We start from the raw sequence: 41871 nt of genomic DNA, 5'->3' as shown, positions 1-41871 counted from the left end.
GCTGTCCGCCCCTCACCCTGTCATCTCCTCTACGGCGCGGACGCTAATCACATACCGCTTGACTCTTCCGCTGATTAGTACTGCTCTGCTGCTGGCCGCATGTGGTGGAGGCGACCCAGCCTCAGTGCAACCACAGCCGCAGCCTGCACCAGTACGCACTCCAACGCTGTATCAGGGCGTATGGGGTTGGGCCGTTGCCAACACTTCGGGCACGGTTATAGCCAAAGGCGTATTAATCCTGTCCGAGCAAGTCACCCAATCTGGCCGCACAGTCGCCGTTGGCGCCTACACCAACGACAGTCAAACTCAAACGGGTGTTACCTTGCTTGGGCCGATTTCGGCAACGGGAACCCTAGAAACAGGCTTTACCTATGACCTCAGCACGACTGACAGCCGTATCTATCTACTAGCTCGTGATGATGATGGAAAGTTTGAAAATTATCAAGGTTCAGCTACTTTTTATGGAAAAGGTGAAGTGTTTGACCGCGCCACCCAACAACCTAGCCAGGCTATAACGGTTGCACTTGTACAAGGCTCTACCGAAGTGCCAACCAGCCAGAGTGCCAAGGTTCAGGCCCAAAGTGCCGCCCGGAACTTGGCCGCCGATGCTGTGAAGCGGCAGTTTGCCAGCAACCGCGCCACAACGCCCAACCTCGCCCCCGCCAGCCAAAGCTTCAGCCCGCTTAAGAGTGCGGCACTCAATCTGCTGAACAACCGCTAAACATCAAGTCATAGATGAGGGGCCACCAAACTTACCCGGTGGCCCCTCTCCCATTCCAGCTCTCAGTCTGCGGCTTGCACCACTTCTGCCGGATAGACCTCGATGATTCCCGCTGCGCCCATGCCGCCGCCGATGCACATGGTAATCAGGGCTTTGCCGCCGCCGCGCCGCTGGAGTTCGTAGATGGCGCTCGTGGCGAGTTTGGCCCCGGAGCAACCCAGCGGATGCCCCAGCGCAATCGCGCCGCCGTTCACGTTCATGATGTCCTGATTCAGCCCCAGTTCGCGGGCCACCGCGAGGCTTTGGGCCGCAAACGCTTCGTTCAGTTCGATCAGGTCAATGTCGGCCAGCGTGAGGCCAGTTTGGGCCAGCACTTTGGGCACGGCTTTCACGGGGCCGATGCCCATCAATTCGGGTTCCACGCCTGCCACCGCAAAGCCGAGGAACTTCGCCAGAGGTTTGATACCGAGTTCCTGCGCCTTCTCGCCGCTCATGATCAGCACGGCGGCGGCTCCATCGCTAAAGGGGCTGGAGTTGGCCGCGCTGACGCTCCCGCCCATCTTGAAGGCGGGGCGTACTTTGGCCATATCGGCAATATTAGCGTCGCGGCGAATCAGTTCGTCTTTGTCGAAATTAATGGTGGTGGACGTGATTTTGGTGCCCTTCACCTTGTCCACGCGCACGGGTACGGCAATGATTTCGGCGTCGAATTTGCCCGCATCCTGCGCGGCGGCGGCCCGCTGGTGGCTGCGGTAAGCAAAGGCGTCCTGATCTTCACGCGACACGCCGTATTTGGCCGCCACGTTTTCGGCGGTCAGGCCCATGCCGATGTAGGCTCCGGGGCGCACATCCACCAGTTCGGGATTCGGGCTGGGATTGTGGCCGCTCATGGGTACCATGCTCATGCTTTCCACGCCGCCCGCCAGCATCACGTCGGCCTGACCGGACTGAATGGCCGCCGCCGCCATAGCGATGGTTTGCAGCCCGCTGGAGCAAAAGCGGTTCACGGTCACGCCGCCCACCGTATCGGGCATTCCGGCCCGCAGCGCGGCCATTCGCGCCACATTCAGGCCTTGTTCGGCTTCGGGAATGGCGCAGCCAAAATACACGTCTTCCACGAGGGACACGTCTACGCCTGCCCGCCGCACGGCTTCATTCAGCACGAGGGCGGCCAGATCATCAGGGCGAGTATTGGCGAGCGTGCCTTTAACGCCCCGGCCTACGGGGGTACGAACGGCTGAAACGATAACTGCGTCACGTAAAGTCATGATGATTCTCCTTGTTAGAGATTAGGGAAGAAGGGCTTACTCGCACCTTGCCTGTGAAGTTCCGAGAGTGATTTTGAGATTAGAGTGGATTTAATGTCACTCAACACATCTTCCACGATAGAAGTTAATTCGCTAAAGCCGAAATCTGAAGCTTGCAATTCAGAATGACCAATTTGCCGCAGGATTGTCTGATACGGCTCATCAGGATAGTTGGCAACTAGATTCGCTGTTACAAACAAAACTTCCGGATTTGATCGGACATTCAAAGTCCAATGCATTGCACCTTCTTTCAAATCAACTCCAACGCTCTGTGAGAGGTTGACAGCTTTATATGCCAGAGAGGGAGTGATGGAAACGTGATCAGAGAATCTCTCGATTTGAGCGCCCTCACGATCACTTAACTCCTCAAACAGTCTCAAAGCTCCTATCCGAAATGCACTAAAGGTATTCAGGAACTCAAACAGGGCAAAGGAGTTCTGATTAAGCGTCATTCCCCATCCCCCAGCACCCGCGCCACAAAACCCTCTACCGCTGCGTCGTACTTGTCCGGGTTTATGTTCCACACCCGAATATGTTTGCCGCCTTCTACGCGGTGGTATTCCACGATGTCGGGGCGGGCGGCGGCCAACGCATCGGCCTGAGCAATAGGAATGGTACGGTCACGCGTGCCGTGAAACAGCAAAATCGGCACAGTGAAACGGGGCGCGGCCTGAAGCTGATCTACAGCGTCGAAGTCTTGCCCCGAGCGGCGGGTGACGAGACGCTGCACGAACAACGCGGTTTGGCGGGCCATGATCGGCGGCAGGCCAAATCTGCGGCCCTGCCACAAAATCACGTCGCGCCAGTCAAGGGCCGGACAGTCCAGCATGACGCCCAACACGGGAACTGGAAAGGGCTGGAACTTTTCGCGCAGCACGCTGAGGGCCACGTTGCCGCCCATGCTAAAGCCGTACAGCACGGCGCGGCGGTAGCCATTGGCCTTGGCCCACTCCAACGCGGCCAGCACGTCTTCGGCCTCGGCGTCGCCTAGAGAGTGGTAGCCCTTGCCGATGCGCGGCGCACCAAAGGCATTGCGGAAGGTGACGAACAGCGAACCTGCCCCTGTGCGCTGAAGGGCCGGAAGCATTCGCAGCGCTTGGGAACGCTGCCCGCCGTGCCCGTGAATCACGATAATGAGCGTGTCAGACTCGCCCGACGCTTTTTTCCCGATGGGCGGAATGTGCCAAGCGGGCATCTCCCCCACTGGCGTAGACACGGTGGTATCGGTGTACTCCACGCCCAATTGGGCAGGCGTGCCGTTGTAGACGAAGCTGGAGGCCCACGCCAGCGCTCCGTGTGGCAGCACGCCGCGTTCGTCCTGCACGCCGCGCCGCACCAAGGTTCCGGCCAAGCGTGGCGGCCCCAGCACCGCGTGGCCCTTGTTGGGCTTCAGCGGCACAATGCCGATTACACCGCGCGAAAGGGTTTCGGGCAGGGCAGGCAGCCAAATATCGTTGCCCCGCCGCCCGACTGGAACGAACACGCCCTTCACGCGCCGCGTTTTGGAACGCAGGGTAATTTCCGCGCCCGCCAGCGTGCCGAGGCCGAGAGCGACGGCATACGCCACAGCCGCCCACGCCAGCACGCGCCGCTTGCGAATCTGACGCAAGGAAGCCAGACCCAGCCGCTTGGTTTTTTTCATGCCTGTATCAGCCACTCAAACCTCTTCTTGACCCTTGCTGTCGCTCACGGCGTAGCAGGCCAGCACGTTGCCGGAACCCTGCCAAGTGCGCGTGTGCAGCAGCTTGAAGGACACGGGCGGTCTGCCCACGAACAGCGGCGTGCCTTCGCCCGCAATGACCGGAAAGGTGGTGAGATGCAGTTCGTCCACGAGGCCGTGTGTCAGCAGATGATTCCACAGCACTCGGCCCGCAAACATAAAGATTTCACGTCCAGTCTGTGCTTTCAGAGCGGCTACTTCTTGAGCGGCGTCGGCCACCTTCACAATTCGGGTGTTGCCGTCCCACGGAGCCAACTCCTGCGGGGTCAGTTGATCGGACACCACGATTTTCTCCATGCGGCGCTGCAACTCGGCCATCTCGCGCCGGACGGAGGTGGCGGTAGGATCGTTCGCCACGCTTTCCCAGTAGCGCATGTTGTCCAGAAAATTGCGGCGGCCACTCAGAATCAGCGTATCGGCGGCCCGCATCCGTTCGGCGGTGTAGTGATCGAAGTTCTGATCGCCCTGATAGTCGGGATGGAAATAGTCGAAGATGGCCTCTAGGCTGCGGCCTTTGCCCTCATAAAACCCGTCCAGAGTCACCAGATTGCTGACGATCAGTGTTCGCATTCACTCTCCTTCTACCGAATCTTTGCCCACAGCCGACAATCCACAGCCGATTAATTCCGCAGCGGCTTGCCCGTTTTCAACATGTGCGCGATCCGGTCTTGCGTGCCCTTCTTGCCCAACAGCGTCAGGAAGGCGTCGCGCTCTAGGTCAAGCAAATGCTGCTCGGACACTTTGGCCGTGCGGTTGTTGCCCACGCCGCCCGACAGGATGCGGGCCAGTTGGGTGGCAACCTGCGCGTCGTAGGCGCTGGCGTAGCGGCCTTCGGTCATGCCGTACAGGGCGCTCTTGATGGCCCCGATGGCCGCGTCGCCCATCACGGGAATGTCGGTGCGGGGGGTGGGCTGGATGTAACCGGGCGCGAGTGCGAGTACCTGCCGCTTGGCTTCCATCAGCAGGTGGCCCCGGTTCATCACGACAATATCGGTGGGCCGCAGGAAGCCGAGGCTGCGGGCTTCGAGGGCGCTGGTGCTGACTTTGGCCGTGCCGATCAGCTCGAACGCACGCTGCACGGCAGGAAGTAACGTGGCTCCGGTCTGCTGCCCCGGCTGCAACTGATCGGTGAAGCGCAGCAGCATTTCTTTGGTGCCGCCGCCGCCGGGAATCAGGCCCACGCCCACTTCCACAAGGCCCATGTAGGTTTCGGCGCTCGCCACGATGCGGTCAGCGTGCAAGCTGAATTCGCAGCCGCCGCCGAGGGCCAAACCAAACGGGGCAGCAACGGTGGGATGTGGGCTAAAGCGCAGGCTGGTCGTGGTCTGCTGAAACTGCTTGATGGCGTCGTCCAGTTCATCCCATTCTTCGGCCTGCGCCTGCGCCAGCACGAGCGGCAGGTTGGCCCCGGCGCTAAAGTTCTCGCCCTGATTGCCGATCACGAGGCCCGCGTAGCCCATGCTCTGCACGGCTTTGTGGCCGTCCTGCACCATCCGCAGTTGATCTTCGCCCAGCGCGTTCATCTTGGCGTGCCATTCCACCAGCAATACGCCGTCGCCAAGGTCTACCAAGCTCGCCCCAGCCTTCTTCTTGATAACGGCAGTGGCGTCTTTTTTCAGGTCAGTCAGGATGAAATACGGCGCGGAGTAAGGCGTCGGCTCGCCTGCGGGCGTCACTACTTCGTCTGCACCGTAAAAGCGCTCTCGCCCGCTGGCTTTCATGGCGGCCAGCAGCGGAGGCAAGGTGCGCCCCTCGGCCTCTAGGTTGGCAATGACCGTTTGCACGCCCAGCGAATCCATCGTCTCGAAGGGGCCTTCTTCCCAGCCGAAGCCCCATTTCAGGGCGTTGTCGATGTCTTGCAGGCGGTTAGACACGTTTCCGGCCATTTTGGAAGCGTACCAGAAGCCGTCGTTCATCACGCCGCGCAGGAAATCGCCTTCCTTGCCATCGGCGGTATACAGCGCCTTCACGCGGGCGGCGAGGGGTTGGTTTTTCACGGCCTCCACGATTGCCACGCTGACTTTGCCCCGGTCTTCGTACTCCAACGACTCCAGATTCAGGCTCAGAATCTTGGTTTTGCCCTTCTCATCCTTGGTCTTCTGATAAAAACCGCTGCCGGTCTTGTCGCCCAGCCATTTCTTTTCCTCGACGAGCTTGCGGAAGGTGTCGGTGAGCGTGAAATCTTCGTCGGCAGGCGTGGCTTTACCGAGGTCGTTGGCGACGTGGTAGATGATGTCCAGCCCGCTCAAATCGGCGGTGCGGAAGGTGGCACTCTTGGCGCGGCCCAGCGCAGGCCCGGTCAACACGTCTACTTCATCGGGCGTCAGGCCAGTCTTTTCCATGTGTTGCATGGCCCGCACGATGCCGTACACGCCGATCCGGTTCGCCACGAATCCGGGCACGTCGTTGGCAACCACGATGCCTTTGCCCAGCACGCTCTCGCCAAAATCGCTGAACTCTTGCAGCACTCCTCCGTCAGTTTTGGCGGTGGGAATGACTTCCAGCAGGTGCAAGTAGCGCGGCGGGTTGAAGAAATGCGCCCCCACAAACCGGCGTTGGAAGTCCTCGGAGCGGCCCCCGATTTGCAGGTGCATGGGAATGCCGCTGGAGTTGCTGGAGATGATGGCCGTCTTCTTGGCGACGCCTTCCACCCGCGCCCACAAGTCACGCTTGGCGTCCAACTTCTCGATGATGGCTTCCAGAATCCAGTCGGCGTCCTTCAGCTTTTTCAAGTCGTCTTCGAGGTTGCCGGGCGTAATTAGCGCGGCGCGGGAAGCGTCCATAAAGGCAGCGGGCCGGGCCTTGAGCGCCCGCTGAATGCCCTGCTTGGCTAGGAAATTGCGGTCAGGGTTGTCGGTCAGCACGATATCCAGCAGCATCACGGGAATGCCAGCATTGGCAAGTTGCGCGGCGATGGCGGCACCCATCACGCCTGCACCGATCACGGCGGCCTGACGAATATTTACAGGTAACTTCTGCATATGTCCTCCGGGGGAAAGAAAACTGGAACGGCCCACAGCTTAGGCTGCCCTCGTTAAAACCGTCTTGGATTATTGAACTCGGTTCAAAGTTTAGGGCGCGGCGGGGGCGTTTGTCTATCCGATGTGGGTTTTGGCAAGGGGTTGGGGGCGGGGCAGAGGGACAGTCTAAGGTAGGGCAATCGCTGGCGCTCACTCACCCCCTCTGCTAGCGCAGCTCTGCGAGTGCCCCCTCAAGGGAGAGGGAGCTAAAACCACCACACCGCCAATCTAGATCGTTCCCGCTCAATCCCGTGTGAGGCCGTCGTGCGTGCAACGCGCGGGCCAATTCCATGTTCAAGACGACTGGCGAGTCTGCTTCAGGTGAACGATTCAGCCGAGTTAGGACGCGACAAGATCAATCCTCCCAAGCGGAGCGACAAACTCCCCTGACCCCTGTGGGGGCGGGGGCTGGGGGGTGGGGGAAAACGTGGGAAAAGCTCCAAAAACCGCCCTCAAATAAACCCCTTCACCACCACAACCAACCCCAACCCCGCCAACGCTGCCAAAGCCGCCCAGCTCAGGCGGCGGTCTACCTTCCACGCGCCGAACGCCACCCACACAGCAGCCAGCACCGGAACCAACGCCACGCACGCCACACCGACGACGGCGTACCGGGGGAACAACACGCCTACCGTCAACAAGGCCAAGGCCAACCAGAACCCAGCCGGATACAACCACGCGGGCAATCCCGCCAGTTCAGATTTTTGCCCCTCAGATGTCACGCGCTCCCCCCACCCACAGACCAATACTTCCAGAGCAGTTGCACCGCTGTAAAAATCAGCAGCACACTGAAAAACAGCTTGAGGCGGGCAGCGGGAATGCGGCTTTGTAGGCCCGCTCCGGCCCGCGCCCCGATCAGGACACCGAAGGCAATTCCGGCGGCCAGCGGCACATCCAGCAGCCCGCCCGCCTGATAGACCAGCGCGTTGCCCACCGCCGTGAGGCCCATGATGAAAGTACTCGTGGCGATCGCCTGACGGATCGGCACGCCCGCCAACAAGTTCAGCACGGGCACTTGTACCGTGCCCCCACCGATGCCCAAAAGTCCGCTCATGATTCCGGCAAAGGTCATGGCAGGCGGCACGAGGCGCGACGGCTGGCGCTCTACTTCAACCCGCTTGAGGCCGCGCAGCAGGTTATAGGCGGAGTAGAGCAGAAGGCAGGCAAACACCGTTGCTACCGCCCGTGCAGGCAGCACCAGACCCAAAAAACTGCCCGCCGCGCCGCCCAGAATGGTGTATGGGGACAGCAAATAGCCGGTGCGGGCGCGTACCAAGCCTTGCTGCAAGTAGCTGGCTGCCCCGCTGAGGCCCACCGCCAGCACGCCGATTTGGCTCACCGCCACCGCCTGACTGATGCTGATCTCCCGGCCAAAGAGGGGCAGCACGAATTCCAGCGCCGGAACCACGATCACGCCGCCGCCGAGGCCCAAAATCGCGCCCAGCACGCCTGCCAGCATCCCAATACCAATCACGGCGAGAGTCAGGGCGGAGATCATAGGCGGTAGCTCCGGGGCGGAGTCAGAAAAGTGAGTGGTGAGTGGTCAGTGGTCAGTGGGAAAGGCGTGGGGAGCATAACATCTGCCTTATCAGCAAGTTGACTTGTCTGCGTCCAAGTTGCCTGCACCTCAGTTGTCTGGGTCACAGGGGCGAGGCTAACACGGGCTGAAGGCCGGGGCTTCCACTTGGCGGGTCAGAAGGAGTCAAATAGGGCGCTATGTTCTCTGTTTCCCCCGCTTGCCCGCTCATCTGCCCTTTGTGCTTTCCTCTGCGCTGCCCATGACCGCCCCCGCCCTGACCACCCTGCGCCGCTTGCCTGCCGCGCTGCCCATGCTGATCGCCGCGTTCATGATGGGGCTGGCGACGTCGTTTGCCGCGCCGTTTATGCCGCTATTTGCAGTGCAGGCAGCCGGAATGTCGCCGCTGCGCCTCGGCCTCTTTTTGACCCTGACCTCGGTGGGGAGCATTACCCTGAGTACCCTGATCGGCCGCTGGTCTGACCGCTTGCCCAGCCGCCGCCCCGCCGTACTGCTGAGCATGGGCAGCGCCGCGCTGGGCTTCGTGATGCTGACCACCACCACCGCGTATGTTCCGCTGCTGCTGATCGGGGCGCTGCTGCTGGGCACAGGCGCGTCGTCGTTTCCGCAACTGTTCGCCTATGCGCGGGTGCAGTTTGGCGCGGCAGGGGCCGAGGCTGCCCAGAACGGCCTGACCACCCTGCGCTCCGTGTTTTCTTTGGCGTGGGTGGCGGGGCCGCTGCTGGGGTCAGTGTTGGTGGGGGCGCTGGGCTTCCGGGGGCTGTTTTTATGCGCGGCGGCGGCGTATGTGGGGGCCGCACTTCCAGTCGTGTTCAGCCGGGGGCGCTCGCGTGCTGCGTTGGCCGCAGCTTCTATTGCCGCCAACCTCACCGAAACACCTGCGCCCGTCGGCCCGCGCCAACTGCAACTGATTTCGCTGAGTTTCGTGCTGTACGGCACGGCGCTGGCCATGGGCGCGGTGGCCTTGCCCTTGTTCATTACGCAGGAGTTGGAGGGCACGACTGGGCAGGTGGGCCTGCTGGTGGGCCTGTGCGCCCTGCTGGAAATCCCGGTGATGCTCAGCTTTGTGCTGCGGCCTCCGCGCTACCGCACAGCTACGCTGATGGTGGTGGCCTTCGGACTCTTGGCTGCCTACAGCCTCCTGACCGGGCTGGGCGGGCTGGTGGGCGGCGCGTGGCTGGGGCTGATGCTGGGGGCGCAAATCCTGCGGGCCGTCGTCATTGCCATCGCATCTTGCCTCGGCATGGCCTACTTTCAGGAACTGATGCCCGGACGGGTGGGCGCGGCCACCACGCTGTTTTCCAATACAGGTAGCGCCGGAAACTTAGTGGCGGGCCTGCTGTCGGGGGCGTGGGCGCAGGAGTTCGGTTACGGCAGCGTGTTCGGACTATGCGGCGTGCTGGCGGCTCTTGCCTGTGGCCTGATGGTGGTCAGTCGGCGCATGGGCGGCAAGCGGGGGCGGGTGGCCTGATGGATAAAGCGGGGACTCGTAGAACCCAGAGCAGCACAAGGCAGTTACCTATCATGGCCCCATGTCGCCGTTGATCTTGAGAAGTAAAGCTATCCGGCAACTAGTTTACCTGATCATCGACGGGCCTGCTGGATACCGGGGATTACTCAATTTGGACACCTTTTTTCATGACCTCGGCTACCAGATTGATTTCATTCGGGGCGAATCCAGAATCAAGTACAGCACTAGGGTGTTGATGCAGGTGCAGGAGGACGGACAGCTTCCGCGCCTGCTGCTTGCGTTGGTGCAGTCCGGCAGTTCAGAGCAACTTCAGCGGCAAGTGCAGGCCGCCATCAACGACATCCTCTTTCCCTACGGCTTCACACTCGGACGGGACACAGAGACGGCGGCATTCCGTGTGGCCCCCACTGCGGTTGCCGTGCCCCCACCCACACCAGAAGAATTGTCCGTGCCTTCCTTCCAAAATCTTCCCCTCTCCGAGGAAGAGGTGGCGCTACTCGAAGACCGCTGGAATGAGGCCGTCGCGCTGCACCATGCCGGAGCCTTACGCATGACGCTTCTGGCCCTGAGTCTGATTTTAGAGCATGTGCTGGCCTCGGTGCACCAGTTTCCCAAGCAAGCCCGGTCGTCCCGGCAAACCCCGCACCACTCGCTGCCCTTTATGGACTGGAAGCTGGACGCCTTGCTGGACGTGGCCGCCGACAAGGGCTGGATCAGTTTGAAGACAGACGACCTGCCCGACCGGGTGCGGGACTACCGGGAGTATCTGTCTCTTGCCAAGGAGCTCCGGGAAGCGCCACTGCTGAACGCAGACATGGTGAATCATACCAAATTAAAATGAGTCCAGAACATGTTTGATCCAGGGGAAGAGGGTGAGCGATTTGACTTCTTGTGGGTTGTGCTGGAGCCGGACACACTCTGCAGCGATCAAGTCCTCCACCTCTTGAAGGGTGTTGAGGGTCTGGTTGGCGATAGGCAGTTTGAGCTTGGTCACCATCGGTTCAGCGGGGGACAGTTCCGGCGTATACGCCGGAAACAGGAGCAAGAACAGATTGGCGGGCACCTTGAGTTTTTGGCTGGTGTGCCAGCCCGCCTGATCGAGCAAGACGACGATCAGTTGCTGCTGATGTGGATCAATCAACCGGCTGAACTCATCCAGCGCGACTTGCATCAGAGGAATGCTGACACTGGGAAGGATCAGGAAATCACTCTGTCCCGTGAGGGGTTCGACAAAAATGTAGGTATAGAGCCATTGATATCGACGGCGCTGGGCGATGACCGGTCGCTGACCTCGAAGCGCCCAGAGGCGCTTCAGCACGGGTTTCAGACCAAAGCGCCCTTCATCCTGCACCCACAGCCGGACCTGCTTCTCCGGGTACGCGGCACGTGCAGTTCTCAGGGCCGCTTCGACTTTTTGATCCAGATCGCCTGTCCCTCGGGCGTGGCCGCCTGAACATGAGTCGGACGCGGCACTTGCACGGTGAACCCCAGCTTTCTTAAATACCCCCAAGCACACACCGACGTCATCTCGACTTTAAATTGCTCGTGGACGTAGGCTTGCACGTTCTGGCTCGTCCAGAAGCCACCCGAAACGGGTGGCTTCTGGAGCACACCAAACAAGACCTCTTGTTGTTCCACACTGAGTGCAGGAGCCGATTTGTTCCAACGGCGTTTGTCTACCACCGCTGGCCCATCTTCGTTGTACGCCCGAATCAACGTGCTGATCGTGCTGCGCGAAAAACTCGTGACCGCTTTGATCTCTGGAATCGTCAGCCCTTTACTTTTCGGCCACAAGATCTGCCAGCGGGAGCGCTCCACCGCTCGCTCGGACTGGCGATAGGCCAACTCCAACTCGTCGGGCGTCTGATGCGGAAACAGCGAGGCAGGTCTCATAGTCGGTACTCAGTTTAATCCCGTATCAGAGACTGTCTGGAAAGTGGAGAATCAAGTAGGAACTGCGTTCTGCTGGGCAAAAGCAGCGAGTCTGCGAATCATACAGCGAATGAACGCGAGGAAGATAAACGCTTCGGTGGTCTGGGGCAGCAGGTCATATTCACGGTTAAGTCGACGGTCAAAGGACAACCAGGCGAAGCTGCGCTCCACCACCCAGCGCTTCTTGATGACGACAAAGCCCCGGTGACCCCGAAAGGTTTTGATCTGAGCCTCCGTCAGTTCTTGTCCCTCTGGGAGCCAATACCCCCGGGTATTGGCGTCGGAGCGCTGCACAATTTCCACGGTGTAGCCGAGGGTTGTTTTGACCCAGCCCTCCCATTTGCCCTTGTATCCACCGTCGGCAAAGAGATGGAGCTTCATCTGGGGCTGATCCTGGCGCAACTCCTGGCGCAACTCCTGAAGGAGTTGCTGACTCCCCTCCCGATCGGTAATGTTCGCGGGCAAGACCTTGACCCCCAGCAACAAGCCTTGAGTATCGACGATCAGATGATGTGTTCGTCCGTTGACTTTCTTGCCAGCGTCGTAACCTCGGACCCCCCTTTTTGCGAGGTCTTCACGCTCCTCGAATCGACGATCCCTGCTGTGGGCACCGCATTTCGTCCCAGGGCCTCCCGAGTCTGGACGCGGAGCGCGTCATTGACGCGCGCCCATAGACCGCTCTTGTTCCACTGTTGAAAATAATCGTAGACCGTTTTCCAATGCGGGAAATCAGCAGGCAACATGCGCCACGACACGCCACCGCGTTTCACGTAAAAGATGGCGTCGACGATGTCACGGCGAGCGAGGCGAGCAGGACGCCCGCCAGGTCGGGGCGCAGGGATCAGTGGGCCAAGAATGGCCCACTCTTCATCGCTGGTGTCGCTGGGGTAGGTAGGTCGCCGCGTCATTGAAAAAAGAGTATCCTACAGGCCATTCCCCAACCAGCACTCTTTCCAGACAGTCTCTCAGACGTGGCGGCAGGTAAGACGGGCTATAGAAGCCTTGCAGACGGCCTATGAATAAGCTGAACCCCGTACTTGACCCCACACTTGAGGTTGGCGGGAGAAGGTGAATCTATACCTCAGCCACTTTCAAAGCGTCAACTGTCCTTAGCCACCAAACCCCGCACGAGGCTGTCGTAGCCGTTGGGGTACACCGGGAACATTTGGCGGCCCTGCGTGTTCCAGAGGGCGTCGAAACTGGTGTAGCTCAGGTAGGTCAGCGGGCCGATCATGCTGTCGCTGACCCAAAAGACCCGCGCCTGATCGTCGTAGCCGCGCACCACCCGGAAATGATCGATGTGGCCGGGGCGGTCGTACCATTGCAGCACGATCACGGGAATGCCGAGCGCCAGCAGACGCTTGACCTGAGACAATTGGCCGCCGCGAATGGCCAGCGTTTTAAGCTTGAAGCGGGCCAATTCGGGAGCGATGGCGCTGATCTGCATGTAGCCGCCGTTGGGCCGCGCAGTGCGCCGGATCACGTCCTGACCGATGTTGACCCGGTAAAACCCCAGCACCGACGAGAGGGCGCTGGGGCCGCAGTTGTTGTACGTTTGACGGTCAAAAGCCAAGCCCTGAAGATAGGTGCGGACGGGCAGCGCGTCTCCGATGGGTGAACTGGCCGTGAGGGGCAGCCAACCGATAAAGCTGGCGACGGTGGCGGCGGGCGGAGTGGGCCAGGCCACCGGGCCGGAAATCTTGGACAAGTCGGGCTGTGGCAGGCGTAGGGCGGGCTGAGCAGAAACAGGCTGGGCCGAGACAGATACGGGCCGCACAGACACCGGACGAACCACCGCCGCCTGAGACGAGTGGGACACAACGGGCAAGCGGATCACTTGGCCCAACTTGAGCGTCGGGCGAGTCAGGCCGTTGAGTTGCAGGAGCGCCTGAACGCTGCTGCCGGAACGCTGGGCAAGGCTGAACAACGTATCGCCCGTCCGAACCGTGTACGACGCACTTGAACCTACACCAGCCGCCGAACCCAGCAGTGTCAGCAGCAGCAGAGAGTGCATGTTCAGTCTGCGCAAAGATGCAGGGAACGGCCTGCCAACTCTGCCGCTTGTGTGCCGTTCAGCCCGTTTAGGATTCATTCTGGTGCATAGTAGGCCACGAATTCTAAAGAGGCCATAAAGAAAACGACAGCGGCGGGAAGCGTGGTGGGGGCATCAGCATTTTTGGAATCGGTATGACTGGGTGTTATGTCGCCGATCCGCAACGTGGCCTCTCTGGAAAGTGGGCCTTTCTTGGATCAATAGAATCAATAGAGTAGACATCATTATAGGAAAGACGATTTGAATTACCGTAAAAGCTAAAGCGAGATTCAAAGTTATGCGCTGTGTTCCAATCCAGCCCAGTAGCACTCCGAGGGAGACAAGCCTGCACGCTATAACACTGCTACACACACGGAGCGCCTGAGAGGATTTCTCCCTCAGGCGCTCCGTGGTTCTGCCGTGCTAGACGGCTTCAAATTGGTGGAGGCTTGGGGATTCGAACCCCAGACCCTCCGCTTGCAAAGCGGATGCTCTCCCGCTGAGCTAAGCCCCCTCAGCGGGCGTAAGGTTACCAGACGTGAAGCGGATTGGCAACCCCCACCCGCAGACGTAGGCCAAAACGCCCTCCCTCACCCCGCCCAAAGCCGCTAGCATAGGCCATGTTTCGCCGTTCCCACGCTGCTTTAGCCCCGTTACTCACCGACGTTTGGCCCACAGGCGGCCTCTTGGTGGGCGGCGCGGCGCGGGATGTGTTGCGGGGCGTCACACCCGGAGATTACGACTGGGTTGTGCCCGATCCCGCAACAGCGGCTACCGCACTGGCCCAAACACAAGGCGGCGCGGCTTTTCCGCTGGATCAGGAACGCGGATATTGGCGGGTTCATCTGCTGGACGGCGTACAGCATGACTTCGTGCCGCTACCGGATGACCTGAACGCAGACCTATTGCGGCGAGACTTCACCGTGAATGCGATGGCACTGGACGCGGCGGGGCGGTGGCACGACCCCACCGGCGGGCGGGCCGATCTGCGGGCGCGGCGGCTGAGGATGGTATCGGCAGCCAATCTGCACACCGATCCCTTGCGGGCGTGGCGAGCGGCGCGGTTTGAGGTCACATTGAGATTCCGGATGGAGGCCGCCACCGAGCAGACTGTGCGGGATGTGGCCGCCGCCCTCGCTGCTGGGCGCTTGCCGCTGCCTGCACCGGAGCGGGTGCGCGAGGAGATGCACACCCTCTTGGGTCACCCTAATGCGGCGCGGGGCATCCTGCGGCTAGAGGAATTGGGATTACTGGCCCTCACCATGCCGGAACTGCGGGAAGGCATCGGCGTGGTTCAGGGTGGGTTTCATCATTTGGACGTGTGTGGGCACGGGGTAGAGGCGCTACAGCAATTGCTGGCCCGCTTTGCCGATGCACCCTTGCCGCTGCGGTGGGCCGCCCTGTTGCACGATGTAGGGAAACCTCGCGCCTACGCGCTCAGCGGCGGGCAGAATTTTTATGGACACGACAAGTTGGGTGCAGAAATCACGCGAGAGGTGCTGGCGCGGCTGAAGCTCCCCGGAGATGACGTGGCGCGGGCCGCCAGTTTGGTGGGCGCACACATGCTGCCCCTCCCCCAAAACGACACCGAGGCGCGGCGATTCGTGCACCGTCGCCGCCCGCTGTTGCCCGATCTGCTGGCCCTGATGTTGGCTGACCGGGAAGCGGCGCGGGGGCCAAGCAGCAACCCGGCTTCCCGTCATGCCTACGCCGCTGCCCTAGACCGGGTGCTGGCCGCGCTAGAGGATCAACCCGCCGCCCCCAAACCTCTGCTGACGGGCGCTGAGATCATGGCCCTTCTAGACATCGAACCCGGCCCGAAAGTGGGGCAGGCACTCCGGGCGCTGAACGAGGCCGCCGCGCTAGGCGACGTGAAAAACCCGCAAGACGCCCGCGCTTTTGTACAGAACTGGGCGGTCTCTCCCCCAGCAGATGAAGACCACACATAGCCCCATAAATGAGAAAAACTTCATTCAATGTTGAGCTTTGGGGTATGCTGATTCACCATGCTCGCCGCCATTTCTCCCGAAGTTCGCCCCCAGCAGCCCATCACGCCCGATTGGGTGAAAAACGCCGTCTTCTACCAGATTTTTCCTGACCGCTTTGCCCGCAGTGGGCGCGTTACGGGCTTGAATTTGCAGGCGTGGGGCGACCAGCCGCACTTTCACAAGTACATGGGCGGCGACCTGTGGGGCGTCATCGAAAAGCTGGATCATATTGTCAGCCTCGGCGTGAACGCCATTTATTTTTGCCCGGTGTTCCAGTCGGCCAGCAATCACCGCTACCACACACACGACTACTACCAAGTCGACCCGATGTTGGGCGGCAACGAAGCGCTGACAGCCCTGATCAAGGCGGCCCATGAGCGCGGCCTGAAAGTGGTGCTGGACGGTGTATTCAACCACGCCAGCCGGGGCTTTTTTCAGTTCAACGACCTGCTGGAACAGGGCGATGCCAGCGCCTACCGCGACTGGTTTCATGTGGAAGGCTGGCCCCTGTCGGCCTACGACGACGCCCGCCCCGCCGGATACCACGCGTGGTGGGGCAACCGCGCCCTGCCCAAGTTCAATACCGGCAATCCGGCCGTGCGCGACTTCCTGTGGGATATCGCCGAATACTGGATCAAACAGGGCATAGACGGATGGCGGCTGGACGTGCCCAACGAGATCGACGACGATTCCTTTTGGCAAGAGTTTCGCCGCCGCGTGAAGGCCATCAACCCCGACGCCTACATCGTGGGCGAAATCTGGGGTGACGCGCACCGCTGGCTGGCGGGCGACCAATTCGACGCCGTGATGAACTACCACTTCACGCGGCCCTGTTTGGCGTTTTTCGGCGCTCACACGCTGGATCACCCCATGAACGAGCGCAGCGGCACCGGCTTCGTGCCCCCCATGAGTGCCCCAGAATTTGGGCAGCGCATGACCGAAGTGACCCAGATGTACCACCCCGACGTAGTGGCCGCGCAACTGAACCTGCTGGACTCGCACGACACGGCGCGGTACTTGACGGCAGTGGGCGGCGACGCCACCGCTTACCGCCTGGCCACCATCTTCCAGATGACTTACGTGGGCGCACCTTGCATCTATTACGGCGACGAAATCGGCCTGCCCGGTGGCCCCGACCCAGATTGCCGCCGCGCCTTTCCGTGGGATCGGGAGCAGGAATGGGACAACACCACGCTGAACTTGACCCGCCAACTGGTGCGGGCACGCCACGCCACGACGGCCCTACGCCAAGGTACTTTCGACGTGACCTACGCGGAAGGCGACCAAATCGCTTATGCCCGCGCCCACGCCGAGGGCAACGCACATGTCGCCCTCAACTGTGCCCATCACGCCGCCCGTATTCTGTTAACGGGTGTGCAGGCCGGAAGCTATACCGATGTGCTGACTGGGCTGACGCTGGAGCTGAGCGGAGATACAGAAATCGAAGTGCCTGCGCGGAGTGGTGTGGTGTTGGTGCCTGCGCGGGCGGAAGGGATCGTCTGAGGGGTTGAGGTTCCGAGCTTCCGGGGGCATTGTCTAAGGGTCTAGGGGCAAAGGGTCTAAAGAAGGGCAATCGCTTTGCTCATTCACCCCCTCCCCGGCCCTCCCCCATGAAGAGGGAGGGAGCAAAACACAGCTTTTCGCCCTTGCCTTTTGCCCTCGCCCCTTGCGGGACTCGCAGAGCTGCGCAACAGAGAGGGGCGCTCCGACAGCAGCGGGGTGAGGGGGCCAGCGGGAGAGCGTTCCCGCCCCACCTCCCTAGACCCTTAGACGCCCTTCCTCAGTGCAGCGGCACATGCCCCGGAAAGCCGATCAGCCAATCGAGCAAGTCGCCCACCATCGCCGAGGCCGTGACCATGCCGCCTGCGCCGCCGCCTGCAAAAATGAGGGTGCCGCTCTCCTCTCCCTCGTACACCAGCGCGTTTCTGCTGGCTCCGGCGGTGCAGAGCGGGTGCGTGTCGGGCAAACTTTGAGGCGACACGGTGGCCTGCCACTGGCCGTCCACTTTCACCAATTCAGCCACCAGCTTGATTCGCTCGCCCCGTTCACGAGCGGCGGCGATCTGTTCTAGCGTCACGTCCTCGATTCCGGTGACCTGCACGGCGCTGAAGGGGTAATTGCCATCGGCGCTGAAGCGGGCCAGCACCGTGAGTTTGTGGGCCGTGTCGAAACCGCCCACATCCAGCGTCGGTGGGTCTTCGGCGTAGCCCAGCGCTTGGGCTTCGGCCAGTGCTGCGGCGTACTCGCGGCCCGCTTCCATTTGGGTCAGGATGTAGTTGCAAGTGCCGTTCAGGACAGCTTGCAGGCGCACGAAGGTACTAGCCCGCAGCACGGTACTCATCGGGCCAATGACGGGCGTTCCGGCCATCACGCTGGCTTCGTAGTACAGGCGTCCGGCCAGCGCATGATCGCGCAGATCGTCCCAGCGTTCGGCCAACAGTGCTTTGTTGGCGGTAATCACGGGCCGCCCACTCCGCAGATACGGGGCCAACAATTCCAGCGGGCGCTCGATGCCGCCCATGCATTCCATGACCACCGCGCACTCCTGCAAAAAGGCGGGATCGTCGGTCAGGGTGATGCCCGCCGGAATATCGCGCACACGGGCAGCGTCGCGCACCAGCACGCCTGCCACCACCACTTCTACCCCTAGATTGTCGAAGATGTCCTTGCGCTTTTGCAGCAGCCGCAGCACATTTTCGCCCACGGTGCCACAGCCCAGCAAGCCTACGGTCACGGTTCTCATGGCGTGAATGTAACGCAGGCACGCGGCGGGGGCCGGGGGGTGGGATAGGTGTGGACGGGGCGGCCTACCCGCCGCCTATCTTGGCTTTGCGCTCAGTCGCTCTGTTGGCCGGACGCTACACTAGCTCTATGTTGCCCGTGTCAAGAACTCGTCTGCCTTTCCGAATTCCGCCGTGGCCCTGTGCTGCACGGCCTGAGCCAACAGCGTGATGCACCGACGCTCTCAACCCACCGACTTCCTTTTCCCACTTCTCCAGCCCCCGTTCCGGCCAGTGTCGCCCGTTGTTAAGGAAGCCGCATGAGTGGCCGTCTAGAAGAACTGGCGGCAGAATTCAGCATGGTGGAACTGGCTTTGGGCGATCCGGCGATGTTGGCCGAACCCCGTGAATACGCCCGCCTGACCCGCCGCCACCGCGAACTCACGCCGCTGGTGACGCTGCTGCGGGAGCGCGACAGCCTCACCTCTGACCTTGCGGGCGCACGCGAACTGTTGGCCGACCCCGATATGCGAGAGCTGGCAGCGGGCGAAGTAGAAAGCATCACGGCCCGGCTGGCAGGGATAGAAACAGACCTAGAAGTGCTGCTGCTGCCCACCGACCCTGACGACAACAAGCATGTGATTTTGGAACTGCGGGCCGGGGCAGGCGGGGCCGAAGCCGGGCTATTTGCCACCGACCTCTTGCGGATGTACACCCGCTACGCCGAGGGCGCGAGCCTGAAACTGAACGTGCTGGACGCCTCCGAAAGCGATTTGGGCGGCGCGAGCAAGGTGGTGGCCGAAATTACGGGTGAGTTCGCCTACCGCGCCTTTAAATGGGAACGGGGCGTTCACCGTGTGCAGCGCGTGCCCGCCACCGAATCGGCGGGCCGCATTCACACCAGCACCGTTACGGTGGCCGTGTTGCCCGAAGTGCAGCAGGACGAAGTGCATCTGGACTTGTCGGAAGTGCGAATTGACGTCTACCGCTCTCAGGGGGCGGGCGGGCAGGGCGTGAACACCACCGACAGCGCGGTGCGGGCTGTGTACCGCGCAGGAACCCCCGACGAAATCATGGTGGTCTGTCAGGATGGCCGCAGCCAGATCAAGAACCGGGAAAAGGCGCTGATCGTCTTGGCGTCCCGTTTGGCCGAGCGCGAACGAGCCGCCCGCGACGAACGCGAACGCTCGGAGCGGGCGTCTCAGGTGGGCAGTGGTGACCGATCCGAAAAAATTCGGACGTACAACTATGCCCAGAACCGCGTGACCGATCACCGCTTGGAGGGCGACGCCAAAAACTTTGCCCTAGACAGCGTGATAGAGGGCCAAGTGGCTCCAGTGGTGGCGGCACTAGCGCGGGCCGAGCGCGAGCGGCAACTGATAGAAATGGGCAGCCGCGACACGGGGAAAGAGCAGGGCGGACACTATGGCGCGGCGTGATCTGCTGGTTGCGGCGGGCATCTTGCGAGACCGGTTCGGGCGGGTGCTACTGGTGGGCAACGACTGGCAAGGGCATGGGCGCGTGCGCCACACTCTCCCCGGCGGCGTCGTAGAGCCGGGGGAAACCTTGCCCGAAGCCCTCTACCGCGAGATCATCGAGGAAACGGGCCTGAAGCTGACCGGAATTAAGCACATGGCCTACACAGTGCATATCGAGGATGAGCGCCGGGGGGAACGCGCTATTGCCGTGGCGTTTGAGGCCACGTGGGAAGGCCTGCTGAACCCCGCCGACCCAGACGGCTTTATCGTGGAGGCCAAGTTTTGCTCGCTGGAAGAGGCGCTGGAAAAACTGGATTCGCCGCCCATGCGCGAGCCGCTCAGTGACTACCTGAAAACGGGTGAGCCGGGGCGCTTCTATGCCTTCAAGGGCTGGGATGGGCGCGGAGGGCTGCGGATTCCGGCGCTGAAGGCGAAGGTGTAGGGTGTCGGGTGCGGTGAACACAGGTCTAAGGGTCAAGGGTCTTGGGGTCTAAGGAAGGGCAGTCGCTTTGCTCACTCACCCCGCTGCTGGCACAGCTCTACGAGTCTCACAAGGGTAGAAGGGGAAAGCCCTTACCCTCTCCACCTGTGGGAGACGGGCGCTCCAAGGGAGCGGGGTGAGGGGGCCGCCCAATAAAACTACCCTCTCTACCACCCAAAACGCCGCCCAAATCCAGAGCGGCGTTTCGATCATTCTTGGTTTTTACCCAGCTCAAGTCCCTACAACTGACGCACCAGAATAGGCTTGGTCGTCGGCTGTTCGCTGCCTCCGGTCGGTTCTACACTCACGGCGATGGTAGCCCCAGCTTCCAGCCCCTTGATCTCGATACCCTGCCCGTCGAATACGCCCAGCGAGGCCGGTTTGCCTCCCACGATTTGCCAGAGTTGGTACACGCGGCCCGCATCGGCGGCGCTCGACAGGTACACATAAGCGCGGCCATCGGGCAGGCGTACCAACTGGCCCAAGTTTTTGCCCTCGGCCTCCAGAGACTCGGTCACTGCACCGGGCGTATTGGCGTACTGGCTCACGGGGTCGGCGGGGCGCATCAGCAGCACGGCGGTGACTGCGGCGGCCAGTCCCAGCGTTGCCAGCAGCGGCCACAGCGGGCGGCGGGCGGGCGGCGATACAGCTTGGGATGGCGCAGGGAGCGGAGTGGTCACCAGCGGTGCAGTCGGGCCAGCGGCGATACGTTCGGCGTGTAGGCGGGCCATCAGGCGGTCTTCGGCTCCGGCGGGCACAGGGCTGTCGGGCAACGATTCGCTGAGGGCCACCAGTGCGGCGAGGTCGGCGTCCAACTGCGCCCGGAGGGTCGGGTCGGCCTCAATGGCCGTCCGAACGCGCACCTCTTCTTCAGGCGGCAGGATGCCGAGCGCGTAGGCGGTGAGTTGATCCTGATCAATGGTCACGCGTGTTCACCTCCTTAGGGGCGCAGAAAGACACGGGAAAGCAGAAGGGGGGCGGGGTGGGAAAATCAGGAGCCTGACTTCGTGGCAGTGGATTCGGTGCCCATGAACTATGGGCCAGTGGATTCCGAGCGGGTGGACTTGGCGGGCGCGGCCAACGCGGAACGCATCCGGTCTAAAGCCAGCCGTAACCTCGATTTTACAGTGCCAATCGGTAACCCTGTCAGTACTGCCAATTCGCTGTGCGAATGCCCTTGATAGTAGGCCAGTTCCACGAGGTGCCGTTGGTTGGCATCTAGGACATCTACGGCGCGGGAAGCCAGAATCCGGTCGGTGGGGTCGCTCGCCGCAACGGGCGCGTCCCAATCTTCTATTTCCAGCGGGGTATCGGGACGGTCTCGCAGCTCCTGCAAAAAACGGTGGTGGGCAATACTGACCAACCAAGTCTTGACGCTGGCGCGGGCCGAATCGAAGCGGGCGGAGTGCTTCCAAGCGTTCATAAAGGCGTCTTGCACGCAGCTTTCTACGTCGTCGGGCTGCCGGAGCATCCGGGTTCCCAGCGCGTACAGCAGGCGCGAATGCCGGGAATGCAACTCTTTGAGGGCGTCCTCGTCACCCTGAGCCATGCGGGCAATCAGGGCCTCGTCAGGCGGGTCAGGGATCGGGCTGGGAGTGGTCATAGGTTCAGATGCAGCCTAACAGCCCTGCGGCCAGAACCTATGTACCAACCTCTACGCTGAACCTTAACGTGCGCTGAACAAGCTGGGGGCGTGTGGCCCCGAACTTAGGCGTTGCTCAGGCCTGAGGAGCGCGGGGAGTCACGGCGCTAGGAGCTACGGCAACGGCCACAGGCTGCGCGTCCAGCACGACGGGCGCGGGCACAGACTCGCGCAGGCCACCGTCCAGTTCGGCCTTCAGGCCAGCCGTTCCCTTGCGAAATTCGCGCAGGCCGTTGCCTAAGCTCTTGCCCAGTTCCGGTAGTTTGCGGGGGCCGAAGACCACGAGGGCGACAATCAGAATCAACAGAATTTCAGCGGGGCCGATGTTGGGCATGGGAAGAACCTCTTGGGTATGAAAGGGCGAGGGAACAAATTTGGTACGACAACGGAGGCCGCCGACGACACACGGCCTCCGAATTGATCTGTGCTGACCTGTTGGCCTCTTAACCTCAGGCCTTGATCAGTGGCCCGACGATGGCCAAGACTTCTTCCATCGTGAGGGGTGTCCACAGCGCGGTGGGCGAGGGCGAGTAGTTGGCGTCGAAGTCGCCTGCCGAGGGGCTGGTGGGCTTCGCGTCGCTTTGAGGAGCAATGGACGTTTGGCGCGTGGGGGCCGTGTTGTAGCCGAGGTAAACGCGCAGTTCCTGAATGCCCGAAACGTGGTTGGCTTCGACGGCCAGAATGCTGGCTGCGGCAGTGAGCACCGCGCCGTTTTGCACGCTGGGGGCTTGCCCAAGGTACGCACGCACACCCACTGGCTCGATGCTGGCGGCCAACTGCAAGAACACTTGATCGTTCACGCCGCTGCCGTCACCGATCAGGGGAGAAAAGTCGAAGGTGGGCTTGGCGACGGGGGTTCCGCCCAAAGAACGGATGGTGGCGGCGAGGCCGTCTACGTGCGCCCGCTCGTGGCTGGCGAGTTGCTTGGCGTATTCCTTCACGCGCAGATTGGTCAGTTTGCCTGCCAGTGCGCCTGTGTCGAAGGCCGTGTAGAACTCGGTTTCCAGATATTCGAGGGTCAGCGCGTAGTTCAGGATCGCCAAATCTTGCGCGACGCTTTTGGTGGCGGGGCTGGTGGCGGCGAGGGCCGAGAGGTTCAGGCCGCCCAGCGCGACTGCGCCCGCAGCGGTCAGGCCAGCGGTCTTCAGGAAGGAACGGCGGGCATTGGGAGTGGGAACACTGGGGGTTTCGGTGGTCATGTGGGACTCTCCTTGATGAGGATTAATCGCGGATTGAAACGGCGTTCGGACTGACGATTCAGTAGATGAACTACTTGATGACTGGGCCGACGATAGCCAGCACCTGCGCCATCGTCAGGGGCGTCCAGAACGCCGTGGGCGTGGGCGAATAATCCGCGTTGAAGTCGGCCACATTGGTGCTGGTGGGGTTGGCATCGGTTTGGGGCGCGATGCTGGTTTGGCGGGTGGGGTTCTTGTGGTAGCCCAAAGACACGCGCAGTTCCTGCACACCCGAAACGTGGTTGGCTTCTACAGCATGAATGGCAGCGGCGGCGGCGATCAGGTCAGGGTTGCTGAGGCGGGCCACTTGGCCGAGGTAAGCACGCACACCCACAGGCTCGATGGTGGCGGCCAACTGCAAGAAGGTCATGTCGTTCTGGCCGCTGCCGTCGCCGATCAGGGGAGAAAAATCGAAGGTGGGTTTGGACACAGGCGTGCCGCCCAGCTTGCGAATGGTGGCGGCGAGGGCCTCTACGTGTGCCTGCTCGTGGCTGGCAAGTTCTTTGGCGTATTCCTTGGTGCGGGCGTTGCTCAGTTTAGCGGCCAGTGGGCCACTGCTGAAGGCCGCGTAGAATTCGGCTTCCAAGAATTCCAAGGTCAGCGCGTAGTTCAGAATTTCGAGGTCTTGTGCTGCGCCCGCACCCATCGAGTTGCTCATGCCGCTGCTCATGCCCATGCTGGGGGCGCACGAAACGAGGGCCAAACCTGCGCCGAACAGTCCAGCGTAGCCGAGGAACGAACGGCGGGAATTGGTGCCGGTGCTGGCAACAGTGTCGGTAGCGGGGGCAGGCGTGGTGTGCATGTCTTCCATAGGGGTGACCTCCAGCAAAGATTCCTGTCTGCGTATGCCCGGAGCGGCCTCCGGTGAGCAAAAGGGGGGCGGTGAGCCGCGTGACCTGCAAGTGCCGGTCAGATTTGACGCTCACCCAGTTGTATGCAGTGCGGGACAAATTGGATCACTTGGCCCGTGCTGACCCCGGCTATGAAGGAGTGGTGAAGGGAATGGGGGCGGCTGGGTTGGGAAGAGGCGTCTCCGGGTGCTTTGTCTAAGGGTCTAAGGAAGGGCAATCGCTGGCGCTCACTCACCCCCTCCCCGGCGCTCCCCCCTTGAGGGTGGGGGAGCCAAACCACGCCTCTGGCCCTTTGCCGTTAGCCCTCGCCCCTTGCGGGACTCGCAGAGCTGCGCCGCAGAGAGGGGCGCTGCATATGGAGCGGGGTGAGGGGGTCACCAGTAACCGAACCCGCCCCAACACCTTAGCTCGACTTTGGCCATTGAGGAGGGTCAGGCGGCATAGCAGAGCGCGTCTGTGAGGCGCTCGATGAACTCAAGTGGGACTTGAACCATTTCGCGTTCTGGTGCAGATGTGCGAACAGTCGGCACCTTCCACAAGGCTCGCCGAACCTCAGCGAGCGCATCAACGAAGGTCGGCAGAGTCTTGGCATACCAGGCGGCTCGACGAACCCTGACGGGATGACTCTTCCAGCGTTCGTGGGCCATCAGGGTGACGCGAGAGAACAGCCCCAGCAACGCTGGGGTTGTTCTGGCAATGGCCAGATCAGTCCACTGCCGCTGTGTTTCCACGCCCAGGTGTGCTCGAACCTCTTCACAGGTGACCTCAAGTTGCCAGCGCTGCACGAAGTACTCCAGCATCTGCCGTGGGGTCTGCAGCAGATCCGTGCAGAGCAGGGCCTGGGTGGAGAACTTGCCCTTGGGATCACGGATCAAGACCCAACGCACCCGAAGGGGTGGGAGGCCCGTGTGATACCAGACCGCCGTCTGAGAAATGATGTCCACCTCCCGATGGATCTCCCCGTACCAACGACTCAAGCGGACGCGCTCCCAGCGCGTCTGTGGATCATGAACCAGGGAGGCGAGGGTGGGAAGACGGTCGCCTTTCAGCCGGGGTCGGCCCATCTGGCCAGCCGCTCGATCGGGTGCTGGGTCGTAGAGCGCCGCATCCAAGCGAAGCTTGGTGATGACGGTTATTGGACGGTCTTGCTGGAGGTCGGAAAGCCACCTGATAGCCGCGTAGGCGCTGTCTGCTACCACGATCAGTGGCCGTCCAGGACACCACCGCTGGACCAAGCGAAGCATCTGCCGAGCCCAGTCCGTCAGACTCTTCTGCCGGTGACCGCGTTCTTCGTTGTACCGCTGTGACGCTACCAGTACCGTCAGGAACGGCAGCGCCCAGATACGATGGGCCCAGGGAATGGGGGTCAGCAGCATCAGGCTCAGCCAGCGGAGCCCGCTGGCCTTGACGAAGTGCCCGTGACTGGACCGCACCGGATCTCGGTAGATGCCCTTGGCGCTGATCTTCGCTCCAGTGCGTCGCTCTATGGTGTCGTCCAGACCGAGGACGAGCGGTCCTGAGGGCACACAGGCCGTCACGAGCAGCCCGAGCAGCACGCGACTGGCTTGGAGACTCGACCAGCGCGCCCGACTCAACAGGCGGTGAAACGTCCCGAACCTTGGGTCGTCCGCCAAGCCGAGCACCCGCAACGCCGCGGTCACCGTCCGTTTTCCAGGAGAGCGCAGCGCCCCGACCACCAGGAGGTGCACCTGCGGCCAGATGCGCGCCGAAAACAGTGGAGCGAAGCTTCGCAGAACCCCCGTGAACCAAGTCGGAAGCCGTGTCATGCTCAAGTCTGACAGGGGAAGCAGCATGCTGCTTCCCCTGTCAATGGCCAAAGTCGAGCTTAGACCCTCGACTTTTAGACCCTTAGACCTCCCCCACCAGTTGGCGGGGTACACTGCCCGCCGTGTCAGACGCCTCCCCTCCCCTAGAATTCACCGCCACCCCCGGACGCCTCGACTCCGTGCTGTCTGCTCTGGCCGGAGCCAGCCGATCCCAAGTGGCCGCGTGGATCGGGGGCGGGCATGTGCGGGTGGGCGGCCAAACCGTATCTAAAGCCAGCCTGAAACTGCGCGGCGGCGAGAGCCTGAGTGTGGATGTGCCGCCGCCCGCTCCGTCGCAGGTAGAGGCCGAACACGTCCCGCTAGACGTGCTGTACGAAGACGAATTTATGATTGCCGTGAACAAACCCCCCGGCATGGTCACGCACCCGGCCCCCGGCGTGTACACGGGAACGCTGGTGAATGCCTTGCTGGGCCGCTTCGCCCTGCCGCAGCAAGAAGGATTTGATGAAGAAGGCGGCTACCGCCCCGGCATCGTGCACCGGCTAGACCGCGAAACCAGCGGCGTGATCGTGGTGGCGAAAACGGTGCAGGCCCACGCCCGCCTCGCTGCCAGTTTCAAAGACCGCGAGACGAGAAAACTGTACTTGGCGATTGCCGCCGGATCGTGGAAGGCCGACCATCCGGTGCAGCTTGACGCGCATATTGGCCGCCACCCCATTCAACGCCAACGGATGACCGTCGGCGGCGCGAATCCCCGCGAGGCCCAAACGGTCTTTGCGCCCCTCAGCGCCCACCCGGACGGACACGGGCGCACGTTGGCGCTGATCCGGGCCGCGCCACGTACAGGCCGCACCCACCAAATCCGGGTGCATCTGGCGCATTTGGGCAGCCCCATTCTGGGCGACACCGTGTATGGCCGCCCCAGCGAATTTATCTCGCGCCACGCCCTGCACGCCCAATTTCTGACCCTGCCGCACCCCGCCACTGGGCAACCGCTACATCTGCACGCCCCCGCCCCCGACGACATCATCAGCGCGTGGATCGCCGTGGGTGGAAACCTGCCGATTGGATTGGAACGGGACTGAGCGACGCTTGACTCCCAGTCTACTTAGAGCTTAGAGAAAATCGACTCTAAATCTCTAATTTTTACCATTATCATAGGCAATCTCGCTTATTGCCTTTGTTGCCAACTCTGATAGACTTGGAAACTGCTGTCAAGTCTTTGAGCCTGCGCTTGTGCTGAATTTATCTTGTGCCGCGATGCCCTAAATACCCGGTTCGGTCTGTTCAAGGAGCGCCTATGACGCAAGAATTCCCGACTCAAGCCGCATTGGTCATTCCCACGCCTGCCGACATTCACACCCTCGCGGCTTGGGCCGATGCCCACCTAGAGTCGCGCTGGCAAGGTATCCTGACCGAGTACCGGGCCAAATTGGACACGGCTTACGCCAAAGCCGGAGACATGGCCTACGGCACTTATCAGCAACTGCTATTCCGGCCCATCAAGCAGGCGCTGCGTGAAGCGGGATTCGGCACCCAACCCGCTTTACCGGGCGATTTCGGGCGCTCACGCGAGTGGGGCAACGCCGACGAAACCCATCAGGAACGCTGGATGTGGAGCGTGGTGACGGGGCCGGACGGCACGCCGCTGGGAACGCTGGTACATATCGTGCCGCACGATCACAGCCAGTTTCGCATTCCCCAACGCCCCAGCATCTTCGGCCTGACCCAAACCGACTTGCCCGATATCGAGGCGGCCCTAAGTGAGTTGTCTCCCCACTTTGCGGCGGCCCAGCCCTTTGACGAGTGGTACGCCGAGTATCTGGCCGGGCAGGAAAAGCCGCCTAAAGTTAATAAAAATTAAACTTGTTGTGGAATCATTTTCACATATTTCTCAGAAAGACTGGAGCGGCCGGGTCACAGTGATTCGGTCTATCGCCGCACGTCAGGGAGCCACATGACAGATCAACAGTTCATCCAGATTCGGGGCGCACGCGAGAACAACCTTAAAAACATTTCGCTGGATATTCCCAAGCACCAGATCACGGTGTTTACGGGCGTGTCGGGATCGGGCAAGTCGTCATTGGTGTTCGATACCATCGCCGCCGAAGCACAGCGCCAACTGAACGAGACGTTTACGGCCTTCGTGCAGGGTTTCATGCCGCATTACGGCCAGCCCGACGTGGATTCCATCGAGTTTCTGAACGCGCCGATCATCATCAACCAGAAGCGCATCGGCGGCGGCTCGCGCTCTACGATGGGCACCTATACCGACATTTCGGCGTTGCTGCGCCTGCTCTTTTCGCGTGTGGGGCAGCCTTACGCCGGGCCAGCCTTCGCCTTTTCCTTCAATACGCCGCAGGGCATGTGCCCAGAGTGCGAAGGCATCGGCAAAACCGTGCAGCTTGATATGGACGCTTTCCTAGACCGCCGTCTATCCCTGAATGGCGGCGCAATTCTGCACCCGGATTTCAAGGTGGGGAAGTTACTCTGGAAAAGCTACGCCCTCTCTAACCAATTTGACCTCGATAAGCCTGTGCAAGACTACAGCGAAGCGGAGTTGCACAATTTGCTGCACGGCGACGGCGAAAAGGTTGATTTGGGCATGGGCTACCTGAAATATGAGGGCTTGGTAGACCGCTTCAACCGCTCGTACATCAAGAAAGATTCCGGCGCGATGTCAGAGCGCAACAAGGCCGTGTTCGAACAGTTCGTGAATACCCAGACTTGCCCAGTCTGTCACGGCGCACGGCTCAATCAGGCGGCGCTGGACTGCCGAATTGACGGGCGCAACATTGCCGAGTGGTCTGACTTGGAAGCCACCGAACTGATTGAGGTATTGCAGGGCATGAGCGACCCGGTGGCCGTAAAGGTGGCTGCCAAGCTGCGCGAACGCATTCAGCACCTCATCGAAATCGGGCTGGGCTACCTGAGCCTCAGCCGCGAAACGGCCACGCTGTCGGGCGGCGAATCGCAGCGCATCAAGATGATTCGGCACCTCGGCAACAGCCTGACCGACATGCTGTACATCTTGGATGAACCCAGCGTGGGCCTGCACGCCCGCGATGTGGCCCGCCTGAACGGACTCTTGCGGCAACTGCGCGACAAAGGCAATACGGTGCTGGTGGTAGAACACGACCCGGACGTGATCGCGGTGGCCGACCATATCGTGGACATCGGCCCCAAAGCGGGCACGCACGGCGGCGAAGTGGTGTTTGAAGGCTTGGTGGCCGACTTGCAGAATGCCGACACTCTCACCGGACGGTTTTTGAGTCAACACCTGCCAATTAAGACCAACGTGCGGAAGGCTACTGGACACCTGAAGATTGAGGCAGCAACCCTCAACAACCTGAAAAACGTCTCGGTGAACGTGCCGACAGGCATTCTGACGGTGGTCACGGGCGTGGCAGGCTCCGGCAAAAGCACCCTGATCAACGACGTGTTTTTGGCCCAGCATCCCGGCGCAATCGTGATCGATCAGGGCCGCGTGGGGGCCAACAGCCGCTCGGCTCCGGCCACCTACACGGGCATCATGGACGATATTCGTCAGGCGTTTGCCAAAGCCAACAAGGTCAGCGCGTCCTTGTTCTCCTTCAATTCGGAGGGCAGTTGCCCGGAATGCAGCGGCCTCGGCGTCATCTATACCGATCTGGCCTTTATGGAGGGCATGACCACGCGCTGCGACGCCTGCGAAGGCAAACGCTTTAAGCCCGAAGTGCTGGACTACCATCTGCGCGGCAAAACCATCAGCGACGTGCTGGAAATGACCGCCGAAGACGCGCTGGCCTTCTTTACCGAAAAGAAGGTTCGTGCGGTGGTGCAAGCTATGAACGACGTGGGTTTGGGCTACCTGAAACTGGGGCAACCGCTGAGTACGGTGTCGGGCGGCGAGGGCCAACGCCTGAAACTGGCGACGGAACTGCACAAACAGGGCAGCGTGTACGTGATGGACGAACCCACCACCGGGCTGCACCTGTCGGATATCGGCCTACTGATGAGCATGATTGACCGTTTAGTGGACGCTGGGAACACCGTGATCTTGATCGAACACCATCTGGACGTGATTCGCCAAGCCGACTGGATCATCGATCTGGGGCCAGAAGGTGGCAGCGCAGGCGGGCAAATTTTGTTCGAGGGGCCGCCCGCGTTGCTGTCCCAGTCGGAGCGGAGTATTACGGGGCAGTTTATTTGAGGCCGAGTCAGGGCCACTGTTGATTCGGCTGAGCAATATTCACCGCGAATAGGGGTTGACTTGCGCGGCGAGATATGAAAAAGGGACGGTGCTTATCTGTACTTCGGGAAAACTCAGGGGCCGCTGAAAAGACCAGTACAGGAACAGCAGATCATGCAGCGAACTGGCAGGAGTGCTCCTGCCAGTTCCTCTCGAATTGCAGGCACAGAGTCGCCTCTCAGGTCATCCGGTTGGCTGAGTCGCAACCACTGGAGGAACAGCAGAGCCAGCATGCACAGCAGAGCATGGTGATGTAAACCACGCCATGAACGCCCCTCGAAATGATCTAGCCCCACCTCCTGTTTCAATTCCCGATGAGTCAATTCGCAAGCCCAACGCCGCTTGGTCACCTCAACGAGGTGCTCAAGCGATGTCTCGGGCGGAAGGTTGCAGGCGTAGTACTTTCGCTCACCACCGCGCCTTTCTTCTCCGATGATCCAGGCGACTTGACCTGGGAGGTGTTGCCCTTGCCGATATTCTGTGCCATCAGCGAGGCACACGTATTGAGCAGCAAATCGGCCAGAGAGCGGGGCTTTCGTTCCTTGCCGCCACACCACCTGATGCCAAACCGCATCCGCCAATGTCTCCCGGACAGTCTGACGTGGTCGAGACGGTGTCGGGTACTTGGAATGCCGTCCGTGAACAGGTTGAACGCTGAGCAGGAGTTGAACATCGGCGGGATACACCTTCTGCGTTGAGTGGATGCCGACAGACCACTGAAGATGACGTTCGCTGAGGCCTTGCCTGAAGGCGGCAGTGGCCCCGTAGCCTGCATCTGCAAGCACCAGACCGAAGTTCAACTGTGGCCGAAGACGATCAAGTTCCTCCAAGGCAACGGCCCACTTGCTCAGCATTTGCTGGTGTTCCTCAGGAACACCAGCGGCTCTCATCCGCTGCAGATCACCCGTCCAGTCGCGGGGAAGAAAGAGGCGCAGACTGACTGGAATGGGAAAATTGTGCTGGGCAAGCGTGAGCGAAATTAAGCACTGGCACTGAGTTAAGCCACCCACTTGTCCCGAGTATTGCTTGGTCACCCCGACCGACTTCGTCCCAAATTTAGTCAAGCAGGTATCGTCGATGATCAGCACGGCATCCTGCCCACCGAGAAGTGCGTTCGCGCGCTGAAGGAACAAGGGTTCAAGAGTGGCGGTGCTCCAAGGGCTGTCCGTGATGAAGTGTTGAAACTGATCCTCGCTCCCAGGAGCAATCCATTGGGCCATCGGCGTCATGCTTTTTCGACGAGCCATGCTGCACAAGCCTTGAACATACAGTGGCGCGAGACGACGTTGCGCCTTGTGCGGGAACTGACTCTGAAAGGGCTCGAACCAGCTTGGAAAATGGCGAGTCCAGCGCGGCAAGGGGCGACGCATAGTGAAGACCAGCATCGTTGATGCTGGTCTTCTTGTCACGCCCTAGGTTTTCCCGAAGTACAGTTATGGGCCGTCCCGATCTCACTGTACTGCCGCTCCCGACCGCTGTCACCCTGTTGAGCCGCTGGATCACGCCTCGTCTACCCGAAAAACTATTGCACGCACACGAGAAAATTTCTGATGCCGACTTGGTGGCTGTGGCGCTGCTCCAGAAGCTTCATAAGGCCCCCTATTTCAGCCGCTGGTGGAGCCTGCTCAAACTCAATCACTTCGCCCACTACCCCTCCGAACCGCAAGCCCGGATTCGGCTCGCTCGTTTGGCCCCGGTGATCGAACAACTGGCCACCGAAGTCCAGAGACTGGACTTCGTGGCTGTAGATTCCGAGCCGCTCCCGGTGTGCACCTTCAAGCGTGCGCCACGCTGTAAATTCCCTGGGGCACGTCACGGATTTAGCACCGCTGGCTCCGTCTACGGCTTCAAACTACACGCGTGGAGCGCCCTGAACGGCAGGATTGTGAAGTATGACATTCGCCCAGCCAACGCGCATGATTTTACCGTGCTGTGGGAAATGAACCGAGCTTGGCCCGCTTACGGCGGGCCAAAACAGATTGGGGACAAGGGCTATCAGTCCGGAACGTGCTTGACCCCTCCAAAAGCCAATGCGAAACAGCTTGATCCGCGCTGGAAAGAGGAGTATGCCGCGGCGAGAAAGTGTATTGAGTCCGCCTTCTCCGTGTTGGTGGGGGCCGGGGTGCGCTGGGGACAGGTCAAAACCTACCTGAGCCTGCGTTTGAAAGTCGCACTGCATGTCCTCGCGCATAACCCGAAATTCATGGACATTGGTGCTTAAACCGGGAACTGTCAACCCCTATTCGCGGTTATTCACTAGAGCATTTGACATAAGAAGATGTCAGGGAAGACGTGGGTGAACCAGTCAAAGACATCTCGTAAAGAAACGGCATCCAGGGCATCCGAAATCCCCTGAAGCAGTGCTGGAACTTCTCGCCATTCACCCGCGCGAACGCGGGCTTTGACTTTGGAAAACATCTGTTCGATGGGATTGAAGTCAGGGCTCTACGGGGGCAAGAACAGCACGACACAACCCCTGGCTTCAATGTGCGTCCGAACGGACGCACGGTGATGTGCCGAGAGGTTGTCCAGCACCACCACTTGTCCAGGGGTCAAGGCTGGGCACAGGATTTCTCGTACGTACCACTCGAAACTCACGCCGTTCACCGCGCCCTCCAAGATCAGTGGGGCAACGGGACCACTGGCCTGCAACGCGCACACGAGCGTTTGATTGCGTCCCCAGTTGCGGGGCACCGAACAGACCGCGCGCCGTGTCCGGTGCGCGCGACCATACCCCCGAGTCATCGCTGTATTGAAGCCACGTTCATCCAGAAAGACCAGCCGGGCCGGAGTCTGAAGGGAGGGCTTCAGGTCATTCAGGAACTGCTGACGCAGTTCCTCATTCCGTTCGGCGGCGACCCGCGTTTTTTTTGTAGGTGATGCCATGTCGCCGGAAGACCCGGTCGACTGTCCGGTAACTGATCTTGAGCCCGGTCTTGGCCTCCAACAGGCGAGCATGCTCTTCCAAGGTCGCGTCAAGATGCTCCTCCAGCTGCTGGAGGAGCATCTGCTCATGCTCGCTCTGCACGCTCGAGCGACGCCCGGTCGGGCGTTTGACTTGTGAGAGCGTGCCCGCCTCATGTTTCCTCAGATATAACGCGATGGTCCGAACATCGACTCCGAACGTTTGGGCCACCCATGGATGATTTTGCTCGTTCAGTGCAGCCGCGACAATCCGTTCTCGGAGATCAATGCTGTACCCACGTGCCCCGACCCGTTTTCCCATCCTCTTATTCTGTCAAATGCTCTAGTGGCCCAGTTTGGCGAGCATTTGGCGTTGACGGTTCTGGGTGAAACCCCCCCGTTGCTGGCGCAACGCCCCCCTCAAGGGGAGGACAACAGCTTTTGCGCTCCCCTTAAGGGGGGCTGGCTGCGAAGCAGACTGGGGGGTTCACCTTCCACCTCAACGAAACTTGTCTTGATGCCATCTGGCACGCGCCCCAGCCCCAATCAAAAGCACATCTCCCCAAAGCTCCCAGCACCCCCCTTGACCTTTCCCTAATATCTGTGTATAGTTTCAATTCGTGCGCCGCTTAGGAAGTGCCTAGCGGCTGGAAGGTGCCCCCACATTCAGGACATGCTGCCGATCAAAGGCATTTGCGAGTCACTGGGGCTGTGCTTTCCCGAAAGGACTACAAATGAACTTTGATCAATTGATCGCGCCCGAACTTGCGGCGCGCCTCGCTGAACGTGGCATTACCGAAGCTAGCCCTATTCAGGCAGAAACCCTGCCCCATACCCTGGCTGGCAAAGACCTGATTGGCCGCGCCCGCACCGGTACCGGCAAAACGCTGGCCTACGCGCTGCCCATCATCATGAAGCTGGACGCCAGCCGTGAGCGTGGCCGCGTGCCCCGCGCCATCATCGTGGCCCCGACCCGCGAACTGGCCAAGCAAGTGGCCGAAGAATTCAGCAAAACCGGCGGCGACCTCGTGACCGTAACTGTTTACGGCGGCGCAGCTTATGCGCCCCAAGAAAACGCCCTGCGCCGTGGCGTGGACATCGTGGTAGGCACTCCGGGCCGCCTGATCGACCACCTCGAGCGCGGCAACCTTGACCTGAGCGGCATCGAATTCGCCGTGCTGGACGAAGCCGACGAGATGCTCAGCGTGGGTTTTGCCGACGCCATCGAAACCATTTTGCAGCGCACGCCTCCTACCCGCCTGACCCAGCTCTTCAGCGCCACCCTGACCGACGACATCCGCCGGATCGCGCGTCAGTACCTGCGTGAGCCTGTGCTGGTTGACCTCGTGGGCGAAGGCAAGAGCCAAGTGGCCCAGACCGTAGAGCACTTGAAGGTGAAAGTGGGCCGCAGCCGCACCCGCGTACTGGCCGACCTGCTGACCGTCTACAACCCCGAAAAAGCCATCGTGTTTACCCGCACCAAGCGCGAAGCCGATGAACTGGCGATGGAACTGATCCACCGTGGACTGGAAGCCGAAGCCCTGCACGGCGACCTTGCCCAGAGCCAGCGTGAACGCGCCCTCGGCAACTTCCGCAACGGACGCGCTGGCGTACTCGTCGCTACCGACGTGGCCGCCCGTGGCCTCGACATTCCCGAAGTGGACTTGGTGGTTCAGTACCACCTGCCCCAAGACCCCGACAGCTACGTGCACCGTTCGGGACGCACGGGCCGCGCAGGCCGCACCGGCACCGCCATCGTGATGTACGGTGACCGCGACGGACGCGAAATGAACGGTCTGGAGCGCGTGACGGGCGTGCGTTTTATCGAGCGCCCTCTGCCTACCCCCAAAGAAGTGCAGTCTGCGAGTGCCAAAGCCTCTGCCGACCTCGTGCGTCACGTCGATCCTGCCGCTGCCACGACCTTCCAAGCCGAAGCCGAGCGGTTGTTCAGCGAACTGGGTCTGGAAGCACTGGCCCGTGCGCTGGCCAAGATCAGCGGCGTCAGCGAGCCTGTGAAGGCCGCGAGCCTGCTCAGCGGTGAAGAAGGCCTGACCACCATCATCCTGCACGCCGAGCGCATGAGCGTTCCCCGCGCAGTGGCCGTCATTGCCCAGAACTGCGACGCCGATACGCGCCGCTTGGGCCGTGTGCGTCAGTGGCGCGGCGGTGCCGTGGCCGACGTGCCCAGCGAGTACATTGCCAAGCTGTTGGCGGCCAGCCCCCTCGGCGGAGAAGTCACCGTAGAAGTGGCGCAGGAACTCCCCGAATTGTTCGAAGCCCCCACCCGTGAAGGTCGTCAAGGCGGCTATCAGGGCGGCAACCGTGGCAACCGCGACGAAGGCGGCTACCGTGGACGCGGCCAGAGCGGCTACCAAGGTGGCGGTCAAGGACGCAGCCAGAGCGGCAGCAGCCAAGGCGGTTATCAGGGCGGCGGACGCAGCCAGAGCAGCGGCGGCTACCAAGGCGGCGGACGTAGCCAAGGTGGCAACGGCGGCGGACAAGGCGGCTACCAGCAGCGCGGCGCACAGGGCGGACGCCCCCGTGAAGACTTCGCAGACCGCGAATTTGTTCCTGCCGGACGCTAAAGCCTAAGCGAGTTTTAGAACTCCAGATGAATGCCCCTGCCGAAAGGTGGGGGTGTTTTCTTGGTGTGTGGGCGTTGTTAGGGAGTGAGTCTAAGGGTCTAAAAAAGGCAATCGCTGGCGCTCACTCACCCCGCCGCTGACGCAGTGCCCCTCTCCCACAAGGGGCGAGGGCTAAAAGCAAGCACAAAGGCTTGGTTTAGCTCCTCACCCTTGAGGGGGGAGGCTGGGAGGGGGTGAGTGAGCGCAGCAATTGCCCTTCCTTAGACCCTTTGACCAACCACCCTGCAACCCTCCCCTCCCCCACCAAACGCCCGTTTGTGTCCCGCCCCGTAACGCCCCGGCCGCCGCTGTGGTCTAGACGCACCTTGACCCGCCCCCCCCGCAGACCGTAGGGTAAGGGCATGAGTGCGTTCCGTCTCGTGGTGGTAATTCTTAGTTTCGGGGGTTGTGTCCGAGGCTGAGCGCCACCGCGTGCCACCACACACCCCCGCCCAAGCGACAGGGCGGGGGATTTTTTGTTCAACAGCAAGGTCAGCAGCACAACAAACATGCAGAAAGGTAGGACTTACAGGGGAGGCACACAGATGACGCAGGGCAGCGGGCAGGACACCGAGCAACAGCACATGGAGCAGCAACCTTTGACCGGGCATGAGTTAGACCGGGGCAGCATGACGGGCGCGAAAGCACTCTGGGCCACGCTCGCCAATCACGGTATCAGCACGGTCTTCGGGTATCCGGGCGGCGCGATTATGCCCGTGTACGACGCACTCACTTTTTACCCGGAGGTGCGGCATGTGCTGGCCCGCCACGAGCAGGGCGCGATTCATGCCGCAGAGGGCTGGGCCAAAGCCACCGGAGAAATCGGCGTGTGTATCGCCACATCCGGCCCCGGTGCGACCAACCTAGTGACCGGACTGGCCGACGCGATGCTCGACAGCGTGCCTCTGCTGGCAATTACGGGCAACGTGGCGCGGCACCTGATGGGCACCGACGCTTTTCAGGAAGCCGATATCACGGGCATTACGCTGCCCATTACCAAGCATAACTACGTGGTGCGCGACGTGGAAGAACTGCCCCGCGTGATTGCCGAGGCCATCCGGATTGCGCGGAGTGGCAGACCCGGCCCCGTGCTGGTAGACATTCCCAAGGATGTGCAGTTGGCAGCGTATGCGGGCGAAGTGGCCTACCCGCACGCCCGCCCGGAGCATCCCGCACCCAAACCCGAAGCGATTGCGCGGGCCAAAGAACTGCTGCTGGCCGCCAAAAAACCCGTGATCATGGCGGGCGGCGGCTCGCTGGACGCCAGCGCTGAAATTACGGCATTGGCCCGCGCTTGGGATATTCCCGTGATTACCACCCTGATGGGACTGGGTGCGTTTCCTTCCTCTGACCCCCTGTGGCTGGGCATGCCGGGAATGCACGGCAGCGTGGCCGCCAACCGCGCCATCAGTGAAGCCGACGTGCTGCTGGGCATCGGCCTGCGCTTTGATGACCGCGTGACGGGCCGCGTGAACGGCTTTGCGCCCAACGCTGCGATTATTCATGTGGAACTGGACGCCGCCGAAATTGGCAAAATTGTGCGGGTGGGCGTGCCGGTACGCGGGGACGCGGTGGTGGCCGCCAAAATGCTGACCGAAAGCGCACAGAAACTTGACCTGCCGGAGTGGCGGGCACAAATTGAGGAATGGAAGAGCCGCACGGTCACGCCCACCGAGTGGGGCGCTGGATTCGCCGTGAAATCGGTGGTAGACCGCCTGCGCCCCGACGACATTCTGAGCAGCGACGTGGGGCAACACCAAATGCTGGCCGCGCAACTGGCCCGCTTTGAAAAGCCGCGCCGCTGGATCAATTCGGGCGGGCTGGGAACGATGGGCTTCGGCTTTCCGGCAGCCATCGGCGCAGGCATGGCCGAACCCGGCGTGACCAGCATCGTCATTGCGGGCGACGGCGGATTCCAGATGACCTTACAGGAACTGGCGACCCTCAAGATGTACGACATCCGCAACGTCAAAATCTGCATCATCAACAATTCTTATCTGGGCATGGTGCGCCAGTGGCAAGAACTGTTCCATGAGAAGCGGTACAGCGAAGTGTGGCTGGGCGACTCCAACCCCGATTTTGTGAAACTGGCTGAAGCCTACGATGTCCCCGGCTACCGCGCCTCCAACGCCGAGGAACTGTCCGGCGTGATCGACGCTTGGCTGGCAGACCCCAAATCGGCCCTACTGGAAATCGTAGTGCCACACGAACACGGCGTGTTCCCGATGGTTCCGGCAGGCGCGGCCCTTTACGAGATGATTGAAACCGAGCCGCCCCGCAAGCAGCCCGACCTATCGGCGGAGATGAAGGCAGCGGCAGAAGAGGCCAAAAACGCATGAGCGACTACACGATGACCGAGCAGCCCAAAGACCACCTCGTTTCGGCGTTGGTGCGCGACGAACCCCGCGTGCTGACCCGGATTACGGCCCTGTTCGGGCGGCGCGGCTACAACATTCGCAGCCTCAGCGTGGGCGCAACCGAGCATCCCGGCCTCTCCCGCATGACTTTCGTGGTCACGGGAGACCGGGGCGTGGTGGAACAAGCCATGCGCCAACTGGAAAAACTGCATGACGTGGTAAGGATCATCGACCACAGCTTGGAAAAATTTGTAGACCGTGAATTGGTGCTGGTCAAAGTGGCGATTTCGCCCGACAGCCGAGTAGAAGTACGCCAGATAGCCGAAGATTTCCGCAGCCGAATCGTAGATGTGGGCCGCCACGCCCTGACCTTTGAAGTCACGGGCGACGAGGGAAAAATCACCGCTTTTATCGAGCAGATGCGCCCGTTCGGAATTCTGGAAACCATGCGAACGGGCCGCATTGCCCTCACACGCGGCAGCAACGCCGACATTCCCAGCCACGTCTACCATGATGGAGAAACTGAAACGTTGCGCCCAGCGGTAGAAAGTGTGGAGCCGAGGGAAGAGCGGGCGCGGGATGTGCCGAATTTGTTCTGAGAGTTGAGGTTCTGGGTGAACACCCCCGTTGCTGACGCAACGCCCCCACTTAGAGGGGAGGACAACAACTCTTTTGCGCTCCCCTCTAAGGGGGGCTGGCTGCGACGCAGACTGGGGGGTTGCCCTTCAACCCCATCCTTACCTAGCCCACACTCCCCCACCCACCCCCGCAATACAGGAGAATCTACAAATGGCTGCAACGATGTTCTATGACCGCGACGTGTCTCTCGACTCTATCCAAGACAAGCTGATTGCGATTATCGGCTACGGCTCTCAGGCGCACGCACACGCACAAAACCTGCGTGACAGCGGCCTGAACGTGGTTGTCGGCCTGCGCGAAGGCTCCAGCAGCAAGGCCAAAGCCGAGCAAGCGGGCCTGAAAGTGGTCAGCATCGAGGAAGCCACCAAAACGGCAGATGTGGTCATGCTGCTCATTCCCGACGAGAACCAGCCAAAAACCTATGCCGAAAGCATCGAGCCGCACCTGACCGCAGGCAAAGCGCTGGCCTTTGGACACGGCTTCAACGTGCATTTCGGACGCATCAAGCCCCCCGCCGATGTGGACGTGTACCTCGTGGCCCCCAAAGGCCCCGGCCACATGTTGCGCCGCGTGTACGCTGACGGCGCAGGCATGCCCGGTATTTTTGCCGTGCAGCAAGATGCTAGCGGAAAAGCCCGCGAGATCGCCTTGGCCTACGCACGCGGCATCGGCTGTACCCGTGCAGGCGTGCTGGAAACCACCTTCAAGGAAGAAACCGAAACCGACCTCTTTGGTGAGCAGAGCGTGTTGTGCGGCGGCGTGACCCACCTGATTCAGGCTGGATTCGAAACCTTGGTGGAAGCAGGCTATCAGCCTGAAATCGCCTACTTTGAAACCCTACACGAAGTCAAACTGATCGTAGACTTGATCTACGAGAAGGGCTTTGAAGGCATGCGCCACAGCATCAGCAACACCGCCGAGTTTGGCGACTATGTGACGGGCCCGCGCATTATTACCGATGAAACCAAGGCCACCATGAAAGACGTGCTGACCGATATTCAAACCGGAAAATTTGCCGAGCGGTTTATTGCCGACGCCGAGAGCGGCTTCCCGTACATGAATGAGCAGCGCAGCAAAATGCGCGACCACAAGCTGGAAACGGTGGGCAAGGAACTGCGCGACATGATGCCCTTCATCAGCAAGAAGGCGCTGGAAGTCTAAACCGACAGCAACAAAAAGTGGCCCGTTTCCCATTGAGGAGGCGGGCCAATTCCGTTGTTGAGATTAGGGTTTGGGCGTGTAGAGCGGCACGGCGGGCGCGTCTCCATCAATTTTGCTACTGAAATACACCCACCAGACGATCCGCGCCGAGGGATTATTCTTCGCCTCAGCAAAAGCAGCCTGCGAGGAGTCATTTCCCTTGAGAAAATACCAGCTATAGACAGGCGTCCAGACATTGAGTCTAGGCGCAGTCTTCAGCAACCCTTCGCTGCCGCCACCCAATCCAGCGGCTCGGCTGCCCATGCCCATACACTGCTTCGTCAGATTGGTTTCTGAAGCGGTGCTAGCTCCCAAGAGAGCCAATTGCTGATTGGGCGCACACGGCTGAATTCCGGGCAAAACCAGAGGAGCCGCGCTGCTCCCCCGGCCAATCGGATCGCCTGCCAAGCCCACGATCAAGCGGATCGGGGTTTTGAAATCGTAGACAGAGAGGCTATGGAAGCCCTGATAGAGTCCTGAATCTTTCTCGTTTGCCGCACCAAGTTGGCTGACGACCCGAATCGTGGCCCTTTTGCTGCCTACGGGGGCCGTGACCGTGACTGCCTGAAAGTTTCCCAACAACGCCGACAATTCTGCCGCGTTGAGGGACGAGAGGCTCTGGCTGGAAGCGACCGGAAGAGTGAGGAAGGCCAATAAAATCCCGCTATGAAGTCGCACGGGGGCAGTGTACTGGGGTAATGGAGCGACAGCGGCATAAAGTTTGGTCTAGTTTCGATACCTACTGACTGAACAGTCGCAAATTATGCAGATGTGCCCAACCAAAGAGCGTCAAGAGGGGCACACCTTCATGGGGGCATATCTAGACAGATAAATATCTTTGTGGGCATGAAAAAGTTCACTGAAGGGATATGACCTTCATTAATCGGGCGGCCCGCCTATGAGTTGGATGCTTGGGCGACGGCTGGTCTCAAGCCTAAGCTTGCTGGCCGCCCTGTTGATTTGGTCACAGGCCAGCGCACAGCAGGCGTTCACGACGCGCTACAGCAATCCGTCTGCCAACGGCGACATCGTGCTGATCGGCAACGTGAATTACTACTGCACCACTGACAAACCGCCCGCCAGCACCAGCGAAGCCACCAAATGTGCCAGTGCCCGCGCTGTTGTGCCGGGAAATATGGCCAACACCGTGACCAACAATCAGGTGTATTTGGTCAACAGTGACACCGACAAAGACCCTTCTACCATCAATTCCAGTTCGGCCACCCTGACCGTGCCCTCCACGAGCAGCATTTTGTTTGCGGGGCTGTATTGGAGCGGCAGTTCAAGTAGCGCCATCAACCGCCGAAGCGTATCGTTTGGCCTTCCCGGACAGGCGGTGAGTCCACTGACGGCGCTCACCACCAACGTCGCCAGAATAGGCAACACCTACCAATCGTTTGTAAACGTGACGGCACTGGTGCAGGCCGGGGGCAGCGGAGCCTATACGGTCGCCAACATCAACAGCACGCAGGGGGCGGGAACGTGGGCCAACTGGACGCTGGTAGTGGCCTTCAAAGATGTCGCCCTCCCCGTGCGGAATCTCTCCGTGTTCAATGGCTTGCAGAGCGCCGCAGATCCAAATTTTCCATTGGACATCAGCGTCAGCGGCTTCTTGACCCCTAGTGTCGGAGCCGTGAACAGCACGGTTGGCGTGGTGGCTTACGACGGAGACCGGGGAGCCGCCGAGGGAGCCGGAACCGGGGGCAGCCTGCAATTCGGAACCAACAGCGGCGCACTCAATCCGGTCTTCAATGCGGCCAACCCCGTCAACGACGTCTGCAACTCCACTATTTCAGCACTGGGAACAGAGATAACGGCGGGCCAGAATCCCACCTTTGCCAACACGCTGGGGCTAGACATAGATACCTTTAAAACGTGAGTTCGGGTTAAGCCTATTGGCGTAATATCGCTTTTCATTACGCTCAAAGACGAAAAGTTGGCAAGAGTTGAGGCTCACTGAGATGATTGGTTTGCACACCTACTCAGGAGCC

Annotated in this window: 37 protein-coding genes, 1 tRNA gene and 1 pseudogene; 16 read left to right on the top strand and 23 right to left on the bottom strand. The window is 61.0% G+C overall.

What is annotated here, in order from left to right; genetic code table 11:
• Positions 1-721 (top strand): hypothetical protein (locus E7T06_RS18155; RefSeq protein WP_205750977.1); only part of this gene is annotated, 721 nt, incomplete at its 5' end.
• A 62-nt stretch (positions 722-783) separates the two neighbouring features.
• Here E7T06_RS18155 and E7T06_RS18150 read toward each other — a convergent pair.
• The 7 genes from E7T06_RS18150 to E7T06_RS18120 all read right to left on the bottom strand — a co-directional run bounded on the left by E7T06_RS18150 (position 784) and on the right by E7T06_RS18120 (position 8266).
• Positions 784-1989 carry a thiolase family protein gene (locus E7T06_RS18150; RefSeq protein WP_136367171.1) on the bottom strand — a complete coding sequence of 402 codons (1206 nt, stop codon included), beginning with the start codon at positions 1987-1989 and terminating at the stop codon, positions 784-786.
• A gap of 14 nt (positions 1990-2003) precedes the next feature.
• Positions 2004-2480, bottom strand: a complete 477-nt coding sequence (locus E7T06_RS18145) for a hypothetical protein (RefSeq protein ID WP_136367170.1) — start codon at positions 2478-2480, stop codon at positions 2004-2006.
• The gene (locus E7T06_RS18140) at positions 2477-3670 is read right to left on the bottom strand and encodes an alpha/beta hydrolase (RefSeq protein ID WP_136367169.1); all 1194 of its coding nucleotides are present in this window, start codon (positions 3668-3670) and stop codon (positions 2477-2479) included. Before E7T06_RS18140 ends, E7T06_RS18145 begins: the two co-directional genes overlap by 4 nt.
• A 15-nt stretch (positions 3671-3685) precedes the next feature.
• Positions 3686-4318, bottom strand: coding sequence for a dihydrofolate reductase family protein (locus tag E7T06_RS18135; protein ID WP_136367168.1), 633 nt, complete (start codon positions 4316-4318; stop codon positions 3686-3688).
• Between the two features lie 50 nt (positions 4319-4368).
• Positions 4369-6729 (bottom strand): 3-hydroxyacyl-CoA dehydrogenase/enoyl-CoA hydratase family protein, encoded by a 2361-nt coding sequence (locus E7T06_RS18130; protein WP_136367167.1) that lies wholly within the window; start codon positions 6727-6729, stop codon positions 4369-4371.
• A 491-nt stretch (positions 6730-7220) separates the two neighbouring features.
• A complete protein-coding gene (locus tag E7T06_RS18125) occupies positions 7221-7490 on the bottom strand; it encodes a hypothetical protein (RefSeq protein WP_136367166.1) in 270 nt (89 codons plus the stop codon).
• Entirely contained in the window at positions 7487-8266 is a 780-nt protein-coding gene (locus E7T06_RS18120) for a sulfite exporter TauE/SafE family protein (RefSeq protein ID WP_136367165.1), read from the bottom strand. The genes E7T06_RS18125 and E7T06_RS18120 overlap by 4 nt, the downstream gene beginning before the upstream one ends.
• A 280-nt stretch (positions 8267-8546) precedes the next feature.
• Here E7T06_RS18120 and E7T06_RS18115 point away from each other — a divergent pair, with 280 nt between their 5' ends.
• Complete coding sequence (locus E7T06_RS18115) at positions 8547-9776, top strand: sugar efflux transporter (RefSeq protein WP_136367164.1); 1230 nt, start codon at positions 8547-8549, stop codon at positions 9774-9776.
• Positions 9777-9837: 61 nt separating this feature from the next.
• The gene (locus E7T06_RS18110) at positions 9838-10617 is read left to right on the top strand and encodes a hypothetical protein (protein ID WP_136367163.1); all 780 of its coding nucleotides are present in this window, start codon (positions 9838-9840) and stop codon (positions 10615-10617) included.
• On the opposite strand, the gene E7T06_RS18105 is transcribed toward E7T06_RS18110, so the two are convergent.
• From E7T06_RS18105 to E7T06_RS18080, 6 genes are all read right to left on the bottom strand, one after another.
• On the bottom strand, positions 10609-11127 hold the full coding sequence (locus tag E7T06_RS18105) for a transposase (RefSeq protein WP_168733629.1): 519 nt from the start codon (positions 11125-11127) through the stop codon (positions 10609-10611). The genes E7T06_RS18110 and E7T06_RS18105 overlap by 9 nt on opposite strands.
• Before the next feature lie 44 nt (positions 11128-11171).
• Positions 11172-11669, bottom strand: a complete 498-nt coding sequence (locus E7T06_RS18100; protein ID WP_136367161.1) for a winged helix-turn-helix domain-containing protein — start codon at positions 11667-11669, stop codon at positions 11172-11174.
• A 51-nt stretch (positions 11670-11720) separates the two neighbouring features.
• Positions 11721-12212 carry a transposase gene (locus E7T06_RS18095; RefSeq protein WP_240741163.1) on the bottom strand — a complete coding sequence of 164 codons (492 nt, stop codon included), beginning with the start codon at positions 12210-12212 and terminating at the stop codon, positions 11721-11723.
• Positions 12212-12616: an IS5 family transposase gene (locus E7T06_RS18090; protein WP_136367159.1), complete on the bottom strand. Its 405-nt coding sequence runs from the start codon at positions 12614-12616 to the stop codon at positions 12212-12214. The genes E7T06_RS18095 and E7T06_RS18090 overlap by 1 nt, the downstream gene beginning before the upstream one ends.
• Positions 12617-12807: 191 nt before the next feature.
• Positions 12808-13722, bottom strand: a complete 915-nt coding sequence (locus tag E7T06_RS18085; protein WP_240741161.1) for a LysM peptidoglycan-binding domain-containing protein — start codon at positions 13720-13722, stop codon at positions 12808-12810.
• Positions 13723-14179: 457 nt separating this feature from the next.
• Positions 14180-14254: transfer RNA gene (locus tag E7T06_RS18080), tRNA-Ala, on the bottom strand.
• A 106-nt stretch (positions 14255-14360) separates the two neighbouring features.
• Between E7T06_RS18080 and E7T06_RS18075 the strand changes: the two genes are divergently transcribed.
• Positions 14361-15689, top strand: coding sequence for an HD domain-containing protein (locus E7T06_RS18075; protein WP_136367158.1), 1329 nt, complete (start codon positions 14361-14363; stop codon positions 15687-15689).
• Between the two features lie 57 nt (positions 15690-15746).
• Positions 15747-17231 carry an alpha-amylase family glycosyl hydrolase gene (locus tag E7T06_RS18070; RefSeq protein ID WP_136367157.1) on the top strand — a complete coding sequence of 495 codons (1485 nt, stop codon included), beginning with the start codon at positions 15747-15749 and terminating at the stop codon, positions 17229-17231.
• A 277-nt stretch (positions 17232-17508) separates the two neighbouring features.
• Here E7T06_RS18070 and E7T06_RS18065 read toward each other — a convergent pair whose 3' ends face one another.
• Entirely contained in the window at positions 17509-18471 is a 963-nt protein-coding gene (locus E7T06_RS18065) for a homoserine dehydrogenase (protein ID WP_136367156.1), read from the bottom strand.
• Between the two features lie 297 nt (positions 18472-18768).
• Between E7T06_RS18065 and prfA the strand changes: the two genes are divergently transcribed.
• Together prfA and E7T06_RS18055 are read left to right on the top strand one after the other, a co-directional pair.
• Positions 18769-19887 carry a peptide chain release factor 1 gene (prfA, locus tag E7T06_RS18060; RefSeq protein ID WP_136367155.1) on the top strand — a complete coding sequence of 373 codons (1119 nt, stop codon included), beginning with the start codon at positions 18769-18771 and terminating at the stop codon, positions 19885-19887.
• Positions 19874-20368, top strand: coding sequence for an NUDIX hydrolase (locus tag E7T06_RS18055; RefSeq protein WP_136367154.1), 495 nt, complete (start codon positions 19874-19876; stop codon positions 20366-20368). Before prfA ends, E7T06_RS18055 begins: the two co-directional genes overlap by 14 nt.
• Positions 20369-20646: 278 nt before the next feature.
• Here the strand turns inward: E7T06_RS18055 and E7T06_RS18050 are convergent, their stop codons facing one another.
• From E7T06_RS18050 to E7T06_RS18025, 6 genes are all read right to left on the bottom strand, one after another.
• A complete protein-coding gene (locus E7T06_RS18050; protein WP_136367153.1) occupies positions 20647-21333 on the bottom strand; it encodes an anti-sigma factor in 687 nt (228 codons plus the stop codon).
• Positions 21334-21440: 107 nt separating this feature from the next.
• Positions 21441-22010: a sigma-70 family RNA polymerase sigma factor gene (locus tag E7T06_RS18045; RefSeq protein WP_136367152.1), complete on the bottom strand. Its 570-nt coding sequence runs from the start codon at positions 22008-22010 to the stop codon at positions 21441-21443.
• Positions 22011-22125: 115 nt separating this feature from the next.
• Positions 22126-22383 (bottom strand): twin-arginine translocase TatA/TatE family subunit, encoded by a 258-nt coding sequence (locus tag E7T06_RS18040; protein ID WP_136367151.1) that lies wholly within the window; start codon positions 22381-22383, stop codon positions 22126-22128.
• Between the two features lie 115 nt (positions 22384-22498).
• A complete protein-coding gene (locus tag E7T06_RS18035; RefSeq protein WP_136367150.1) occupies positions 22499-23248 on the bottom strand; it encodes a ferritin-like domain-containing protein in 750 nt (249 codons plus the stop codon).
• Positions 23249-23318: 70 nt separating this feature from the next.
• Complete coding sequence (locus E7T06_RS18030; protein ID WP_136367149.1) at positions 23319-24098, bottom strand: ferritin-like domain-containing protein; 780 nt, start codon at positions 24096-24098, stop codon at positions 23319-23321.
• 471 nt (positions 24099-24569) lie between these two features.
• Entirely contained in the window at positions 24570-25952 is a 1383-nt protein-coding gene (locus E7T06_RS18025) for a transposase (protein ID WP_240741160.1), read from the bottom strand.
• A gap of 95 nt (positions 25953-26047) precedes the next feature.
• Between E7T06_RS18025 and E7T06_RS18020 the strand changes: the two genes are divergently transcribed.
• The 3 genes from E7T06_RS18020 (at position 26048) to E7T06_RS18010 (ending at position 30117) form a co-directional block, all read left to right on the top strand.
• The gene (locus E7T06_RS18020) at positions 26048-27010 is read left to right on the top strand and encodes an RluA family pseudouridine synthase (protein ID WP_136367147.1); all 963 of its coding nucleotides are present in this window, start codon (positions 26048-26050) and stop codon (positions 27008-27010) included.
• A 215-nt stretch (positions 27011-27225) separates the two neighbouring features.
• Positions 27226-27789 carry a DUF6022 family protein gene (locus E7T06_RS18015; RefSeq protein ID WP_136367146.1) on the top strand — a complete coding sequence of 188 codons (564 nt, stop codon included), beginning with the start codon at positions 27226-27228 and terminating at the stop codon, positions 27787-27789.
• A 93-nt stretch (positions 27790-27882) separates the two neighbouring features.
• The gene (locus E7T06_RS18010) at positions 27883-30117 is read left to right on the top strand and encodes an excinuclease ABC subunit UvrA (protein WP_136367145.1); all 2235 of its coding nucleotides are present in this window, start codon (positions 27883-27885) and stop codon (positions 30115-30117) included.
• Positions 30118-30230: 113 nt separating this feature from the next.
• On the opposite strand, the gene E7T06_RS18005 is transcribed toward E7T06_RS18010, so the two are convergent.
• On the bottom strand, positions 30231-31541 hold the full coding sequence (locus E7T06_RS18005) for an IS701 family transposase (RefSeq protein ID WP_136367144.1): 1311 nt from the start codon (positions 31539-31541) through the stop codon (positions 30231-30233).
• Positions 31542-31591: 50 nt separating this feature from the next.
• Between E7T06_RS18005 and E7T06_RS18000 the strand changes: the two genes are divergently transcribed.
• Positions 31592-32377 (top strand): IS982 family transposase, encoded by a 786-nt coding sequence (locus tag E7T06_RS18000; RefSeq protein ID WP_136367143.1) that lies wholly within the window; start codon positions 31592-31594, stop codon positions 32375-32377.
• A gap of 35 nt (positions 32378-32412) precedes the next feature.
• Here E7T06_RS18000 and E7T06_RS17995 read toward each other — a convergent pair.
• Positions 32413-33382: pseudogene (locus E7T06_RS17995) on the bottom strand (IS630 family transposase).
• A 412-nt stretch (positions 33383-33794) separates the two neighbouring features.
• Here E7T06_RS17995 and E7T06_RS17990 point away from each other — a divergent pair.
• From E7T06_RS17990 to ilvC, 4 genes are all read left to right on the top strand, one after another.
• A complete protein-coding gene (locus E7T06_RS17990) occupies positions 33795-35645 on the top strand; it encodes a DEAD/DEAH box helicase (protein ID WP_136367142.1) in 1851 nt (616 codons plus the stop codon).
• A 668-nt stretch (positions 35646-36313) separates the two neighbouring features.
• Positions 36314-38023, top strand: coding sequence for a biosynthetic-type acetolactate synthase large subunit (ilvB, locus tag E7T06_RS17985; RefSeq protein WP_168733630.1), 1710 nt, complete (start codon positions 36314-36316; stop codon positions 38021-38023).
• Entirely contained in the window at positions 38020-38640 is a 621-nt protein-coding gene (gene ilvN, locus E7T06_RS17980; RefSeq protein ID WP_168733628.1) for an acetolactate synthase small subunit, read from the top strand. Before ilvB ends, ilvN begins: the two co-directional genes overlap by 4 nt.
• A 190-nt stretch (positions 38641-38830) precedes the next feature.
• Entirely contained in the window at positions 38831-39841 is a 1011-nt protein-coding gene (ilvC, locus tag E7T06_RS17975; protein ID WP_136367141.1) for a ketol-acid reductoisomerase, read from the top strand.
• A 63-nt stretch (positions 39842-39904) separates the two neighbouring features.
• Here the strand turns inward: ilvC and E7T06_RS17970 are convergent, their stop codons facing one another.
• Positions 39905-40558 (bottom strand): hypothetical protein, encoded by a 654-nt coding sequence (locus E7T06_RS17970; protein ID WP_136367140.1) that lies wholly within the window; start codon positions 40556-40558, stop codon positions 39905-39907.
• A gap of 220 nt (positions 40559-40778) precedes the next feature.
• On the opposite strand from E7T06_RS17970, the gene E7T06_RS17965 reads away from it, so the two are divergent.
• Entirely contained in the window at positions 40779-41759 is a 981-nt protein-coding gene (locus tag E7T06_RS17965; RefSeq protein WP_136367139.1) for a hypothetical protein, read from the top strand.
• Positions 41760-41871: the final 112 nt, after the last annotated feature.

The organism is Deinococcus sp. Arct2-2, assembly GCF_004801315.1.
Taxonomy (GTDB): Bacteria; Deinococcota; Deinococci; order Deinococcales; family Deinococcaceae; genus Deinococcus.
Note: the sequence above shows the minus strand (reverse complement) of the source record. Positions and strands in the feature narration are given on the sequence as shown.

Excerpts from the sequence above, each read along its gene's own strand:
- E7T06_RS18005 (WP_136367144.1), bottom strand. The coding sequence starts at position 31,541 with ATGCTGGTCTTCACTATGCGTCGCCCCTTGCCGCGCTGGACTCGCCAT.
- E7T06_RS18065 (WP_136367156.1), bottom strand. The coding sequence starts at position 18,471 with ATGAGAACCGTGACCGTAGGCTTGCTGGGCTGTGGCACCGTGGGCGAA.
- E7T06_RS17965 (WP_136367139.1), top strand. The coding sequence starts at position 40,779 with ATGAGTTGGATGCTTGGGCGACGGCTGGTCTCAAGCCTAAGCTTGCTG.
- E7T06_RS18090 (WP_136367159.1), bottom strand. The coding sequence starts at position 12,616 with ATGACGCGGCGACCTACCTACCCCAGCGACACCAGCGATGAAGAGTGG.
- E7T06_RS18110 (WP_136367163.1), top strand. The coding sequence starts at position 9,838 with ATGTCGCCGTTGATCTTGAGAAGTAAAGCTATCCGGCAACTAGTTTAC.
- E7T06_RS18025 (WP_240741160.1), bottom strand. The coding sequence starts at position 25,952 with ATGCTGCTTCCCCTGTCAGACTTGAGCATGACACGGCTTCCGACTTGG.
- E7T06_RS18145 (WP_136367170.1), bottom strand. The coding sequence starts at position 2,480 with ATGACGCTTAATCAGAACTCCTTTGCCCTGTTTGAGTTCCTGAATACC.
- ilvB (WP_168733630.1), top strand. The coding sequence starts at position 36,314 with ATGACGGGCGCGAAAGCACTCTGGGCCACGCTCGCCAATCACGGTATC.
- E7T06_RS18055 (WP_136367154.1), top strand. The coding sequence starts at position 19,874 with ATGGCGCGGCGTGATCTGCTGGTTGCGGCGGGCATCTTGCGAGACCGG.
- E7T06_RS18100 (WP_136367161.1), bottom strand. The coding sequence starts at position 11,669 with ATGAGACCTGCCTCGCTGTTTCCGCATCAGACGCCCGACGAGTTGGAG.
- ilvN (WP_168733628.1), top strand. The coding sequence starts at position 38,020 with ATGAGCGACTACACGATGACCGAGCAGCCCAAAGACCACCTCGTTTCG.
- E7T06_RS18010 (WP_136367145.1), top strand. The coding sequence starts at position 27,883 with ATGACAGATCAACAGTTCATCCAGATTCGGGGCGCACGCGAGAACAAC.
- prfA (WP_136367155.1), top strand. The coding sequence starts at position 18,769 with ATGAGTGGCCGTCTAGAAGAACTGGCGGCAGAATTCAGCATGGTGGAA.
- E7T06_RS18085 (WP_240741161.1), bottom strand. The coding sequence starts at position 13,722 with ATGCACTCTCTGCTGCTGCTGACACTGCTGGGTTCGGCGGCTGGTGTA.
- E7T06_RS18130 (WP_136367167.1), bottom strand. The coding sequence starts at position 6,729 with ATGCAGAAGTTACCTGTAAATATTCGTCAGGCCGCCGTGATCGGTGCA.
- E7T06_RS18150 (WP_136367171.1), bottom strand. The coding sequence starts at position 1,989 with ATGACTTTACGTGACGCAGTTATCGTTTCAGCCGTTCGTACCCCCGTA.
- E7T06_RS18135 (WP_136367168.1), bottom strand. The coding sequence starts at position 4,318 with ATGCGAACACTGATCGTCAGCAATCTGGTGACTCTGGACGGGTTTTAT.
- E7T06_RS18120 (WP_136367165.1), bottom strand. The coding sequence starts at position 8,266 with ATGATCTCCGCCCTGACTCTCGCCGTGATTGGTATTGGGATGCTGGCA.
- E7T06_RS18045 (WP_136367152.1), bottom strand. The coding sequence starts at position 22,010 with ATGACCACTCCCAGCCCGATCCCTGACCCGCCTGACGAGGCCCTGATT.
- E7T06_RS18070 (WP_136367157.1), top strand. The coding sequence starts at position 15,747 with ATGCTCGCCGCCATTTCTCCCGAAGTTCGCCCCCAGCAGCCCATCACG.
- E7T06_RS17990 (WP_136367142.1), top strand. The coding sequence starts at position 33,795 with ATGAACTTTGATCAATTGATCGCGCCCGAACTTGCGGCGCGCCTCGCT.
- E7T06_RS18115 (WP_136367164.1), top strand. The coding sequence starts at position 8,547 with ATGACCGCCCCCGCCCTGACCACCCTGCGCCGCTTGCCTGCCGCGCTG.
- E7T06_RS18035 (WP_136367150.1), bottom strand. The coding sequence starts at position 23,248 with ATGACCACCGAAACCCCCAGTGTTCCCACTCCCAATGCCCGCCGTTCC.
- E7T06_RS18040 (WP_136367151.1), bottom strand. The coding sequence starts at position 22,383 with ATGCCCAACATCGGCCCCGCTGAAATTCTGTTGATTCTGATTGTCGCC.
- E7T06_RS18030 (WP_136367149.1), bottom strand. The coding sequence starts at position 24,098 with ATGGAAGACATGCACACCACGCCTGCCCCCGCTACCGACACTGTTGCC.
- E7T06_RS18075 (WP_136367158.1), top strand. The coding sequence starts at position 14,361 with ATGTTTCGCCGTTCCCACGCTGCTTTAGCCCCGTTACTCACCGACGTT.
- E7T06_RS18015 (WP_136367146.1), top strand. The coding sequence starts at position 27,226 with ATGACGCAAGAATTCCCGACTCAAGCCGCATTGGTCATTCCCACGCCT.
- E7T06_RS18140 (WP_136367169.1), bottom strand. The coding sequence starts at position 3,670 with ATGAAAAAAACCAAGCGGCTGGGTCTGGCTTCCTTGCGTCAGATTCGC.
- ilvC (WP_136367141.1), top strand. The coding sequence starts at position 38,831 with ATGGCTGCAACGATGTTCTATGACCGCGACGTGTCTCTCGACTCTATC.
- E7T06_RS18000 (WP_136367143.1), top strand. The coding sequence starts at position 31,592 with ATGGGCCGTCCCGATCTCACTGTACTGCCGCTCCCGACCGCTGTCACC.